This is a genomic window from Streptomyces sp. NPDC059009 (assembly GCF_042740175.1).
In the GTDB taxonomy this organism is placed as follows: domain Bacteria; phylum Actinomycetota; class Actinomycetes; order Streptomycetales; family Streptomycetaceae; genus Streptomyces.
Window position 1 is genome coordinate 16,752 of sequence record NZ_JBHYJB010000008.1, and the last position, 57,671, is coordinate 74,422.

Here is a 57,671-nt window from a genome sequence, read left to right on the forward strand (position 1 = left end):
GGGCATGGGTTTTGGGGCCCCGTCCCCGGGCGGGCACCGCCCCCCACACTCCTGCCTTGTTCAACGGCATCGAGCGGCTGCACGACCGCCTGGCCGCCTGGCCGCCGACGAACGGGCGGATCGGATACGGGGCAGCAGCATGGCTTGTCGTGCGTGTACGCCGGCAACACTGCCAACCGTACGATTGTCGGGCTCCTGACAAGCTTCTGCCTCCTGCCCAACAGCCCCCAGGGAAGCGACATGGCGCCGATCCGTTCCGCTCGTCACCGCACCGCATGGGGCTGCCTGTCCATGGCAACCGCCGTCCTCACCGCCATGGCCCTGCAGGCCGGTCCCGCGAACGCCGCCCGACCGGCCCCCGGTGCAGCAGTCGGCGTCGGCTGCGGCACGAACGTGGGCCGGGTGCCGCTCGACACCACCTACAACACCGCCACCGGCCGCTACGAGCTCAACGATCCGCAACGCGGCAACCACAAGACGTACGACATGAACAACAGCACCACCGGCCCGGGCACGTTGGTGACCGACGACGACAACAACTGGTGCGAGGGCGGCCGCCAGTCGGACGCCGTGGCCGCGCACTACATTCACGCGGTCTTCTGGGACTACTTCCTCTCGGCCCACGGCCGCAAGGGCGTCCTCGGCGACGGCAGGGGCGGGTGCAGCCGCGTCCACTACGGCGTGAACTACCTCAACGCCTTCTACGACATGACCAGTTCCTGCATGACCTACGGAGACGGCACGCAATCCCCGCTCGGCTCCCTCCCCCGCATCGACGTCGGCGCGCACGAGATGGCCCATGGGGTCACCGCGACGACGGCCGACCTGTCCTACAGCGGCGAGCCCGGGGGCCTCAACGAGGCGACGAGCGACCTCTTCGCGGCAGCGGTGGAGTTCCACGCGGCCAACACGGCCGACCCGGGCGACTACTTGATCGGCGAGAAGGCAGGCCCCGGCGACGGGACGGCGCTGCGCTACATGGACCGCCCGTCCAGGGACGGCGCCTCAAAGGACTACTGGTACGCGGGCATCGGCGAGCTCCACCCCGTCTACGCCGCGGGCCCCGCCAACCACTTCTTCTATCTCCTGTCGGAGGGCAGCGGCCCGAAGGTCATCGACGGCGTCTCCTACGACAGCCCGACCTACGACGGCCGCCCGGTGACCGGCATCGGCCGCACGACCGCGGCCCGCATCTGGTACCGAGCGCTCACGGCGTACATGACGTCGACCACCAACTACCGGGCGGCGCGCAGCGCCACGCTGGCTGCGGCTGCCGATCTGTACGGATCCGGGAGCGCGGAGTACCGAGCGGTGGGCGCGGCGTGGGCGGGAGTGAACGTCACATAGCCCCGACGGGTCTCCCGTCGCTGGCGGATCCTGGCCAGCGTGCGGCGATGCCCGAGCAGGCCCACGGACACGCGTCCGGATGCCGCCGAGGCATTGAACCAGAGGCTCGGCTATGCCGTGAAGTTATCCGGGAGATTAACCCGAACGAGTGGCGGCTTCCTTGTCCGGAGGGGGCCGGCACGGGGCGGTGATGCTCTCACTCTCCCCGCCGGACCGTTTCTCTCCGGAATCCGATAGCGAGCACCACCCTCAACTCGATGGCCAGAAACGGCAGTTGACACCAGCCATTGACCAGATTCAATCTGGTTCACCAGAGGTCTCCCGGGAGCGCCATGACGGCCCCTCGCCGTCTTCTGCATTCCCGGATGCGAGTGGTTAATCCAGTGGCATCGTCGTGCGCAAGCCGTCGATCAGATATGGGGCGGCCGCATGCCGAACAGAAACTCCCATGGAAGTCCTGGTGGGCCAAGAAGTGCGCTCCGGCTCTCCGCCCACGGAGATCTCCGCGGGAAACGCCCTGGCCAGGCCCTACTTGATCCGAGGTCCTGCAGACTCGGGGGCTTTATGTCCGTGACCGTTCGCCCCGTTTCCGCTTTCTCCGATGACTCGACGTACGCCTTTCCTCACGGCTTGGCGTCCGATTCTGAATTCGATGGATGATGCCGGAATCCCTCAACGCGCTCGCCGCCGAGAACCGGCGCCTCGAAGATCTTCTGGATTCGGGAGTTCGGGAACGGCTCCTTGCCGTTTCCGGTGTCTTCCACGCGGCCGTCGGCCTGAAGGAAACCGGCGGACGGGCGACCGACACCCTGTGTTTCAAGACCTATGTGCGCGACAAGAAACCCGCCGATGAACTCCCGTCCGGCCAGACCGTGCCGCCGACGGTCGACGGAGTACCGACCGATGTCACCGAGGTGCCCGCCGAGTTCCGCTTCACCGAGGACGATTCCGGTCACCGTCCGCTGGTGGGCGGCATCCAGCTCACCAACGGCATCAAGGCCCTCGACCCGGCCCGACTCAAGGTGAGCATGAGCCGGGGGACGCTCGGCTGCTTCGCCACTCGCGTCAGTGACGGCAAGCCGGTGCTGCTCACCAACTGGCACGTCGCCACCGCCAACGGCGGGCGCGTCGGGGACAGCCTCTTCCAGCCGCTGCCCGAGCCCGAAGAGGACCGGATCGAGGACGACTATCCCAAGCGGCCCAAGAGCTCGAAGAACGCCGTCGCCACGATCGTGGACGTCAAGGTGACCGAGAAGGTCGACGGTGCCATCGCCCGGGTCAACACCTGCTATTCGAGCTGCTGCAACTGCGGTGTCGGCTTCCGCAACACCGTCCGCGATCTGAACGTCGGCGGCGGCGACGCCATCGCGGGGACCGCGCCCGGCCCGGTCGTCGCCGGGCAGGAGGTGTTCAAGGTCGGACGGGCCACCGACCGCAGGGCCGGGAAGGTGGTCACCGCCAACTACCCGCCCGTCTCGATCCCGCGCGACGGAGTGACGTACACCTTCACCGGCCAGATGCAGATCGAGCTGCAGGCGGGCGAGACCCCGCCCTTCGCCACCCACGGCGATTCGGGATCGGTGATCGTCGACAGCTCCCGCCGCGTCGTCGGACTGTTCTTCGCGTCCTCCGCCAACGACACCGCCGCCCTGGCCAACCACATCACCGACGTGGTCAGCGCCCTCGGCATCACCATCAAGGGCGGCGAGCGCTCGGTGCTCGCCGCCGACGAACCGGACGACCTGGTACAGGAGTTGGCGGTGCGGTTCCGCCGGACGAGCGGCGGACGCAGGCTCGCCGACCTGCTCGAGGCCCACCGCGCCGAGGTGGTCCATCTCGTCAACCACGAGCGCCGCGTGACCGTCGCCTGGCACCGGGCCCAGGGACCCGCCTGGTACGCCGCCCTCGCCCGCGGCGCCCGCCACGGCGACTATCAACTCCCCGCCGACATCGGTGGGGTGACGCGTGCGGCCGCGTACAGCCGCATGGTCGCGGTCCTCGCGCAGTACGGGAGCGAGGACCTGTGCGCCGATCTCGCCCAGTGGCACGAACAGCTGCGCACCGCGTTCACCGGCGCCCGCACCACGGGCGAGCTGCTCGACACGGCCGGAGGTGCCTGATGGCGTACGACCTGGAGGAACTGCGCGCCGCCGACGACCGGTTGCGGCGGATCCTGGACGCCGGGGCCCGCGAGCGGCTGATGGCGCTCCCCGACACCGTGCACGTCTCCATCGGGATCCGCGAGGTCGGCGACGACGTCACCGACGAGTACGTCTTCAAGGTGTACGTGGCCGAGAAGGTGCCGGCCGGCCGGCTCACGCCCGAACGGCTCGTGCCCGACGTGGTCGACGGCGTGCGGACGGACGTGTGCGAGGTGCTCACGGGTGTCACCTGCACCGGCGTCCAGACCGTCGCCGAACCACGGGCCGCCGCCGTCGACCGGCCGCTCATCGGCGGCACCAAGATCTGCAACGGCTTCCTCGGCAGGGATCCGGACAACCCGAACAACCCGAACCCCGTCCTGTCCGCGGGAACCCTGGGCATCGTCGTCGGGCGCAGCAGCGACCGCAAGCCGTTCATCCTGACCAACACGCATGTGGTCCAGGCGTTCGGCGGCGGCGCGAAAGGCGCTCCGGTGTATCAGCCGGAGCCCGTCGACGCGCACTACTCGGGCGGGCCCCTGCCCTGGAAGCCGACCAGCGCCGGCAACAACGTGGCCGTCGTCGACCTGACGGCGTTCACCCACCAGGTCGATGCCGCCATCGCCCAGATCGTCCCGACCGCCGGATGCTGTGCCACCGGGGCCAAGTACACCCTGCTGATCAAGGGGCTGAACGCCGACGGGACTTCAGGGGGCGTCACCGGTTCCATGACGCCCCTCGCCAACATGGAGGTCGTCAAGGTCGGCGTCGCCACCGGCCGGGTGGAGGGCAGGATCGTCGATCCCGACGCCTCCTTCAAAATCATCCTCCCGGACGGTCACACCGAGTGGGAATTCAACGGGCAGCTCAAGATTCGGGGACATGTGAACGTCCCGCCCGGTTCGGACCCGACCGGTGCCGCCGCGAAACTGTTCGCCGACAACCGCGACTCCGGGTCGGTCATCGTGGAGATGACCTCGCGCAGGGTCGTCGGCCTGCTGCACGCCCGGGAGAAGCCGGCGACTCCCCCGCCCCCCAACACCCCGTTGCCGCCGACCTTGTTCGGGTTCGCCTCCAAAGTCGGCGACGTCATCAACGCGCTGGGCATCTACTTCCCGGCCAGCAGCGACGTCCGCGGTCTGGCCGGAGGCTTCGCCGACGGCACGGCCGAGGTGCCCGTCGGCGCGCCCGAGCTCCAGCGGTGGCTGACCGCCCCGGCACTCCAGGATCTCGCCCGGCACACCCAGGAGATCGTCCATCTGGTCCGGCACGACCGCCGCACCCTCGTGGCCTGGCATCGCGCGCAGGGCCCGGCCTGGGTGGCCGCGTTCGCCCGCAGCGCCCGGGTTCCCGCCTACCGGCTGCCCGACACGATCGAGGGCGTCACCCGCCGACAGGCCGTCACGGCGATGCACACCGCCCTGGCCGAGCGGGGCAGCGCTGCTCTCGCCGCCGCCCTGGGCGGCACCCCGCCCGCCGTGTTCGCCGCGCTCGCCGCCTGCGGCAGCGTCGGCGAACTCGCCGCCGTACTCGACCAGCAGCCGACCACGCCCACCGCTGCCGAGCGGCAGGGCTAGAGGGACGGGGATCACCGATGGCCAAGCAAGCCGGCACCCTCGGCAGCATCGCCCTCGCCCTGGCCGGGCTGGTCCAACCCGTACAGGGCCGGTTCGGCGCGGGCGGGCCCCGCCTGTTCGCGGCCGAACTGGGCCTGAAGTTCCCGCCGTCCCTGGACACCACCGCGGCCATGGTGGAGGCGAGCGGACGCGCCGACCAGCAGCTGCGGGCGATCCCCGGGCTGGCCGCCGAGCTGGCCGGTGCGCTCGACTCGGGGTCGGAGGCCGCCGTCCTGGACAAGAGCGTGCGTCTGGCGGCGGCCGTGAAGCTGGCCGTGGACGCGGTGGGGGCGGTCGGCGCCGCCTTCAAGAGCGTCCCCGCGGGCAGCGGGATCCCGCCGGACGAGGTCACCAAGTTCGCCGACGAGTTCTCCGCCCGGGTCCTGGACCATCTGCTCGTCTCCGCGGCGGAGGCACGCACGGGCATCGCGGAGGTCCTGGAGTTCACCGGCGGCATCGAGCGCACCGCGGTCCCGGCGGGCGACGCCGTCCACCCGGCCTTCGTCCGCCGCCGGGTGCACGTCGACAAGATCGCCGCGTTCGTGGCCGATCCCGGCGGGCAGTTGAAGGGCCTGTACGGGTGGGGCGGCCCGGGCTTCACCGGTGTGGTCCTGCTGCTGGCGCTGGCCAGGCTCCTGCGCAGCCTGGACATCCCCGTCATCGAGGACTCCAGCGGGTCGAGCCCCCTGCTCGACGTCGTGTTCGTCGAGGTCGTCCCGCGCGGCGACGTCACCCCGTCCGGCCTCGCCTACAAGGTCGTCCACCCCCTCGCCCCGTTCACCCTCACCGAGTACGACGGCGGGGACTGGAAGGCCACGTTCCAGCTCCAACTCCCGCTTCCGCTCGGCACGGAGATCCTGCACCAGGCCAACGACCACTTCACGCTCACCCCGCCGCCGGGCGAGCGGATCGAGGGTGAACTGGCCATGGTGGTCACCGCGACCGGCCCCGGCGGCGCCCCCTATCTGCTGCTCGGCCAGCCGGGCGGCAGCCGTCTCGAGGCGGCGCGGTTCGCGGCGAAGCTGGGGCTGCGGCTCGGCTGGGACCCGGCGGCCGGGCACGCCACGGGCGCGGTGGTCTTCGGCGGGGAGGTTACCGGGCTGCGGCTGCTGATCGACGCCTCCCAGGGTGACGGGTTCGTGTCGAGCCTGCTCGGCGGGGGCAAGCTGGAGGCCGCCTTCGATCTGGCCTTCGCGGTGGACTCGCAGCACGGCCTGCAACTGAGCGGGAGCGGCGGCCTGGAGGTGCAGGTCCCCGTCCATGTGGAGCTCGGGCCGGTCGAGATCCAGCAGATCTATCTCGCGGCCCGGATCGGCGGCGGCAGCGTACCCGTCGAACTGTCCGCGGGGTTCTCCGCGTCCCTCGGCCCCGTCACTGCGAGCGTCGACCGGATGGGCGTCCTGGTGGACATCTCCGCTCCCGACGGCGGCGGGAACGTCGGGCCGCTCAACCTGGACTTCGCCTTCAAGCCCCCGAACGGTGTGGGACTCGCGATCGACGCCGGAGTGATCTCCGGGGGCGGATATCTGTACGCCGACACGGACCGGGGCGAGTACGCGGGCGCCCTGGAGCTGGAGTTCGCGAACTTCCTCGCCCTGAAGGCGATCGGACTCATCAGCACCCGCATGCCGGACGGCTCCAAGGGCTTCTCCCTCCTCGTCGTGATCACCGCCGAGTTCGGCGGCGGGGGCATCCAGCTCGGCTACGGGTTCACGCTCCTCGCCGTCGGCGGACTCATCGGGCTCAACCGCGCCATGAATCTGCAGGCCCTCACGGAGGGCGTGCGCACCGGCCGCATCGAATCGGTGATGTTCCCGCACGACGTCGTCGCCAACGCACCGCGCATCATCAGCGACCTGCGGGCCTACTTCCCGCCGGAGCAGGGCACGTTCCTCATCGGGCCGATGGCGAAGATCGGCTGGGGCACCCCGACGCTGGTCAGCGTCTCGCTCGGCGTGATCATCGAGATCCCGGGCAACCTCGCTGTCCTCGGCGTCCTCAAGTGCGTACTGCCCACGGAGGACTTGGCCCTCCTCGTGCTCCAGGTGCAGTTCATCGGCGCCATCGAGTTCGACACGTCACGCCTGTGGTTCTACGCCCAGCTCTTCGACTCCCGCATCCTGACGATGACGATCGACGGCGGCATGGGACTGCTCGTCGCCTGGGGCGACAACCCCGATCTGGTGCTCACCGTCGGCGGGTTCCATCCCGCGTTCAAGCCGCCCGCGCTGCCCTTCCCGGTGCCCAAGCGCCTGTCGGTCGACATCATCAACATGCCGGGGCGGCTGATCCGGGTCTCCGGCTACTTCGCCGTCACCAGCAACACCGTCCAGTTCGGTGCGCACGCCGAACTCCGCCTCGGCTTCGACGACTTCGGGATCGAGGGGCAGCTCAGCTTCGACGCGCTCTTCCGCTTCTCGCCGTTCGCGTTCGTCATCAGCATCTCGGCCAGCGTCTCGCTCAAGGCGTTCGGCGTCGGCCTGTTCGGCATCGACCTGCGCTTCGCACTGGAGGGCGTGTCCCCATGGCGCGCCCACGGGCGCGGCTCCATCTCCCTGCTCTTCTTCGAGATCTCGGCCGACTTCGACATCACATGGGGCGAGGAACAGACCACCACGCTGCCGCCCGTGGAGGTGCTCGCCCTGCTGGCGGGCGAGATCCTCAAGACGGAGGGCTGGGAGACCCGGCTGCCCAGCGGCGGCACCCGTCCCCTGGTGACCCTGCGCCCCCTCGACGACACCGACCGGCTCGTGCTGCACCCGCTCGGCACGCTGTTCGTACGTCAGCGGTCACTCCCGCTCGGCGTGCGCGTCGACCGGGTGGGCGCCCAGCGGCCCAGCGACGGCAAACGCTTCACCGTCAGCCCGGATCCCACCGGCGGACTCGTCCAACTGTCGGTCACCGACGACAAGTTCGCGATGGGCCAGTTCCAGGACATGGACGACGCCGCGAAGCTCTCCAAGTCGGCGTACGAGAACCAGGACGCCGGGCTGGAACTGAGCGCCGAGAAGGAGGCCCTCGCCTCGGTCCGCGCCGTGCGCCGCAGCGCCCGCTACGAGCTGCACATCATCGACAGCCGCACTCCGCAGGCCGCCCCCGGCACCCTGGCCGCCGTCCAGGAGTCGTCCCCGCCGCCGACCCGGCCGAAGCGGTTCCAGAACGTCAGCCCCGCCCTGTTCAACCGCCTTCTGGACGGCTCCAGCACCAGCCGCTCGCCGCTGTCCCGCACGGAAGCGGAGCGCCGTCAGCCGTTCGCGCCCGACGACACGGTCAAGGTCACCGACCAGCGGTTCGTGGTGGCCTACGTCCGCAACAACCTCCAGGCGTTCCCGCCGACCGCGGACGTCGCCCAGGGCGCGACGAGTTTCCGCAGTGAGACGGCGGCCGCCGACGCACTGGCCGGCTGGGTCGCTGCCGATCCGTCCCTGGCCGGCACCCTGCACGTCATCCCGGAGTCGGAGGTCGCCGCACCCCTGACCGCACCGGGCACCTGGTCGCCCGAGACGCCGGCACCCGGTGAGAGGACGGAGACCGACGCGGTACGCCTGACCGGCGGCACCGTCCTGGTTGCGGCAGGCCGGGACCGTACCGGAACGGCCGTGCCCACGGCCGCGCTGTTCGATCCGGTGCGCAAGACCTGGAAGGCCGCGAAGTCCCTGGTCACAGCGCGCCGTCGGCACACCGTCACGGTGCTCGCGGACGGCCGGGTCCTGGTGGCGGGCGGGCGGGGCGTGGACGGTGCGGTCCTCGCGTCGGCCGAGGTGTACGACCCGGTCGCCGACACCTGGACGGCGCTGCCGCCGATGACGACGGCCAGGGCCGCGCACTCGGCGACCCTCCTGGGCACCGGGAAGGTCCTGGTCGCCGGGGGCACCGGCGTACGCACGGGGCAGGGCGAGGGCTCGCTGGCCTCGGCCGAGCTCTTCGACCCGAGGACCAGCAGGTGGGAGGCGGCCAAGCAGCCGATGGGCGACGCCCGTTCCGGGCACCAGGCCGTGGCGCTGCGGGACGAAGCCCGCCATGTCCTGGTCATCGGGGGCGAGTTGGCGACCGGCGGCGAGGCGGCCGCGCTCGCGTACTGCGAGCTGTACGACCCCGTCGCGGGCACCTGGGCCCCGGCCGCGAGCCTGGGCACCGCCCGCAAGGGCCACCGGGCGACGCTCCTGGCCGACGGCTCCGTCCTCGTCACCGGCGGCGACGCACCAGGGCTGCCGGTCGCGGGGCGGTTCTCCCTGGGCAGCCTCGGCTCCGTGGAGCGGTACACGCCGTCGACGAACACCTGGACCGCGGCGGCGCCACTGCCGGGCGGCGGCCGCAGCGGGCACCAGGCGGTGCTCCTGCGCACCGGCAAGGTCCTGGTGACCGGCGGTGCGGGCGGCCCCTCCTTCGCCGCGGGCTACCGCGCCGCGACGCTCTACGACCCGGCCACCCGCGCCTGGACCGCCACGGGCGGACTGGCCACGGGCCGCCGCGACTTCACCGCCCTGGAGCTGGCCGACGGACGCGTCCTCGCCGTCGGCGGGCTCGTACGGACCGGGGTCACGGCCCCCGAGGGCAGCGACGTCCTGACCGCCACCACCGAGATCTACACGCCCTGACTCCGGTCACCACCACGAAGGGTTCGACCTCATGACCAGTCCCACGCTGGCGGCCACCGGAGCCTGGACGAAGACCGGTGACCTGCCCGCGGCAGCCAGTTGGCACGGCCAGTGCGACGGGCCCGTGCTGCTCAAGAACGACAAGGGTGTGCTGCTCGTCGGGGGCGCGGACGCCAAAGGAGTCGCGGTCAACACGACTGCCCTCTACAACCCGACGACCAAGACGTGGACGGCCGGACGCACCCTCCAGGCCCCGCGTCGGCTGCACACCGTGACGCTGCTCGACAGCGGAAAGGTCCTCGTCGTCGGCGGCACCAGCGGGTCCTCGCCGCTCTCCCCCTCCCTGACGTCCGTCGAGCTGTACGACCCCGCCGACGGCAGCTGGAAGACGGTCGCCAGTCTGCGCGAGGCGCGCCGGGGCCACCACGCCGTCCTCCTCGCCAACCACAAGGTGCTGGTGACGGGCGGGCTCACGACCCGTTCCGGCGACTCGGCCAAAGCCCTGGCCACGGCCGAGCTCTACGATCCGGACGCCGACACCTGGACGGCCACCGAACAGCCGATGACCGACGCCCGCACCGGGCACAGCGCCGTCCTGTTCAAGGGCGGCCAGGTGCTCGTCGCCGGGGGCACCGCGCCCATCTCCGGCGCCGACGCCGCCTCCCTGGCCTTCTGCGAGCTCTACAACCCCACCGCCGGCACCTGGACCCCGGCCGGGAACCTGCTGCAGCCCCGCAGCAGGCACCAGCTGGTGCTCGCCTCGGACACCACGGCGCTGGTCGTCGGCGGCGCCACCCCCGGCACACCGGGCGACGGCACCTTCGACCCGTTCACCCGTCTCACCGTCGAACGCTACGACCTGGCCACGGACAAGTGGACCGCCCGGACCGCCACCTCGGGCGGCCGCGGCTTCCACCGCGTGATCCCGCTGGGTACAGGCACGTTCCTCGTGACCGGCGGCACCGCCGACGAGCGCAACGGCGTCGGCTATCGGAGCGCCCTGATCTACGACAACGCCGCCGACACCTGGAGCGCCGCCGCGGGCCTCCCCACCGGCCGCTGGGCGTTCGCGGCAGCCGCACTCGCCGAGGGCAAGGTGCTCGTCACGGGCGGCACCGCCGCCTCCGGCATCGCCGCCGCAGACCCGGACACCGCCCAACTCACCGCGACCACGGAGGTCTTCGGCATCGGGGGCGCCACGTGAGCTCCAACGCCTACTCCTTCCTGCCGTGGCTGCGCGCGGGCATCGCCACCAAAATCACCAAAGCCCCCGTCACACCCGCCACCCGCGCCGACTTCCCGGTCAAACTCATCCTGTCCGGAGACCCGCTCCAGGGCACCCGACGCATCGACCGGCCCGTGCAGCAGCCCATCCAGCTGTACGGGCCCGGCGACGTCATCGGGGTGGACCCGCGGGCCATCTCCCGCACCGAACCGCGCCCGTGGATCACCAACGTCGAGCCCAACTACCTTGCGCACATCGAGTTCTACGAAGAGGACTTCCTGTGGCGCTACAGCCCGGCCGTCCCCGACGACCACGGCCGCCTGCTGCCCTGGCTCGCGCTCATCGTCCTCGAAGGCCCCACCGAGTCGGGCGACCCCGGCGAGTTCGTCGAGGGCTCGCTGCCCGGCCGGCCCCTGCCCTACCTCACCGTCACCAACCCGGCCGCATCCCTGCCCCGAGCCGACCAGCTCGGCGCCTGGGCGCACGTGCACGTCAACGGTGAACTCGACGACCGGGTCCTGTCGGACGAGAACAGCATGCCCGCCGTCCTCGCGCAGCTGCGCCAGGTGCTGCGCAGCAACCCCGATCACGCCTGTGCCCGCCTCATCTGCCCCCGCCACCTCCAGCCCAACCGGCCCTACCACGCCTTCCTCGTACCCGCCTTCGAGACCGGACGGCTCGCCGGGCTCGGCTTCCCGCCCGTCGTGCCCGCCGCGCAGGGCCCGCTGTACTCCAGCTGGGGACCCGACTACCAGGGCCGCGAGGGCATCGGCCAACTGCCGTACTACCACCGCTGGTTCTTCGCGACGGGGGCCGCGGGCGACTTCGAGTACCTGGTCCGGCTGCTCAAGCCGCGCAAGCCCGACGACCGGGTGGCCCGGCGGGACGTCGACGTACAGCAGAAGGCCGGACCCGGCCTGCCCCCGATCACCACGCCCGCAGGTCTCGGCGGTGTGCTGCGGCTCGGCGGGGCGCTGCGCATCCCGGACCGCAAGCAGGACCTGTGGGACAACTGGGACGGCCGCTTCCCCGCGCCGCCACCGCCTCCCCCGCCACCGCCCCCGTATCCGCACCCCTTCCAGGAGGCACTCGCCGCACTCGTCAACCTCGCCGACGACTACCTGGAGCACACCCCCGCGGCGGCCCACATGCACCTGACCGCCGCGGCCGGGGCGCCGGAACTGCGGTTTTTGGCCGACGAGGTGGACCCGGTCATCACTCCCCCGCTGTACGGCAAGTGGCACGCCCGGACCTCCCGGCTGCTCCGCGACCGCGACCACACCCCGTTGCCCGCCCCGCTGAACAAGAACTGGGTGCACCGCCTCAATCTGGACCCGAGGTTCCGCATCGCCGCGAACTTCGGCACCCAGGTGGTGCAGGCCCGCCAGGAGGAGTTCATGGCCGCGGCCTGGGCCCAGGTGGGCGACGTGCTGGAGGCCAACGACCGCATCCGGGCAGCGCAGTTGGCGCGCGAGGTCGGGCATGTGCTGCAGCACAAGCATCTGTCCCCACCGGTCGCGTCCGCCGGCTCGGCCGTGCCGCCCGCGCCGTCGGGCCGGGCGCTGCGGCTGACCGCGCCCGCGGGCTCCCGGGTGACGCCGCCGACCGGGGCGGCCGCTCTCGCCGCCGGTCTCCAGGAGCTCGGCGAGAACCTGGCCGTCGGATTCCAGGTGGCCGCGAGCCAGGTGTCCGCGGCCCCGGTGTCCCCGGAGATGCGCCGCATCATGCGGCCAGGGTCGCCGATCATGCAGACCCTGTTCACGACCGCGCAACCCGACGACCTCGTACCGAAGATGGACCGGGCGACCGGGGCCGTCACCGCCGCGGCCCCCAAGAAGACACCGGCCGCGGTCGTCACCCCCGAACAGCTCGACGACATCCTCCACCCGCGACCGCCCGGTGCGGCGGACGACGATCCCGTCAACCGCCTGAAGACCAGCTCCGCCTTCGTCATCAGCGTCCCCGACGAGCACATCGTGCCGCCCACCGGCGGCGACGACAGCCGGGAGGCACAGCTGTTCAAGGACGGACTGCGGGACATCTACCGCGGCTGGGGCGACGCGGCCGTCGGCGGCAGGACTCCGCCCCGCCCGCGCCTGGACTTCGCGGCCGCCACCGGGCACATGCTCGACGGGCTGCGGGCCGACGACACCGTGCCCAAGAGCCTGCTCGCCTCGGTGCGGCTGCGCAGCGAGCGGCTCGAACCCTTCGCCGACCGGTTCATCCCGGTGATGGCGTATCCCGTGATCGACCTGCCGATGTTCCAGTCCCTGATCGACCTGTCCGTGGACACCTTCGTCCCCCATCTCAGCCTGGTCCCGCCCAACTCGATCACGCTCCTGGAGACCGACCAGGAGTTCATCGAGGCGTTCATGGTGGGCCTCAACCACGAGATGGCCCGTGAGCTGCTGTGGCGCGAGTTCCCCACCGACCAACGGTGCACGTCCTTCCGGCAGTTCTGGGACCCGCGGCCCGCGCCCCCGCTGCCCGGCGAGCCGCCCGAGGCGCGCAGGGAGCGGCTGTACGACATCACCCGGATCGACACCTGGACGCCGGACACGCAGCTCGGCGCCCACGACAACCGGGACGTCGGACAGACACAGGAGAACGAGCTCGTCCTGGTGATCCGCGGCGAGCTCCTCAAGAAGTACCCGACGGCCGCCGTCTACGCGCACAAGGCCGACTGGGCACGCGACGAACACGGCGTCCCGCACCCCGAGTCGGAGCGCGTGCTCGCCGACTTCCCCGACCTGGAGCACCCGCCCGCGGACCTCGTCAAGCTGCCCATTTACGAGGCGAAGGTCGACCCGGACATCACCCTGCTCGGCTTCGACCTGACCTCGAAAGCGGCGCGCGGGCACGTCCCCGACGACCCGGGGTGGTTCTTCGTGCTCAAGGAGCGCCCGGGCGACCCGCGGTTCGGGGTCGACGAGGGCCAGGAGGACACCCCCGTCGAGGTGTGGAACGACCTGTCCTGGAAGAACGTCGATCCCGGCAACCGCCGCTTCATCGAGCTCGACCCGGCCGTCACCGTGCCGCTCGTGCCGTTCGACGGCTCCGAGGACGACCCGGAGAAACAGGAGCAGCGCCGCGAGGACATCGCCCTGCCACTGTGGAACGCACAGCTGAGCTCCGCGGACATCGCCTACATGCTCTTCCAGGCGCCGGTACTGATCGCCGTACACGCACAGGAGATGTTGATCGATGCCGCTCAGTGACGACTTCCCGGTGCTGCTCGGGCCCGTCCGGATCGAGACGCGCTTCACCGCGACCGAGCTGCTCGTGCGGGTGTTCCCCGACGAGTGGGCGATCGACAAGTCCGAACCGCTGCCCAGCGAGGCCGAGTTCGGCGCGCTCAGGGCCTACTGGACGGCGCTGTGGCGGGCGGTCGGCAACGCCGTCGCCGAGCAGGCCGCCTGGCAGGAGTTCACCGGGCGGGTCGCGAGCGGCCGGGCGACATGGCTGGCGAGCACATACCCGCCCGCCAACGCGGCGGAGAAGCCGACGAACGTGCCCGCGGACACCACGGTCCTGGTGATCGTCGGCCCTGCGGCGCCGCCCGCAGCCGACCGGCAGCCGACGGTCACGTACTGGACGGCGGTGTGGCGGGCCCACGGCGACCGCGTCAAGCTGCGGGCCGCCGACGCCGCGCTGCTCACCGCGGTCGGCACCACCCGCGCCAAGGCCATCCGCAGCCGCCCCCCGTCCGGCGTGGACGCGGCGCCCGCCACCCCGCACGACGGTGTCGTCGTGGCCTTCCTCGTGCTGCCCGAACCGGCGCTCGCCTCCGACTCCTGGACGAAGCCGGCCACCGCCCGGCTGCTGCCCGACCGCTTCGTCGTGTTCGGCTACCGCGACGGGCAGCAGGTCATGACGGCGACCGGCGCACCGATCGACGGAGACCTGAAGGTCAGCCCGGACCCGGGCGCGAGCGACCAGCTCAAGATCGACGAGGCCACCGGCGCCCTGCACGTACCCACCGACCTGCTGTGGCTGACCGACTTCGACGAGGCGGTCCGCCGGGGCATGGGCCTCAGGATCCCGCTCGACGACCGCACCCGCGGCGGGCTGCACCGCCTCGTCGTGCTCGGGCTGCGCGAACAGAGGACCGCCGACCAGTCCGGCGCCGACCTCGCCGCGCTCATCACCCGGCAACTGCAGAGCCCGGCGGGCTACAGCCTGCTGCCCCAGGGCACCGCCACCAACAACTCCGCGCAGAAACCGGCCGGTCAGGGCGCCCGCGCGGAGGCCGAGGCGGGACTGCGTACGGCTGCGGGACTCCGCGCGTCGGCGGCTCCGGGCGACTGGACCACCGTCACGGACGGCCGGCGGTTCGCCGAGCTGCTCGGCCTCGATGCGGCCGTGCTGACCGGGATGCCGAACGCCGACGGAACCGACCAGCGCGACGCCCGCGCCGCCAACACCGCACTGTGGCCCGCCACGTGGGGCAATTTCCTGCAGACGACGCTCCATCCGATCCTGCCGCCCGCGGCGGTGACCGACACCCGGGACTTCTTCCTGCGCCATGTGTCGGGCCGCGGCCCCCTGCCCGCCGTCAAGATCGGCAGACAGCCGTACGGAATCCTCCCGACGACCGCGTTCAGCCGCATGGCCTGGCCGGACACCGCGGCGCCCCGCCGGATCCTGTACCGCGTCCTCAAGGAGGCCCTCTCCGACTGGACCACCGCGACCGGCAAGGTCGCCCACCTCGACAACGGCAGCACCGATCCGCACCAGCGCCTCCTCGACATCCTCGCGCTGCACCCGACGTCGGCCGAGTACCACCAGCGCTACGCGCAGAGCGTCGAGGACCTCTACAACCGGGAGAACCTGGGCGCCGCGGGCCCCACGGTCCTGGACGCCCTGCGCGACCTACTGCACATGCCGCAGCCGATCCGCGCCCTGCTCGCCCGCCTCGGCCACACCGTGCAGGAGCCGCAGCACCCGGACCCGGATCTGATCCGCCGGCTCTTCGTCGGCAACCAGTACCCGCTGCTCGGCCCCCTCGTCGACGACCGGCCGCTGTCGGAGACCGAGCCCGTACGCGGCTACACCCCGGGGCCCGACTCCCGCAACTATCTGCGCTGGCTGGCCGACTACGCGCGCACCGACCTGGAGAAGATCCGCCTCGAGGACGGCTTCGCCGACGGCCGCCCACCCGCCGCGCTGCTCTATCTGCTGCTCCGGCACGCGGTCCTGCTCGGCTGGGAGGACACCGCACGGCGCCTGGCCGTGGCCGCGGGCCGCCCGCCCACCTCGCTCGCGGACCCGCTGTTCATCCACATCAGGACACAGCGGCCGGGCGAGTCCACCGCACCGGTCAGCGAGAGCCGCTTCCGCCAGCTGTACGCGCCCGACCAGGCCGTCACCGGAAGCGCGGACCCGAACCGGCTCGTCCACCAGTACATCCCCGATGTCCTCGGCACCCACCCGGCGACCGCTCTCCTCGACGAGCAGACCAAGGCGATCGGCCTCCTCGCCGATCTGCCGACCGCCCGCCTGGAGCGGGTGTTCGCCGAGCACCTCGACCTGGCGACGTACCGCCTCGACGCCTGGCTGCTCGGGCTCGCCAACGAGCGCCTCTCCGAACTGCGGTACACCAGCGGCGGTTCGGCGCCGCGCCGCGGCCTCCACATCGGGGCGTACGGCTGGCTGGAGAACGTCGAGCCGGACACCGGCCGGCACCTCACCCAGGTCCCGCTGACGGGCAAGGCGGCCCAGGTGTTCGGGGCCACGTCGATCCCGCACGACCCGAAGAACGGCGGGTATGTCCACGCGCCGTCGCCCGCCCACGCCCGTACGGCCGCCGTACTGCGGGCCGGCTACCTCGCCAACGGATCCCCGGACAACGCCAACTCCTTTGCCGTGAACCTGAGTTCGGAACGCGTGCGGGTGGCCCTCTCCCTCCTCGACGGCCTGCGGCAGGGCCAGTCGCTCAGTGCCCTGCTGGGCTACCGCTTCGAGCGCGGCCTGCACGAAGGGGCGGGCCATCCGCCCGGCGTCGAACTCGACAAGTTCCTGCCCGCGCTGCGCGGCGCCTTCCCGCTGCGGGCGGGCAAGCTGTCGGACGTCAAGCCAGGGCCGGGGGTGCCGCTCGAGGTGGTCGAGGCCCGCAACGTCGTCGACGGCCTCGAACTGGTGCGGCGCGCCACCCGGCCGCCCGCCGCACCCACGTACCCCTTCGGCGCGACCGGCATGCCCACGGCCACGGACGACGAGAAGCGCGCGCTGAACCTGGAGGTCCAGCGGCTGCTCGCACTTCACGACGCGCTGGCCGACCTGGCCGTGGCCGAGGGCACCCACCAAGCCCTGCTCGGCAACACCGAGCGCGCCGCGGCAACCCTCGACGCCTACGCCAAGCAGGGCTTCCCGCCGGATCCCACGGTGGTGCAGACCCCGCGCAGCGGCATCACCCTCACCCACCGCTTCGGCCTCCAACTGTCCTCGGGACTGCGCCCGGGCGGGAGCCCGCGCGCCATGGCCGAGCCCGCGGTCGACGCCTGGCTGCCGGCCCTGCTGCCGAGCCGCCTCGAGGTCGCCGTCCTGGTCACCTGGACCGACCCCGTCGACGGCGACGCGCACAGCCGGGTCGTCACCCAGTCCGACCTCGACCTGCAGCCGATCGACCTGCTGTGGGCGCTGCGACCGGCGGGCGAGAGCGCGAAGACCGACCTGGACGACCGGATCATCGGCTTCGTGATCGACCGGGACCGGCCGCGCCCCGACGCGGACCTCACCATCCGCTACACCCAGCGGGTGCCCGGGAAGATCACCCTGTTCGAACTCTCCCCCCTGGTGGACGCGTTGCGGTCACTCTTGACGACGGCCCGCCCGCTGCGGGCGACCGACCTGGTGGCCACGGCCGGGACCACCACGGTCGACCGGTCCGCCGACGAGGCCGTGTCCCTGCCCCGGCAGCGGCCCGCCGCCGTCCGTGCGGCCCTCGACGACCTGCGCACCGATGTGATCGCCTACCTCGCCGATCTCGCCCCGCTGTACCCGGCCGACCCCGCGCTCCCGCACCGCGACGAGCTGATCCGGAAGGTCGACTCCTTCCTCACCCGGTACGCCGAACTCATCACCGCCGCAGGGGGGTTCGGCATGGTCCGCAGCGGCTGGGGCGAGCTGGCCGACTGGCGCCGCGAGGTGTTCACCGACGTCCTCACCGCGGTCGCCGGGACCGTGACGCGGATGAGCGAGTCCCTCGCCCAGGCGGACGCCCTCCTCGCCCGCTACGACGCGCTGCCCCAGGCCGCCACGGACGCGGACCGCTTCGCGCTCCTGGAACAGGCCGAACGGCTGCTCACCACCAAGCCGACCAGCCCCCGCCCCGCGCGGCCCGCCCAGCTGCGCGCCACACTCTCCAACCGGCGGGCTGCGTTCAACAACCGGCTGCGGGGCCTCAAGGACGTGGCCCGCACCACCGAAACCACGCTGAGCGGGCTGCTCGCCGAGGTCGGCGCGCTGCTGCCGCTGACCGCGTTCGATCCGACCGGCCTCGACCTGACGCCGTTCGGCGACCGGATCGTCGCTCTCGGCCGCGATCTGCTCACCCGGGCCCAGGCGTTGAAGAAGGACGCCGGCGAACGGATCAAAGGCGCGGACACGGCGCTCCTCGCCTACGACGCGGCGGTCACCGGCCCCGACCAGGTCCTGGCCGCGACCGACGCCCTCAAGGCGCTGCTCGGCCAAGACGTCCTGGTCGTCCCGGAGTTCACCCCGTCGGACCCGTTGGCGGCGGACTGGAGGAAGGCCCGCGACGACAGCGCCCGGCTCGTCAAGCACCTCGGGGACGACTTCGACCGGGACTTCCCGGTCGACGACTGGGTGCACGGGATGGCTCGGGTGCGGGAGAAGATCCGCCTGTGGGAGAAGGCCGTCGCGATCGGTGACGCGCTGCGCGGGCCCGGCGGTCTGCTCGGCAACATCGTCGGCTGGCAGGAACCCGCCCTGGCCCCGGTCCAGTTGCCCTACCGGCCCGACGACCACTGGCTGGCCATGGAGTTCAAGGCGGGCACCCGGATCGTCGAGGACCGGCTGCTGTTCACCGCGCACTACGCCGGCGAACCCCTCCTCGGCACGGGCAGGCGCTGCGGCCTGCTCCTGGACGAGTGGACCGAGGTGATCCCCGCCGAGCGCGAGACCACCGGGATCGCGCTGCACATCGACCGTCCGGACTCCGAGCCGCCCCAGGCGCTGCTCCTGGTCGTCCCGCCGGTGAAGGGCCGGACGTGGAAGTGGGACGACCTGCTGGCCGCCGTCAACGAAACCCTCGACCTGGCCAAGATCCGGTCCGTCGAACCGCACCACCTCGACGACACGGCGTACGCCCAACTGCTGCCCGCCACCGTCATGTCGGCGACCCGGCAGCCGGTCACCATCAGCACCGATCTCGCGATCTCCAACCTCCGGTGGAAGGCCCAGGCCCATGACTGAGCCCCGTATCGACAACCTGCGAGCCGCGCTCGACAGCCGCGCGGCGCCCACCGTCGGCCTGTGGAACCGGCTCGAGGGCAGGCCGCGGACCACCGACTTCGACCGGGCGCTGCGCGCGGAGGTCCGCGACCCGCTGTGGATGCTCACCCGGCAGTGGCAGCTCGGCGAGTTCCGCGGCGCGGACGCCGGTTCCCCGGTCACCGCGACGTACTCGGTCGACACCACCACGCCGAGCCACTTCCGCCCCGCCGGCGGCACCGTCGAACCCCTCCCCGCCGACCGGCCGTTGGAGACCGTCGCCGAGCGCCGCGCCCTGCCGTTCGCGTTCGGCGCCGACCGGATCTCCTTCGACCTGCGCCTGGCCATCGGCCGCCGCTGGATGAAGCTGCTCGCCCAGAACCTGATCCTCAACGTCATCAGCCTGAACGTGCGCGGGAAATACATCACGCGCTACCCCATCGCCCTGCCCGACCCGACCGTCGACGCGGACACCCCGCGGGTGGCGCACCCCGAGGTCTGGTCGACGATGCAGGCACTCGCGGGGCGGCGGATGGACGGGTACGAGTTCTACCGGTTCCTCAAGGGCGGCGGAGCGGCGTACGACGGCATCAGCGGTCTGCTCGGACTGCACCGGAACGAGCTGGTCCGCCTCGGCAAACGCCTCGTCGACTGGTTCGACGCGCTGATCGACCAGCCGGCCGAGGACCCCGGCGCGCACACCACCAACTCCACGTGGGACCCGCGCCGCCTGGAACACCGCTTCTCCGTCTCGGCCCGTCCGCCCGAGGGCGGCACGGCCACGGAGAAGGTCCTCACCGCGCAGGAGTATCCGGGCGGGACGCTCGACTGGCACGCCTTCTCCATCGACCCCAAGAACCCGCTCGGCGGCACCCGGCCCGCCGCGGCCTCCCTGCACCGCACCGTCTTCCCCGCCCCCGTCCGCTTCTCCGGCATGCCGCTGCCCCGCTGGTGGGCCCTGGAGGACGAGCGCACGAACTTCGCCGCGGTCCGCCCGGACAGCACCGACCTCGCGCGGCTGATCTTCCTGGAGTTCGCCCTCGTCTACAGCAACGACTGGTACCAGCTCCCCTGCGACCTGCCCGCCGGCACGCTGGCGTCGGTCCGGGGCCTCGCGGTGACCGACGTCTTCGGGCAGAAGCGGTGGATCACCCCGGCCGGTTCGGGCAGCGACGCGAACTGGCAGCGCTGGTCGATGTTCACGCTCGACACCATCGGCGACGACGACGTCGCCGCGGACACCAGCCTGCTCCTGCCGCCGAGCGTGCCGAAGGTCGCCGAAGGCCCGGTCCTGGAGGAGGTGGCCCTCATCCGCGACGAGAGCGCGAACATGGTGTGGGGCCTGGAGCAGTCCGTACGCCTCGCCACCGGCGAGTCACGGCGCGGCAGCGAGGTCGCCGCCGAGGTGCTCGCCCACCGACTGCGCCTCCACCCCCCGGCCACGCCCCCGGCTCCGGTCGCCCCGGTCGCGTACAAGGCGATGAACTCGGTGCCCGAGAACTGGATCCCCTTCATCCCCGTGCACACGCCCGGCCAGAACCGCGACATCCAGCTGCAGCGCGCCGCCATGCCCGGCGTCGTCGACGGCCTGCCGGTCCACCCCCGTACGTCGCTGCTGCGCGAAGGGTTCGACGCGCGGCGCCAGTACTTCGTCAACGAGGAGGAGGTGCCGGAGGCCGGCACCAGGATCACCGTGTCCTACAACCGCACCCGCTGGCGCGACGGCCGCGTCTCGGTCTGGCTCAGCGCCCAGCGCGGTGCGGGCCACGGGGAGGGCCACAGCGGCCTGGCCTTCGACTTCCTCGCCGATACGACACCGCCGCCTGGTCCCGCCTAGAGGCTGACCGGTATGGGGCTGGGCTCATCCGGGTCGGCTGACCGCCGCTCGGCTCAGCCGGCGCATCACCGCCGGGTCGCCTCCCGCCGCTGCCAAGGCCGTCCGGGGCGACGTGCGCGGTGCTACGTGAAGCCCGGGGCCAGACGGTGGCTTCGGCTCTCGTACACTGCGCGGTCATGACTGAACGATGGCCCTTCATCCACCACGTCACCTTCATCGCCTCGGACCTTGAGGCGAGCACGCGCTTCTACACTGCCGCGCTCAAACCTCTCGGTGTGGTCGGGGAGGCGGCAGACGGCGGAGCGGAGTTCTGGGAGGAGGAGTGGGACACTCCGTCCTTCGGCCTGTACCCCGCGGGCGACGCCACGGTGACACAGGGCGCGCACATCGCGTTCACCGCTCGTGACCGGGCATCGGTCGACGCTTTCTATGCGGCCGCCCTGGCTGCCGGTGGCACGACTCGCCACGAACCCCGGCTCTGGCCCGAGTACCGCGCCTATTGCGCGTTCGTGGACGACCCGGACGGCAACAACATCGAAGCCGTGTACAAGGAGCAGGCGTAAGTCAGCTGTTGCGCAGGACGGGCCGCGGGCCCGGCCCGCGATCCCACCACGGCCGCGCCGTGCTCGTGAGCCCACTCAGTCAGCACGGCGATCGGCGTCACCAGCGTCCGGCCCACCCATTCCCGCGACGGTGGTGGGTCACATGCACGGGCGCTAGGGTTGGATGCGCCTCCCCGATGGTGAGTGAACTCATGTGAGTTGCCGGGGTGTTGGGGTGCCGCCGGTCAGAGGGTGGCTCGGTCCACGGTGGTCGAGATGACGGCCATCGCGCTGATCTCCACCCGGAATTCCGGTTTGGCCAGCGCGGAGACCTGGAGCACGGTGCTGGTCGGCGGTGGATCACCCAGCCGCCGATTGCGTACCTCCGAGACGGCGGGGAGATCGGCCATGTCCAGCACGTACACCACGAGGCTGACGAGGTCGGCGAGTCCACCCCCGCACGCCGCGAGTGCGGAGTCCAGGAGGTCGAGGACACGCTCGGTCTGGCGCCCGGTGTCGTGCGCGGCCACCGGGTCACCGGCCGGGTCCTTGGCCACCTGGCCGCTGACGAGGACGAGCGAGGTGCCGCCGGCCAGCGGGACGACGACCGCCGGGGAGTAGCGGGCTGCCGTCGGAGGGTGGTCCTCAGGGTGGACAGGGAAGAACGGCGCGTCCATGCGGAGTCCTCTTCGGGGGATGCGGCCCCAGGGGCCGGACGGTAGGTGCGGTGACGTCCGTGCGGCGATCGACGGTGCGGAACCGGCACGGAGGACGGGAGTCGTGGCATGCGGCCGATGCGGGTGCTGATCGTGGACAACGGGAGCCTGTCGGTGACAGTGATGGCCCGCCGACTGGCCCAACTGGGCTGCGAGAGCGACATCGTGGCCTGCGCGGACGTTCCCCGGCGCCCAGCCGACCGGCATCGCGCCATGGTGCTGAGCGGCACGAAGGTGCCCGCCGATCAGGGGGCGTACGGCCCGCTCGTCGAACTGGTCGACGGGTGTCGGCTGCCGGTGCTCGGCGTGTGCGGCGGCATGCACATCCTCGGCCTTGCCCAGGGCGCCTCCCTGGTGCGGCGCGGGCAACGGGTGGGCGGCCATCAGGTGACGCTCGACGGCAGCGATCCGCTGTTCACCTATGTGGGGCGCACCGCCCGGCTCTTCCAGCGGCACACCCTGCACCTGAGCGACGTACCGGACCAGCTCACGGTGACCGGCTGGTCCGAGGACTGCCCGGTGGAGTTCATCCGTTCCGCGGACGGACGGCTGGCCGGAGCGCAGGCTCATCTGGAGTTCCGCCGTGACGGCGAACTGATACTGCGCCGCTTCCTCGAACTGGCCGCCGAGTTCTGACCGGCATCGGCCAAAAGGTCCGGCGGGGCTGCCTCGGTGCCGGACGGTGCGAAGACCGCGGCCAGTTCGGTGCGGCCGCTCAGCCCCAACTTGGCGTAGACATGGTGGAGATGGTTGTCCACCGTCCGTACGGACAAGGACAGCGCGGACGCGATGGCGCGGCTGGGCAGGCCGTCGGCCGCGAGCCTGGCGATGTCCAGCTCCCGCGGAGTGAGCCAGGGGAATCCGGACCGGGACAGCACGGTCACCGCCGGAGCACCTCCGCTGCGTTCCAGGAAGAGCGCGGCCCGGGCCCGCAGTCGCTGTGTGTCCACGCCGTGCCCCTTGGCCTGATGGACTCGGGCGGCCTCGGCGTATGCCTCCGCGGCCTGCAGGTGCATGGTGCGTTCGGCGAATTCCGCGGCCACTCGCTCGAGCGTCGTGGCATCGGCCCGGGTGGCTGCCTCGGCATGGGAGCACAGCAGTGGGGCGAGGGCGTGCTCCGAGTGGCCGGCCAGTTCCCGCAGGCGGCGGGCGGCGGGTGCGGGGTGGCCGAGGCGGACGGCGTCATGCAGTGCGAGCGGTTCGAATCCGGCGAGTTCAGGGTGGCGTGCCGCTGCCGCCGCCACGCTCAGGGCGATCCGGCCGGCATCGGCCAGGTCACCGTCTGCATGGGCCGTCCAGGCCCGGACGAGCTCTGCCCAGGAGCCACTGGGGACGTGGCCGCCGCCGTGGCCCGCGCCGTCACCTTCGTCGTCGCCCGCGATCCGCGCCAGCGCCTCGGCGGCGAGCCGGGCGTCACCGGCGAGGGCGGCCAGGGCCGCGTGCTCCCGATGCAGGGCCGGTGCGCCGGGCCAGGCCGCCGGGTACTCGTCGAGCAGTCGCAGCCCTTCGTGCACCGAGCGGCGCGCCGTTCCGATCCACCCCTGTATGCGGGCCGCGCGCGCCAGATCGGTGCAGGCCCACAGCATGGCCTGAGGCCAGTCGTACGCCGCGGCGACGCGGTAGGCGTCGTCGGCGATGGACACGGCGTGCTGCGACTCGCCCGCGAGAAGGCACGCCTGGCAGCGCGCGTGGGCGAGAGCGGCCCGCAGCAGGGGCGAGGGGTGTGCGGGTTTCGAGGCCACCACGTCGGCTCGGTCCAGTGCGGCCAGGGCTCGAGCGAACTGGCCCCGCCTGGCCCAGACGGTTCCTTGCACGCACAGGGCGAGTGCCGAGGGTTCGGGGTCACCACCGAACGGGACCAGGTCCGACGACACCAGGCGAAGCGCGTCCTGGGAGCGGCCGCGGCAGGCGAGCATGAACGCCTCGGCGGACCGTATCCGTGCGGGATCGACCGTCGTGCCCTGGACCGCACGGAGTTGCCGAACAGCTTCGGCCGCTCCCCCGGCCCGGCAGAACTCCGCCCAGGCCCGGCCCATCGCGAGTTCGTCACGCACTTCGGGTGACGGATGCCCCCGCTCCCGCTCCCGCTCGGGCGGTGAGCCTTCCCGCGCGGCGGCCCAGGGCGCTGACGTGATGTCGGTGTCCGTGTCGGTGTCGGTGTCGGTGTCAGGAGTGGTGGCGGCTCCGGTTGCGGTCCTGGCACCTGTGTCGGTGACAGCTCCTGCCGCTGTCTCCTCACCGGTTCCGGTCGTGGCCGGTATGGAGCCGGGCGATGTGCTGCCCGGCAGGGTGGCGCGCCACAGGACCGCCGCAGCTTGAACCGCGGCCGTGACGGAGAGCCTCTCGCCCGCAGCCAGTGCGTCGGACGCGAACGAGGTGGCGGAGCGGAAGTCCCCTGCGGCGAAGGCATGTCGGGCCGCGCGGACCAGGGTGCCGGACGGCACGGGCACCCGGCCCGCCTGGCACAGGGACACCGTGTGCGGCGGCGCCCGGCCCCCGCTCTCCTTGAGTGCGGCCGAGGCCAGCAGCCCGAGCTGCCGCCTGCAGTTGCCGGCCCGGAGCGCGGGACAGTGGGCGCGCACCATCGCGGCCAGGAGCGGTGCCACGAGAGTGACCAGCGGCCCGTCCGGTGACTCGCCGGTATGGATGACCCCGGCGGCCTCGGCCGCTTCCACCTCGGCGGCGGTGAAGGCCGTACGCAGGAAGGCGAGCGGAACCGGATCGCCGTGGGCCACCATCTCGACCAGATCGAGGGCACGCCCGCGCGGCCGTCCGAGCCGCTCGTCGACGAGTTCGGCGAGGCGGGCGCCGAGAGGCCAGCGGCCACGCCAGCGCCAGACGCCGTGCGCCTGGGACAGTGCGCCGCTGTCACGCCCGGCGGCCACCAGTTCGGCGAGGAGTTCCTGATTGCCGGCGGTGGCTCGCCACAGCCGGTCGGTGGTGGACCGGGCGACGAGGCCGCCCAGCAGAGACTCCAGGAACGCGTCCGCGTCGGCCCGGTTCACCGGCCTGAGGTCGATCCGAAGGGCTCTGCCCTGCTTGTGCAGTTCGACGAACGACGCGGGGAAGTGCTGCCCGCTGCGGGCGGCGAGCAGCACCAGCGACCGCCCTTCCAGAGCCAGCCGGTACAGCAGTGCGCCGGACATCTCGTCCAGGAACTGCGCGTTGTCGGCGACGACCACGAGACGGCGCCGGCTGGACGGGCCTCCGCCCAGGGCGTCTGCCGCGGCACGCAGGACCCCTGCGGTGGGGAGGTCGTTGCGGGGAAGGGCGCCGGGAGGGAGGAGGGGGGCCAGCGCTCCGAGGGGTACGTGCCGGGTCCCCGCGGCGGTGAGGGCCTGCACGATCCGGTGCCGCTCGGTCGCGGCGAGCACATCCGAGGCCCGGGCGAGGAGCCAGGACTTGCCGGTGCCCGCGGGCCCGGCCACCAGAACCGCACCGGTCGCCGTGAGCGGTGGCTGCGCCCTGCCCCCGCGGGCGGGACGATCGAGGCCGGCCGCGTCCCGGATACCCGCCAGCGCGCGTTCCATGAGCTCCGCCGGCCGCCGCCGACCCGCGAGACAGAGATCGCCGGCGTCCTCCGCGCGGTCCTTGGCCGGCCCAGGGGCCGGGCGGGTCGCCACCCCGTGTCACCTCCAGTGGGTCGGGGCATCGCCTGCGGCTGCCCCGACGGGTCGGTGTGCTCCGCACTCTAAGTGGGCGCGGAGATCGTCGATAAGACACCTATCGGCCGAGGCGATCGCCGGACGGCGCCGCGTCAACTGCCAGCGGACCAGGGAGTGTTGAGTAATTCCGTGCCGAAAATTGAGTAGAGCGCTGCTCAGGTCTTCCAGGCCACGATGTGCTGCACTGCCTTGGTGATGGGCTTCCGTGGGTTCGGTCAGCCGGTGCCGCCACTGCTGCAAGCGTGACAGGACCGGGCAGTCGGAGTTCGCCGGTGTCCTGAGTACGGGGGCTCAGCCAAGGTCATCGAGGCGTAAGGACGAACCGTCGTGCCCGCTGCCGCTTTTCCCTTCTCCCTGCCCGACTCCCCTGCTTCTCCCCGCTCTCACGCACCCGCGCCCGATACGCCCGTGCCGCTCCGGGAACGCCTGCCCCGGGTGTCGGATGCGACCCTGCGCGACTCCGCGCACATGGCCGGCATCGAATTCACTGCGGCCGGTGCGGCCGCGGTCTCCGCTCTGCTGCACCGCATCGGTGTCGACCTGGTCGAGGTCGGTTTCCTCACCGGTCCCCACTGCGCCGACGCCGCGCTCGTCGAAGCCGCCCACGAGGCCGTCGGCCCCGAGAACTGCCTCTCGCTGGTGCCCGTACGCACGCGCACGCAGGTCGCGCAGGCGCTCGCCGAGGCCCGGCGGCTGCGGTGCATGAGCGTGATGCTCTCGCTGCCGACGTCCGCGGAGCACGCGGAGCTCAAACTCGGATCTCCCAGCCTGCGCAGGCTCATCAAGCTGGCCTGCGACGCGATCGCGCAGGCCAAGAGCCTTGGTCTGCATGTCACCTTCAGCGGCGAGGACGCGGCGCGCACCCCGGAGTCACGGCTCGCGGAGTATGTCGCGGCGGGTTTCGGTGCCGGAGCCGACCGCTTCCGGCTGGCCGAGACAGTCTCGTCGCTCACCCCCTGGCGCTGCGCGGAACTGGTGGCCGGGCTCAAGGGGCTGGAGGAGGTCGGCGAGGTGGAGGTGCACTGCCACAACATGCTGGGCATGGCGGTCGGCAACTCGCTCGCCGCCCATGCGGCGGGAGCCGACTGGATTTCCGCCACCTCGGCGGGCATCGGAGAGCGTGGCGGCAACACTCCGCTCGCCGAACTCCTGTGTGCCCTGCGCGTGTTGTACGGCGATCACCGCCACGCCCTGGAGCACCTGCCCGAACTGGCCGCCGAGGTCCACCACAGGGCGGGACTCGAGGAGCCGTTCGTCTCCGGCCCGGCCACGCGGTACGCCTTCGCCTACGAGATCCCGGGGCAGCTCGCCCACCCCGAGGCATACGAGTCCATCGCTCCTGAACAGGTGGGCAACGAGCGCTGCCTGCGCGTGCGGACCCGCTTCGCCCCGGCGCTGCTGCGCTGGGCGCTGGGCGACGCCGCCGACGGCCTGGACCTGGACGCCTACCGTTCCTGGCTGCACCGACGCCAGGAGCGTTGCGGCAGTCCGCTCCTCGACCGGGCGGAGATCCGGCGCCTGGCGGACGTCTTCCGGGTCTCGCCCGATTCGCTCGACGGCCTGGGCGTTCCCGACGGTTCTCACGGTCGGGCTCCGGTGATGCCGCCGGCCGATGCCGAACCGACGACCACGTCCGGGAGGCCGTGATGAGTACCGTCGCGACGCTGTGCCCCGAGTGTGAGACCGAGCTCTCCCTGCCGCCCCTCACCGAAGGCGAGACCGTGAACTGCCCGGAGTGCCTTCTGACGTTGCGGGTCACCCACCTCGAACAGGGCCGGGTGGAGCTGGAGTTGGTCGAGGCGGAGCTGCGGGACTGGGGCCAGTGATCGCGCGCGTCGGACAGGAACAGGCAGTCGGACAGGAACAGGCAGTACGTCCCGGGCCGCGATCGGGCACTGCCGGGGTCGCCGTCGTCACCGATCGCGTCGGCTGGGAGGAGCGGCGCCTGCTCGACGCGCTCGGCGCCCAGGGGGTCGAGGCGCGCTGGGTCAACGACGAGGCGCTCTGCCTGGGCCTGCCCAAGAGCGCCGTGCCCGACTGCTCGCTCGCCCTGATCCGCAGCCGCAGCTATGTGCGCGGTCGCCTCCTCGCCACGCTGCTGCACGCCCACGGCATCGCCACCCTGAACCGGCCCCGGGCCATCCAGCTCTGCGAGAACAAACTGGACCTGCTGCAGGTCCTGCACCGTGCGGGCGTGGCGGTGCCGGAGTTCCGGCTGGTCCTCTCGCGCGGCGATCTGCGCGCCGCGCTCGCCGAGTTCGGCACCCCGGTGGTCGTCAAGCCGCTGTACGGCGGCCGGGGGCGCCGCGTCTTCCTGCTGCGCGATCAGGACCTGGCGGAGTCCTTCTACGACTATGTCGAGGATCTGGGCCACGGCTACGAACAGGCGTGTCTCGCCGAGCCGTACCTCTCCGGTGCCGCTCTGCGCTGTCTTGTGGCCGGTGAACGCGTCCTGGCCACCGTGCGGTTCACCCGGGCTCCCGGAGAATGGCGGAGCAACGCCGCCAAGGGCGCGGCACCGCACTATCTGGCCGACTGCCCCGACGCCCACGCACTCGCGGTGCGCGCCGCGGCCGCGCTGGGTCCGGGCATCTACGGCATCGACCTCTTCGACCGGCCGGAAGGTCCACTCGTCGGGGAGATCAACCACACACCCGGCTTCCGCGCGGTCGCCGATGTCGCCCCGCTCGACGTGGCCGCGGCGATCGCCACATACATCCGAGAGGTCCTCGGATGACCCGCGTCGGCGTCGTGGGCGCCTCGGGCCTGACCGGCGGCGAACTCATCCGCCTCGTCCATCAGCACCCCCAGCTGGACCTCGCCTACCTCGGGGGCCACCGGCATGCCGGGCAGCGGCTCTCGGCGGTCCACCCGGGGCTGCGGCTCCGCCCCGACCCGCTCATCGAGAGCGCCCTCGACGGCGGTGCGGCCCGGCGCTGCGACGCGGTGCTGCTCGCGGTCCCGGCGGCCGTGTCGGCGGCCCTGGTCCCTCGCCTCGCCGGTGCCGGGCCGGTTGTCGTGGACCTCAGCGCCGCCTTCCGGCTGCGGTCACCCGAGGCGCACGCGCGGTGGTACCCGCGGGTCGACCGGTCGCCAGGACTCGTCGACGACTTCGTCTTCGGCGTCCCCGAACTCATCCGCAAGGAGCTGTCGGAGGCCGACCTCATCTCCCTGCCCGGCTGTTACGCGACCGCCGCCATGCTCGCTCTCGGCCCGCTCCTCATCGCCCTGGGGCTGCGCCCGGACAGGCTGCTCGTGGACGCCAAGGGCGGGTCCAGCGGGGGCGGGCTCTCCGCGCGCCCGGCCGACCTGCACCCGTACCGGAGCGGCACGGTCTCCCCGTATGCCCCTGCCGGCCACCGCCACGGAGCGGAACTCGACGAGTTCTTCGCCCTGCACGCACCGGGACCGCTGCCCCGCACGGCCATGTCGGCCTACGGCACCGGCGGCGTCCGCGGACTCCTGGTGAGCTGCTACGTCTGCATCGACACGGCAGATCAGCGGGAGGAGGCGCCGCTGGACGACCGGACGCTGCTGCGCTCCTACATTCGCTTCTACCGTGAGCATCCCTTCGTGCGCTTCAGGCGACCCGAAGAATCCGTCATCCCCCTGCCCAGCCCGAAGGCCGTCACCGGCTCCAACTTCTGTGATGTGACCGCCCTGTACGACGCGGACGGGGGACGGGTCGTCGCGCTCGGCGCGCTGGACAACCTGCTCAAGGGCGCAGCCGGGCAGGCGGTCCAGGCGCTCAACCTCCGCTTCGGACACGCGGAGGACGCGGGCCTGACCATGCTGCCCACGGTGCCCGTATGAAGGGGCAGGACGGCCCTGTCGCGGGCGGCGGCCCGGCGGACGGGCGTGCTCCGGGCACCCTCGTGGTGAAGCTGGGAGGCAGCGTCCTGCACGAGCTGTCCTCCGCCTGGTGGGACGACTTGGCCGCCCTGACGCGCTCCGGCACGCGCACGGTCCTGGTGCACGGCTGGTCGAAACAGCTCGCCGCACTCGACCCCGCCCACGGCAGGCCCGAGGCGTTCGTCCGGGACCGCCACGGAAACCGCAGCCGTCTGACCACCCCTGGCGTCCTCGCGGACATACGACAGGTCAGCACATCCATCCACGCATACGTCGCCGATCAGCTGGCCCACCGCGATCTGACGACTCATCACATACTGGGCAGCGACGGACTCTTGTCCGCCCACCCGGGCGAACGCCTGTGGTGGCAGGGGCGCGCGCTCGTCGAAATCGACAACCTGGTCGGCCCTCCGCACCGTGTCGACGCGACGCGGCTGGCCGACGCCGCAGCCCACGCCGACTGCACACTCGTGACCCCACTGGCCCGCGACCCGCACGGCCGCGTGGTCAACACCGATGCGGACCGTGCGGCGGCGGCCCTGGCCGCCGCGCTGCGGGCACCCTGTCTGGTCCTCGTCACGGATGTGCCCCACGTCCTGGTGGGCGGCAGGCCGGTGCGCCGGCTGGCGCTCTCCGCGGTGTCCGGGCTCCGGCGGGAAGCCACCGGCGGCATGCGCAAGAAGCTGCACGCCACCGCCGAGGCCCTGCGCTGCCAGGTGCCCAGGGTGGTGATCGGCAACGGTCCCGTCAGCTCCCTGGCCGGCGGACGGCGCGGCACTCTGATCGAAGGGCCGTCCGCCGATGAGGCACGCAAGCGCCACGCCTCAGGAGACCGCCACGACGACGGATCCGGAACACGAGGGCGGTGAACACGTGCGCCGGCGTGCGTGGTTGTTGTTCCTGGCCGCCTCCGTGATCGGTGGAATGCCCTACCTGCTGATCAAAGTCGCGCTCACGGACTACCCGCCCGCCACCGTCGTCTGGCTGCGCTGTCTCGTGGCCACACTGGCCCTCGGCGCCCTGTCGCTGCGCCGCAGCCTGCTTCGCTGGCTCCGCCACCAGTGGCGGGCGGCCTCACTGCTGGCGCTGGTGCAGATCACAGTCCCCTTCCTCGCCATCGCGGCAGGGGAGCAGAGAGTCACGTCGTCGCTCGCGGGATTGCTCATCGCGACGGAACCGCTGTTCGTGGTGGCCCTCCTGCGCTGCCTCGCCCCCTCGGAACGCGTGGCCCCCGGACAGATCGCAGGCATGCTCCTCGGCGTCCTCGGAGTCTCCGCCCTGGTCAGCACCGGCGGCGGCGACCCCTCCTCCACTCTTGTCGGGGTCACCCTGCTGCTGACCGGGTCGTTCGGCTACGCCCTCGGAGTCGTCCTGCTCAAACGGCACTTCGCCGAGGTGCCGCCCCACGAACTGGCCACCGTCACCCTCGGCCTCAACGTCCTGCTGCTCGCACCGCTGGGCGCCTCCGCGGCCGTGACCCGCGCTCCCGCCTGGACCACCGCGGCGGCGGTCCTGTCGCTCGGCCTCGTCTGCACGGCCGTCGCCTTCCTCGTCTACTACGCCCTGGTCCCCGCGGCCGGAGCGGCCCGCGCGGCCGTCGTCACCTACCTCAACCCCGCCGTGGCCGTGCTCCTCGGCGCGCTGTTCCTCGACGAGCACGTGTCCCTGATGACGGTCACCGGCTTCCTGCTCGTGGTCACCGGCTGCTGGCTGGCCACGCGCCGCTGGGGCCGCAACCGCACCGAAGGGCTTGCGCCGGCACCCGGCACGGGGCGCGGCGAACACACAGGTCACCGCCGAGAATGAGCAGGCCTCTGTGCCAGGGCGGCCTCGCCGCCCTGGCACAGGGTTACGTCGCACTTACCACCTGAACATGGCGACCTTGGCCGCGGCGCTCACGGTCCTTGACGCCACCTCGGCCACGTTCTCGCCGACATCGACCACTTGTTGGGCGGCGCCGGCCAGTGCCTTGCTCTCCTTGAGCCGGGCGTTGACGTAGTAGTTGGCGGCAACGGCTGCGACGGGACCGGCAACCGGGCCGATCACCGGCACGGCACCGGCGGCGATGCCGCCGGCTGCTCCGGCCGCACCCGAGATCAGCCCGCGCATACCGGCTTCCACGTAGTCCTCGGCGTCGTGGAACTCGTCGTCCACGGCGAGAAGAGCCATCTCGATGACGGGGGTCGACACGACACCTGCGAGTGGTCCGGCCACTTTCACCAGGGTTTGCGCGGTGGCCTTGGTCGTGGCGTACCGGGCGCCCGCCTGAGCCACGGCTACCGAACCCTCACCACCGACCACCGTGGCGGCATAGCGGGCCGCTTCCCGCCCGACCATCTCAGCCCCGAGGGCTTCCGCCTTCGTCGTGAAGAGAACCTTCGAGCCCTCGCGGGTCACGGCCTTGATCAGCTCAGCACCGAACTCGTTCACTGGCAGCCTCCCACCCTTGTACGCCTGCGCTGCGTTCGACGCTAAGTCACTGCGGGAACCTGCATGGTGGGCCTCTTGCCGGTGTGGCGGATGCGGCGAAATCCTATTCAAGAAGTGAAGCACGGCCTTACCTCGTCCAGCATGTGCGCCCGCGTCACCACCCGCGCGCCCCCTCTGTTTCGTCTGCTTCGTTGGGAGTTACCTTGCGGGGGTCTGTTGCGATGACTGCTTCGTCTATTGAACGGACGGCGTCTGCGGGATGAGGGCCGGGTTCGGAGCGCTGGACGGGCCTTGCACCCGCGGCCTGCCCCGGCGCGGAGCCGGGGCAGGCCGCTGCATTCACGGAGTGGTGTCAGGTCGCGAGGTGGAATCCGGCGCCGACGCCGCCGTTGGCGTTCATCTCGTCGATGATGCTCAGGATCGGCGAACTGTGCTGGGCACCCCATGCGTTGCCGACCAGCGTCTGGCCGTTCACGACGGGGGAACCGGAGTCGCCGCCGTCGGTCCAGATGAGGTGGGTGAACCAGATGCCGTTGGTGCCCAGTTTGATGCCGCAGGTCAGACCGGTCCGGTGGCCCTGCTTGCACATCCGGGTCCCGTTGGCGGGCGGCGCCCCGATCGAATTGATGGTGACGGAGCCGACGGTGCTGGTGGGGGCGACCCGGCTCTCGTCCAGCTTGATCACCGCGTAGTCCAGGCCCTTGGGCCCGCTGTTGAGCAGGTTGTTGGGGGTACTGACGTACGTCACCGTGCCGATCGACCCCGTCTCCAGGTCGGGGCGGCTGGCCTTGAGGTCGGCCGGGGCGGCGGCCGTTCCGGCCGGCGAGGTGTCCCGGTAGACCTGCTCGCCGACCAGTTTGTTGCCCTGCTCGTCGATGAAGCAGTGGGCGTTGGTGAGGCCCACCAGGTTGCCCGCCGCGTCGCGGCCGACCGCGGTGAGGGTGCAGACGTAGTAGCTCGTGGGCTCCTCGGGCGTCGGCTTCAGCCGGAAGACGATCCCGGTACCGCCCCCGACGGGCGTGAGCGCCCGCGCGCTCGGGGCGGGGGGCGAAGCCGGGGCGGCGCCTGCGGACGGAGCCGCCGTGAGGGACATGCCTGCGAGGAGGACAACAACACCGAGGGCACGTAACGGACGTATCATTCCATCACTTTCCTTGAAGGACTGGGCAGTTGACTGAAGCCCAGGGGTACGGCTCGCGTCAATCACCACGCCGAACAGAAGTCTCTTCTTGTATCACCCACGCGCCTCAGGAACACAGGAGGCGAACCGGCCGCGCCGGGCCTCGCCCGCCCGCGCTCGCGGTCACGACGTGGTCGACGGGGCCGGCTGAACCTCCTCGGCGAGCACCACTGGGTCCATCGACGCTTCCACCACGAGGTCGCTGCCGCCGACCGTGAGGCCGGCTTTACGCGGTGATTCGCCCGGGCCGCTCGGGCACCCCCACCGACGCGTGGCAACGGTACTGCCGATGCACTGACTCCAACGCGACGATCACCGCGCTCACCATCGGCTCCCCCGTCCACCGGCCCTGGTGGGCGGCCCCGGAAGAGAGCTCGAAGCGCTCCGTGGAGCCGCCCCTCGTACGCCTGGATCAGCGCTCTGACGGCGACGGCACACCGTCGAGCAGTGCGGACAGCCAGCGGACCACCGCTACCGCGCCCGGGTCGGGGTGACCGAGGGCGCGTTCGCCCAGGTAGCTGGAGCGGCCGCGGCGCGGGGCGAGTTGGGCGGTGGCCGTCGCGCCCTTGTCCGCGGCCTCCACTGCGCGGGCCAGCGCCGCCCTGGCGTCCTCGCCGTCGGTGAGCGCCTCGCGCAGGGCCTCGGCGGCAGGGACCAGGGCGTCGAGCATGGTCCGGTCGCCGACCTTCGCGCCGCCGAGGCGGCCGAGTTCCTCGGTGCCTTCGGCGAGCGCCCGGGCCCATGCGTCGGCCGGCGGGAACGTGCCGTCCGTCTCGGCCTCTTCGATGACCGTCGCGGCGCGCATCAGGAGTACGGCGTACAGCGGCCCCGAGGTGCCGCCGATCGCGCGGCGCACCGTCGAGGCCATGCCGCGCAGGACTCCGGCCGCGGTGTCGTCGTAGCCGGAGTAGTCCCGCTGCACCGCCTCGGAGCCGCGCTGCAGGCTGATGCCCAGGTCGCCGTCGCCCACTTCGCGGTCCATGGCGGTGAGTTCGGGCTCTGCGCCGACGAGGGTGCTGCAGACGCGCTCGATGGGGCCGCGCAGGGTCTCGCGTGCCCCGTTCGCGCGGGCGGCGTCGGTGTGTGCGGCCCTCGCGGGCTCTGTGCGCTTGGCGGTGCGGCCGATGGTGCGGGCCGGGCGGCCCACGTGCTGGGCGGGCCAGGCGGGGGCCGTGGTGGGGGCGTCGATGCGGGCCAGGACGGCGTCGTCCACCGGCAGCAGGGACAGCGAACAGCCGGGCATCTCCAGGGCGGTGAGGAAGTTGCCCGTCCACACCCGCTCCAGGACCAGGCCGCGCTCGGCCAGCCACTGGGCACAGCCGCGGGTCACGATGGCGAGCTCCATGGGCGGCGTGCCGCCGAGGCCGTTGACCAGGAGCGCGACGCGGGCTCCCGCGGTCAGGCCCCGGTCGGTGACGATCTGTTCCAGGAGCGTGGCGATGAGCCCTTCGGCGGGCTCGGCGGGCACCCGGCGCACCCCGGGCTCGCCGTGGATACCGAGACCCAATTCGAGTTCGCCGTCGCCCAGTTGGAAGCTGGGCGTGCCTGCCGCGGGGACCGTGCAGGAGCCCAGGGCGACACCCATGGTGCCCACGGCGGCCGCGGCCGCCTCGGCCTCACGCGCCACCTCCTCGAGGGGCGCACCCGCCGCGGCGGCCGCACCGGCGATCTTGTGCACCAGGACCGTGCCCGCCAGACCGCGGCGTCCCGCCGACTCGCCGTCGGCCGCGAGGGCGACGTCGTCGGAGACCGTGACGGTCGCCACGTCGATGCCCTCGGCGCGGGCCAGTTCGGCCGCCAGCGCGAAGTTGAGCCGGTCGCCGGTGTAGCTCTTGACGATCAGCAGGACTCCGGCGGGGCTCCGCACCGTACGAATGGTGTCCAGGATCGTGTCGACCGACGGGGACGCGAACACATCGCCGCAGACCGCGGCCGTGAGCATCCCGTCACCGACGTAGCCCGCGTGGGCGGGCTCGTGCCCCGATCCACCCCCGGAGACGACCGCGACGGTCTGGGGCAGGACCGTGCGCAGCGCTACGGTCTCCCCCTCCAGGAGCGAAATCTCCGGGTGCGCCCAGGCGATGCCCTCCAGCATCTCCCGCACCACGTCCTGCGGATCATTGATCAGCTTCTTCATTGCACAATCTCTCGCTGCGTCGGAACGTCGGTACGCCCGTGTCGTGTGGTCAGGCGCATTTCTTCGCGAAAGCGCGAGCGTACGCGTCTGTGGCGATCAGTACGTCCGTCACCATGCAGAGGACAGGTATCCAACTCCTCGATGGCGGCGCCCTCCAGGACCAGTTGGCCCGACGTCGCCCCGGCCGGGAGCCGGTGGCGGGGGCTTCCCTGACCCGGGGGCAAGTGGCGCACCACGAGAGCGGCGGCTTCCGCTGCTCCATCCTCGAAGCCGCACCGTCCGCTCGCAAGCAGTCCAGCGCCTCAACGATCACGCCTTTCCCAACAGGCCCCAGTGGCCTCCCCGTCACCGGCCGGAACCTACTCCGCCGACCACACGATCCGCCGGACAGGCACTGCCCTTGGCCCTGACCCTGACCATCGCCGCAGTCCGCGAGGGCACCGGCGGGATCCGGCTGCTGCTCACTCACCCAGCGGATGCGGAGCAAGCGTGACGCGTGCTCCCGTCTCCGCCGACCGCTCGATCGCGTGGAGCAGGTGCTGGCGCCGGGCCGCGTGCGCGAAGTCGGGGGCGTGGCGGGTGCCTTCGGTGAGGTCGGTGTGGATCTGGGCGTACTGGGCGCCCACGTTGTACGCGGGGTCGGAGCGCAGGTCGTCGAGGTCCGGTACGTCGAAGTAGCGGGCCGGGACCGGGAGTTCGGCTGGTGCGGTGTCCGTGCCGCGGGCGCCGCGCACCATGAGGGCGGCCTGCTGAAGGTGACCGTGGCCGCCGGTGACGACCAGGTCGCCCTCGGTGCCGTTGATCTCCCAGTGGAAGTTCGTGCCCCGGGACAGGCCCGCGCGGAAGTGGACGGAGGCGACCGCGCCCGACTCCAGGCGGCCGCTCACCGCGATCTGGTCGTGCACCGTCATCGGCGCCGCCCGGCCCGTGCCCTCCTCGTGCACCACCGGCCGCCGGACCGCCGTCGTCGAGCTGACCTCCGTGAACTCCCCGAGCACCAGCGACACCGCGTCGACGGTGTGCCCGAAGGGGATCGTCAGCATCGTGCCGCCGTTGGCCCGGTCGAGCAGATACTCCCCGCCCGGTTCGAAGACCGGCCCCCAGCGCCGCCCCGACGCGACCAGACTGGTGGACAGGACCTCGCCCACATAGCCGTCGGCGACCAGGTCGCGCAGATACCGGACGGCGGGCGCCGAGCGCGCCTGGAGTCCGGCGAAGGTGCGCACACCGGCGCCCTCGGCGGCCGCCGCGAGCTCCTCGGCCTCGGCGAGCCCGTTGCCGAGCGGCCACTCGGAGAGCACCGCTTTGCCCGCCTTCAGTGCGGTCAGGATCACCTCGCGGTGCCGGGGCACGCGGACGCTCACCACGACCAGGTCGACCTCGTCCCCGCGTACGAGATCGGCGGTGGAGCCGAAGGTCAGGGGCACTCCGAACTTCTCGCCCGCGGCCCGCGCGGACGCGTCGCTCGAGGCGGACAGGGCGCGCAGGTCGAAGCCGGGGAGCCGGGTCAGGGCGGGGACGTGGGAGTGGGGCGCCCAGCCGCCCCGGGCGGAGAGGCCGACGAGGCCGACGCGGACGGAAGCGGTCGCGGTGTGCTGCTGAGTGATCATGGCGAGACCGTAGGAGGCGCCCGGTGGTCACCCGCAAGGGCCCCTGCTTTATTTTGGAAACCATGGCAGCTCAGCGGCGTGATCACCAGGAGTTCCGGCACGACATCTACGGCCTTCTCTGCCCCGGCCGGGCCGTCTTCGAGCTCCTCGCGGGGAACAAGTGGTCGGGCCTCGCCATCACCGCCCTGGAGGACGGCCCGCGCCGCTTCGGGGAGCTGAAGCGCAGGTTGGAGGGCGTCAGCCCGAAGGTGCTCACGCAGACGCTGCGGCGCCTGGAGGAGAGCGGACTTGTCACGCGCACCGTCTACGCCGAGGTCCCGCCCCGCGTCGAGTACGCGCTGACCGAGCTCGGCCGCGGCGCCCTCGAACCCCTCGCCCACCTGCGGACGTGGATCCGCGCCAACACGGGCAGGTTCGGAACTCCCGGCATCGACGCGCCCGGCTCCCACCCCTGAACGCCCCTGCGGCTGCTCGGTCTTGACTCGGCAACAGGCCCGGCGGGCGCGGCCAGTCGTAGAGCGAATCGGCGCGCCCGGATGCCATGGGGCGACGGAGACCGGGCAGGGCAACCCTGATCCTGTCCCGCCGCCGCGGGGGCTCGTCGTGGCGGTGTGGCAGGCGTCGGAGTGAGCCACCCGGCGCAGCAGGGTCTCGGCGTCGCGGTCAGGCGCCTGGCCTCCTCGGCCGCCGCGCGCTCGTCCGGTCCCCGATTCATCGAGCTGTGGTCCCACCACGTCGTACGCGGCCTCGGCATCCGGGACGGTCCGCGAGGTGGTCCCGCCCCAGGCCCGCGTCTCCGGGGGTTGCCCTTTCGGACAATGTCGCGGCGTGGCTGCGGCCCTTACGGTGGGCGGGCTCTCGCTGTCCCGACCAGAAAGAGACGTCCATCATGAGGTTCCTGCGCAGCCGTTCCGGCGTCGCCGCATCCGCGCTCACCGTAGGCGTCGCGCTGCTTGCCCCGCTGACCGTCAGCTCCCCGGCGGACGCCGCCGTGAAGGGCTTTCACTCCAAGAAGGGCATCAAGTCCTGCCCGAAGAAGGGCCAGACCGTCTGGATGTACGCCAAGGGGGCCGGCAAGTTCCGGGCCTCGTGGCGAGCCGCAGGCACCAAGAAGATACGGTCCCGCCAGTACATGAACACGCCGGACGGCATCTCCACGACGGTCCTGCCGACCTGGCGCAAAAACGCGGCCTGGAAGCTCACCTCGACCTACGGCAACGGCAAGAACCTCGCCAAGGCGTTCGCCTTCTGCAGCACCCGTGGCACCAAGACGGTCGGCAAGGGCAAGGTCAACGACAAGAAGGTCGCCACCAAGCGCTGCGGCAAGGGCAAGCAGGTCTTCATCAACTCGCAGGCCATCGGCCGCGTCGAGCACAAGTTCAAGACCCCGGGGCGCGGCCACCACGTGTACACGCAGGACTTCAACGCCTACCAGGGCTATCTCCTGGCCTGGCGCGGCACGCCGACCGGCAAGCGCGCGGTGACGTACAGCATCCGCGCGAAGGACGTTCCCGGGAAGCTCAGGGGCGCCGTCATCAAGAAGACCCTGGTGCAGTGCCTCAAGTACTGACAGCACGGCCAGAACGGGCTGAGCCTGCTACCGGATTCCTCGGGTGGCGGCGCTCAGACCGCGCTGACTGCGCTGGTGCTACTTCACCGGCGTCCTACGGTCAGCCTGAAGAAGGAGGGGAACCACCTCGCAGGCGTTGAGTTCCGTCGCGATGGCGACGTCATCGGCACCGCCCGTACCGACGAGCTCTTGGCCCGAGGAGCCACGGTGCCTCGCCGGTACGGCTGGTGCCGGCTGAAGACTCCCTGTCGCTGCTGCCCCGCCTCGCACAACAGCCCGGAAGACAATGATCGAGCTCCGCCGTTAGATTCTCTGCCGTGACCTTGTCGGAGACGCACGGCCTCACGTCGATGACCGACGAGGCGCAGGTGCATTGGATCGCATTGGGGGACACTTCGCGGCGGGCGGCCGTGGTCATGCTCCACGGCGGTCCGGGTCTGCCGGACTACCTGGGCGCTGTCGCCCCCATGGTCGCCGACCTGGCGCCTGTGTACCGGTACGACCAGCGCGGCACGGGCGACTCCCCGTGGCAGGGCCGCCATTGCCTCGACCGGCATGTCGAGGATCTCGCCGAGCTCCTCGACGCATGGGACGTGCCCGCGGCCGTCCTGATCGGCCACTCCTACGGCACTGACCTGGCGAGCCGCTTCTGCCTGACGCATCCTGACCGGGTTGCCGCGATGATGCTGATGTGCGGGCCGTTCGTCGGTGATTGGCGTGCCGGGTACCGAGCAGAGCGAAGCCGCCGCATGTCCGCAGCCCAGCAGGCGCGGCTCCGTGAACTGGAAGGGTTGCCACACCGAACGGAGGAGCAGGAGGTCGAGCTGCTCACACTGGCCTGGTTCCCCGACCACGCCGATCCCCGACGAGGGTGGCTCTGGGCCGCGCAGGCCGCCCGGCGGCGCCGCCCCGTCAACTGGGCAATGAACGCCGAACTTGGCCGGGCCGGGCGCGCGGACCCGCTCGAAGAGCATCTTGCCGAGCTGCGCACGCACCTGCCCACGCGAGCAGAGCTCCTCGGCGGGGCCGACGACCCCCGCCCCGTGTCGGCTCTTGAATCGCTCGCGCTCCGGCTCGATCTTCCGCTGACCCGGATCGAGGGCGCTGGACACGAACCCTGGCTGGAGCGGCCTGACGCCGTACGTGCTCACCTGCGGCGGTTCGTACAGGGCGCGGTGGGCTCATAGGGACTGGGCCCACCGCGCAGGATGAGCGGGGGCGCCGCCCGGCCGTGCACGACGGCCATCGCCGGCCTCGGACCGTGACGGCCTCGGACGGAGACAGCCTCTGCCGGAGGCGGCCTCTGCCGGAGCTGTGCCCCATGTCGCCGAAAGTGGAAGGTGCTGCCTTCGCGGCCTGTCGAGCGGGGGCTTCGTGCCGGCGCGGGAGCAGTTCCTCGGCTCGGCGGCCGGACAGTCCGCGCCCGCTGTGAACCGGCCGGCCAGGCAGGGGCAGAGAAGGCCACGCGAACTTCAACAGGCGGACGTCTACGGCTGGTTGGGGCCTGCGGGGGCCGGGCCACCGGCCGGGTGCGTGAGACGATCGGGAAACAGGCCACTAGGAGAGGACTTTCATGGGGGGCACGGGTCGGCTGCATGTCAGTGCGGAGCTGGCGGGGCTGCTGGAGCGGATCGACGCGCTCGGCGGGACGCTCGATGAACGGGCCCATACCGCTGAGGAGTTGGGGAGGCTGCCGGAGGACACGGCGCGGGTGCTGCTGGACACGGGGATCGTGCGGGCCGAGCTTCCGCTGAGCCTGGGCGGGTACGAGTTCGCGCCACGGCAGCTGATCGAGACGGTGGAGCGGGCGAGCTACCACGACGCCTCGGCCGGGTGGACCATGTTCGCGCTGCAGCTGATGACCGGGACCACCGCGGCGTACCTCGCCGGGGACGCGGCGGCCGAGCTGTTTCCCGACGTGGCGAACGGAAAGTACGCGCTGCTGTCCGGGCACGGCACACGCCCCGGTCGGGCTGTCCCCGTGGAGGGCGGCTACCGGGTCAGCGGCCAGTGGCAGTTCGCCTCCGGGATGGCGCACGCCACCCACATCCACAGCGCGATCCAAGTCGAGGGCACCGGCGAGCTGCGGGTCCTGGCGATGCCGAAGTCACAGGTGACCCTGGACGGCAACTGGGACGTGCTCGGGCTGCGCGCGACCCACAGCATCGACTACCACTGCACCGACGTGTACGTGCCGCACGAGTACACCTACGTCGCGACCACCACCAGCCCGGTCAACGGCGGCGCCCTCTACCGCCTGGGCCTGGTCAACATGTCAGCGATCGGGCACACGGGCTGGGCCCTTGGTGTGGGCCGGCGGCTCCTGGACGAGCTGAAACGGGTCGCCGCGGCACGGACCGGTTCGCGGGGCGCTGCGGTGGACACCTCCCAGTTCCACGCGGAGTTCGCGACGGCCGAGGCCGGGCTCCGGGCAGCCCGGGCCTGGGTGTACGACGTCTGGCAGGACATCGAACACACCCTGGACCAGGACGAGTTGACGACTACGGAGCAGGACACCCTGATCCGTCTCGTCCTGAACCACACCACCTCGACCGTGTCCGAGGTGGGCCGTGCCGTCCACCGCTGGGCCGGCTCGGCAGCCATCCGCCGCGGCTCCGTCGACCGCTTCCTCCGCGACCTCAACACCGGCACCCAACACATCACGTCAAGCCCCGTCGTCCTCCAGAACTGCGGCAAGTGGCTCAGCGGCGCCCAACCCGACGCCCGATGGACCTTCCTCGACCTCACCTGACCAACCGCCCCGGGGGGTGCCCCGGGGCCCGACCGCCCGAGGCCGACACGAGCCCGACGCCCGGCCCCGAGGTGACGCCGACGGCTCCCAGCGTCGTTCCGGTCGCGCTGGAGCTGGGGCCCGCCCGAGTCGCCGTTGCACACCATGGCCCGGGGAACGCTGCGTGGAATCCATGCCGCCGGCTCATGACCTCGACTGGGCGCCGTCGCCATCGCCGACGACCAGGCGCATCGCCCCTCGCCGGAAGGGAATTGATGAGATGGAGAGATCCATCCCGTTGCACGAAGCAGCATTTCGTGCCCTGCCCCAGAGGCCCATACGGTCGGATTCATGGAATGGAATTTTCAGACGGCCGAACAGCTCACGACCGCCCTGCGTGCCGGTGAAGTGACCTCGGCGGAACTCACCGACGAGGCGATTGCCCGTATCGAGCGGGACGACAAGGCGGTCAACGCGATCTGTGTGCCGGACTTCGACCGTGCGCGGGCCGCCGCGCGCGGTGCCGACGAGGCGCGCGCCCGCGGTGAGGACCGTCCGCTGCTCGGTGTTCCGGTGACGGTCAAAGAGTCCTACAACATGGCGGGGCTGCCCACGACTTGGGGCCTGCCGGAGCATCGGGACTTTGTGCCGGCCGAGGACGCGGTGCAGGTGTCGCGGCTCAGGGCCGCGGGCGCGGTGGTGCTGGGCAAGACCAATGTGCCCTTGGGGCTGCAGGACATCCAGAGCTTCAACGAGATCTACGGAACCACCAACAATCCGTGGGACCACGGTCGCACGTCGGGCGGATCCTCCGGCGGATCAGCGGCGGCGCTGGCGTCCGGATTCGGCGCGCTGTCCATCGGCTCAGACATCGCCGGTTCGCTGCGCACGCCCGCGCATTTCTGCGGCATCTACGCGCACAAGCCGACACTCGGGCTGGCGGCGCCTCGCGGCATGGTCGCGCCGCCGGCACCGCCGTTGCCGGTCGACCTCGACCTCGCCGTCGTCGGTCCGATGGCGCGCAGTGCCCGCGACCTCGCGCTCCTGCTCGACGTCATGGCCGGACCGGACCCGCTGACGCACGGTGTGGCGTACGACGTGACGCTGCCGCCCGCGCGCCACGAGCGGCTCGACGACTTCCGGGTCCTGGTCATCGACGAGCATCCGCTCATTCCGACCGGGTCCGCTGTGCGGGCGGGCGTGAACCGAGTGGCCGACGCCCTGGCCGACGGCGGCGCCCGCGTCGAACGGCACACTCCGCTGCTGCCCGATCTGGCCGAAGCCGCGACGCTCTACACGCAGTTGCTGATTTCGGGTTCCGTCGCACGCTTTCCCGTCGAAGCGTACGAGCAGCTGCGGACCCGCGCCGCCGGACTGAGCGCAGACGACCAGAGCCTCGACGCGACGCGGCTGCGCGCCATGGTGTTCAGCCACCGCGACTGGATGGAGGCGAACAACCGCCGCGAACTCCACCGCCACGGCTGGCGGCAGCTCTTCGCCGAGTTCGACGCCGTGGTGTGTCCCATCACGCCCACGCCCGCGTTCCCGCACGACCACAACCCCAATCCGCTGGAACGCCGGATCGACATCGAGGGCGTCGAGGTTCCGTACTTCGATCAGCTCGTCTGGGCCGGTCTGGCCACCATGCCCGGCCTGCCCGCCACCGCCATACCAGCGGGCCGGTCCCCCGCAGGGCTGCCGGTGGGAGTGCAGCTCATCGGCCCGATGCTCGAGGACCGCACCCCGCTGCGGCTGGCGGAACTGCTCGAGCAGAAGATCGGCGGCTTCCAGGCCCCCCGGTAGGGCGCACGACCCGGTGGCCGTCGAGGACGAGGTGCGGATCACGACGAGATCCTCCGTATACGCGCAGTCGCTGCCCGGAACTCGAAGGCCACCCGCCCCTCCCCCACAACACAACACAACACAAAGCTGTCGGACCATGCTGACGCTGCATGCATGGTCCGACAGCGACATCGATCACAGACGCCCGGGCCTTACTGCCCCCGCCTGCGCACCCCTTGGACCGCCGCGAGAACGACACACGCGGTGAAGACGGCGTCGGCCCCCGCCGCCGACCAGATCCACAGGGCGACCCGCGGCCCGGTGGTGCTGGGGTCGGCCTTCAGCTCGGGGTCCACGAAGAGCCGGATGCGATCACCGATCTCCCTGCCGCTGCAGCCCTCGATCGACCCCTGGATGACATGGCCGTCCGGGTAGCGCACCTGGCAGTAGAAGTTGTCGCTCCTGTGGGACTTGTCGACGATCGTCAGCTCGGCCCAGCTGCCCCGGTCGGTCAACGCCCGGTCCTGGGCCAGGAACAGGGCGAAGACACCGAGGGAGATGGTGGCGAGGACGAAGGGAACCATCAGCCACAGCGACCGGTTCGTGGTGACGGCTATGAACCAGAGGAGCGCGGCCGCGAGAAGGATCCCGGGGAGGGCGAGCCACGGGCCGATGACCGTAGAGATCATCGCCCCGACCGCGAACGCGACGGCCGCCGTCAAGACGTAGAACAACTGGCGTGACGGCAGGGACAGTTCGAGCCGCGCCAGCCACCCGGGCAGACGTGTGGCGCCCCCGCCACCACGCCGCCGCGTCGCCATGGTCAGTCACTTTATGGCCTGCGCAACCGCGCCTCACCCATGTCGGCCCGATTGGCTCCGATCGGCCACCCCGCGTGACCATCGCTACTGAAGAACCGCAGCATGCTGCACGCGGGCCTGTACTTCTACGACGTCATCGGCCTCCTCCAGCCGGCGCGTCCGTTCAGCACATGTACGACACCCGCGGCCTGTCCTGGCAGACCGCGCCGGCGGAGTGGCACTGCCCGGCCGTGGTGCGACCGGACGCCATGTGCCGCACGCCTGTGTCGCCCGCCCATCGCCGGTCAGCTGATCGGAGGCGGGAGAGTGACCCGGGCCGCGAGGAACTTCGGGGCCATCTCGCGGTAGCTGTCGGTGATCAGCTCGGTGAGCTCGCTCCAGTCGGTGTGGTCACCGAGCACGGCAACCACGACGTTGTGGCCCCAGTCGGCACGGCGGAACGGGAATCCGTCGGCGGTCAGGCCGAGCAGGTCGTCGACAGGTACCCGAAAAGTCATCACGACCAGTTCCTGGCCTGCGGCCACCAACGGGGCGTAGACCGGGGAGCGCTCCGCGTCCGGCGTATAGACATGAGCAAAGGTCCGCGTACGGATCCGCCAGCGCACGCCGATCCAGGCTGGTTCCTCGTACGACTCGGGCAGCTGCCGGCAGATCGGCCGCAGCCGGTTCAGGATCTCCGGCGGCACGTCTCCAGGACTGGACATGGGTCGACACTAGCGGCCCTCGGTGCAGGGGCGTCGACACCAGCGGCCCTCGGCGATGGGCAGGGCATGCGCGCCCGCCCGTATCACCGAACCGACTTCGCAGACGCGGCAGTTCACTCCTCGACCGCACGGCGCTCTTCTCCGTCGACGAACGCGGCGAGCCTCCGGCAGCCCGTGGCGCAGAGCGCCAGAAGCGTGGTGATGACCACCCCGGCGAGTCCCCCTCCAGGACCCGTGCCCGCCCTGACACGGAAACCAGCGGATTTTGAGCGCCCCGACCAGCAGAGCGGGCCCCAGGAGCAGCATCAGGAAGCCGCGCGGGTCCCACCAGGTCCATGACTTCCGTCCGCGGACGCCGTCGCGCTGAGGACGACCGGGCGCGAGTCCTGGCCGGGCCGGGCCGGGTCGGTGCCCGTCAGCTCGGAGCGCCGTCCTCGGTTGCTGCCCGGGCGAGGGTGTCCGCCACCGTCGTGCAAGCAAGCCTGGTCACGGATCGCAGCTCGGCGTCCGAGGCGCGGGCCCGGCTCAGTACGGCCAGTGACTGGATGACGGCGACGACGAACGTGGCAAGTTCGTCGATCGTCCGAGGGTCGGCCGAGGAGTCCGCCAGTGCGGTGCGCACCCGCCGGTGTTGCTGGTCCAGCAGGCCGCGCACCCGCGTGGCGTTCCCCTCCGTCAGCGTCGGCGACTGGGTGGCGGACTGAGCGATGAGGCACCCGGTGGGGACCGACGGGTCGGCGATGCGGTCCAGGACGACGTCGAAGAATGCCTCGATGGTGCGCACCGGGTCACCGGAGTGCGCCGTGAGCGCCCGTTCGAACTGGGCGCCGTAGATCGACGCGTAGTGGTCGAGGCACTGGTGGAACAGGGCGTCCTTGTTGCCGAAGGTGCCGTAGAGAGAGCCGCGGCCGAGGCCGGTGGCGGAGCTGAGCGCATCCAGTGAGGCGTCCGCGTATCCGTGCTGCCAGAACACCCGCATGGCCTGGTCCAGGGCCGCGTCGACGTCGAACTGCTTCCGGCCGGACACCGCGTGCACCTCCTGTTTTCGTGTGCCTGCTGTGAGCCTACCCGCATCTTGGATCGATCGGTCAAATAATCTTTGACCGATCGGTCCAAGATGGTTAGCGTGACGGCCAGTTGCCCCGACGTTCTCCCCACGTCTCCCCCGCTCCGCCCAATGGACCCGCGCCAGTTGGACCTGCGTCAGCGCCGCGAAAGGAATGATCATGAATCTGTCGTCGACTGCCCTGCCCACACCCGAAGGCCCCGGTTCCGTCACCGGAGCACCGAATCTCCCGGCCGGATTCACGCAGACCTTCACCAGCCAGTACGTCGACACAGGGCACCTGCGCCTGCACACCGTCACCGGCGGCGAAGGACCCCCGCTGCTCCTGCTGGCCGGCTGGCCGCAGACCTGGTACGCCTGGCGCCTCCTGATGCCCGCACTGGCACAGGACTTCCGGGTCGTCGCGGTCGATCCACGCGGTGTCGGGCTGTCCGACAAACCCCTGGACGGGTACGACACCGGCACGCTCGCACGCGACATGGTGGCGCTGATGGACGCGCTCGGGCATCACCGGTTCGCCATGGTCGGTCACGACATCGGCATGTGGACCGGCTACGCCCTGGCCTCGGACCACCCCGACCGACTTGATCGCCTGGCGGTCGCCGAGGCCGCGATTCCGGGACTCTCCGCCACACCACCGCTCTTCGGCAGCCAGGAGGCCAACGACCGTCTCTGGCACTTCGCCTTCAACCGCCTCACCGACGTCAACGAGCAACTGGTCAGCGGACGGGAACACCTCTACTTCGGCCACCAGTTCGCCACGAAGTCCGCGAAGGCACTGCCCGACTACGCCGTCCGGCACTACGTCGACATCCTCGCCGCCGATCCGGAAGCCCTGCGCTGCAGCTTCGAGTTCTACCGCGCACTCGACACGACCATCGCGCAGAACCAGCAGCGCGCGGCTCGGCGGCTTTCCCTTCCCGTCCTGGCGATCGGAGGAGCGGAGAACTTGGGTGCATCGGTCAGCGCAACGATGAAGCTCGCCGCCGACGACGTGAAGAGCCTTGTCCTCCCCGAATGCGGCCACTATCCCTCCGAGGAAGCACCGGAGGCGATGCTGTCGGCTCTGACCGCGTTCCTGGCGCCGTAGGGCGCCAGATCCGCGACGGCGCGGTGGGCCGGGGGGCCGGGCCGCCCCGCCCCGCCCCCCCCCGCCCCGCCCCCTGCCGGACGAGTCGCAGGAAAACCCGTTGCGCCGTCCCGGCCTCGACCTGAACGGTGGTGCTACGGCTGCCGCCACAGCCGGAGCGGTCGCTGATTCATCACAAAGGACCCCATGTCAGGCGTTGTTGTTGTCGGTGCGGGAATCGTCGGTTCCTCAGTGGCCTACCACCTGGCCCGTCGAGGTGTCCCGGTCACCCTGCTCGAGCAAGGACCCGCACCGGCCACCGGGGTCACCGGAGGCTCCTTCGCCTGGATCCGCGGCTCGGGAGGTCACTGGCCCGGCGGAGCTCAAGACCTCCGCGAGTACGTCCTGGCGGACTACCAACGTCTGGAGGACGAACTGCCGCACGTCACGGTCCGCCGGACCGGCTCGCTGTCCTGGGCCGGCACACCGGCCAAGGACTCACGGCCAGGGCCGGGCCAGTTCCGCATCGGCCGACGTGACATCGCGGCCCTGGAGCCCAACCTCCGACACCCGCCCGACCAAGCCGTCCACACCCCGAGCGACGCCGGCGTCGACCCGACGGCCCTGGCCCACGCACTCGTGGCAGCCGCCGGCGCCCACGGAGCAACCGTGCTCCACGACACCACCGTGACCTCCCTGCAGGTCACCAACGGACACGTCGATCGAGTGCTGACGTCGACCGGGCTCCACACCGCCGCCACCGTCGTACTCACTGCCGGAACAGGCATCCCCCGCCTCTGCGAGCCGCTGTCGGCCGACCTGGACATCGCCGCCTCCCCGGCGACCCTCGCGCGGGTCTCAGCACCGCCTGGCCTGGTCAGGACCATCGTGGCGCGCCCTGATTTCGAGGTCCGGGAAGTCCGGGAAGGCGACCTCCTGCTGGTCGTGCCACATGCCGAAGGCACAGCAGCACGTGAGCAGGCCGCTCACGATGCGCTCCAGCGCATGAAGGCGGCCTTCCAAGGAGCAGCCTTCCAAGGAAGCGACCAGTGCCGCCTGCTGGGCTATCGCACGGGCCAACGCCCCATGCCCGCGCACGGACCCGTCATCGGATACGCGACACGCGACCGCTCCGTCTATGTCGCCGTCATGCACTCCGCCATCACCCTGGCACCCACCGTCGGACGCCTCATCGCGGACGAACTCGTGACCGGCAGGCCCGCCCCCGAGCTACAGCGTTGCCGCCCGCGCGCCCACTGACATCGCTTCTCGGTTCTGGCCACAGACCTTGGGAAGCCGCAACGGCGCGTGACATTGCTGCTCGGCTTGGAGACGCCGCAGGACCTGTCAGCTGTACTCGGTGGTGCCCCGGTGCGGGTGTGCCGGCGGCTCGGCCGGACCTGGCGTACGTCGCCGGCCCGCGCCTCGGGCTGCTGGGCTTCAGCCCAGAGCGTCCATCAGGCTGGTGAGATAGGCGTCCAGCCGTTCCTCCACGGCTTGTGTTGTCAGTTCTGTTCTCCCTGCCTTCTGCCATGGCTTCGCCATCTGCTGTACGTCTTCTGAGCAGGCCACCGCGTCCCGCACCCGCCAGTACAGCCGCTCGCTCGCGGCCGCGGCCAGCACCCCGCCCGCTTCCTCATACGCGTCCGCGAACCGCTGCCCCCACGCCGAGCCGTGCAGCAGCGCGAGATGGGTCGAGCAGTGCGCCACATCGAGATCCGCCGGGCCCCAGCAGGTACCGGCCCAGTCGACGACGCCGGTGATCCGCGCGCTCGTCGGCCCTGACGGCGGCACGTCGGTCCTCGTGAGCAGGATCAGGACGTCGCCCTCTCAGTTCAGCGCGTCCTCGGCGTGCCCCGCGTAGCGCGGGTCTACGAAACTCTGCATGTCCGACGTCAAGAGCAGTCGGAGGCGGCACTGTGCCAAGGGGTGGTCGCCGATCACCACGTCGGTGGTTCTCGTTAGACTCGCCAGCTGTTTCCGCCACAGATGGAGAGCACAGCAGTGAGCCAGCAGGACCGTTCGCCCGCGTCTGACGTCCCCGTGTATGCCGCCCTGGTGAAGGAGCTCGGCGATGTTCCGGCCGAGACGCGGCGAGAAGCCGAGAAGGCGCTCCGTGAGGCGCAGGCCGCCGTGGACTTCAAGAGCTCGCCACACGCAGCATAAGGGCCCCCTCTTCGAATCCCGCCGGCCCCGCCGCAGCACTGCTCAGCACACGGCGCGCAGCCTGCTCTGAGCGCCCGGTGCTGAGCCACCCGCACCGTCCCCTCCCCCGGGGCATCCGGACCGGTCCGCCGCCCCTCGTACGCCGGGCGATCGACGGCCGTGTGACGCCCGAAGCGATCGGCAGGCCCGGTACGGCCGGTTCTGCCGCTGGCGGTCATGTGACACCGGGCGTAGAGAAGGAAGCTCACCTTCTGGCACCCCTTGGGGAGACGCCGTGGACAGGACCATCGACAAGGCAACATTCCGGGACGCGTTCAAGAACCGGTCTCTCGTGCCCGGCGATCTGCCGCCAGGCCCGGGCCGACGGCTCGCCGAGCAGGCCAACGCGACGGCGGGGCCCACCGACGCCGCGCTGCGCACGAAGGCCGAGTTCGGCGCGCTGTTCGACCTGCTGCTCGCCGCGCAGCACGACGTGGACGCGGCGGACGGGAAACTCGTACTCCAGGATCCGCAGGGGCAGTTCACCGAGGCCGGGAAAGCCGTGGACGGTTTCATGGCGGCGGCGCGGGACAAAACGGAGTTCTTCGCTCACGACCTGTATCAGGTCAAGGTCACCGGCTGGCCGCCCGGTGTGCTGACGGCGGACAAGGTGATGGTGGCGCCGCCGGGAGCGCGACTGACGCTCGCCCGCAGCGAGTCCCCCGGTGAACTGCTGCTCTCGACGCCCGCCTTCTCCCTCGTCAACAGCGGCAACATGACCGCGCGTGCGCCGAAGCGGTCCTGGAAGGTGGACTTCGAGGTCGGGGAGAGCGAGGACCGCCTCCACGGCATGGAACGGGTCAACCTCAAGGCGATGTACAACGACCCCTCGCAGATGCGCGAGGCCGTCGCGTGGCGGCTCCTCGAGCGCGCGGGGATACCGGCCGCGCAGCACACGTACGCCATGTTCCATCTCAACGACCGCTACATGGGCCTGTTCTCCGTGATTGAGCAGGTCGACAAGAAGTTCCTCAAGGACCACTTCGGCAAGAACTCCGAGGGCAACCTCTACAAGGCGTACTGCGGTGACGTCGGCTGCGCGACCCTGGAGCACCGCTCCGGCACGGGCGGCTCGGACGGCGGCCGCCAGTACTTCACCGAGGGCAGCCCGGTGGACGACAGGACGTACCGCCTCAAGACGAACGAGGACGACCCGGCCGCCAACACCTACGACGACCTCGCCGCCCTCATCCGTGCGGTCAACGGGGTCGAACTGCGCGGCGGCGAGGGCGCGTTCGCCTCCGACGCCTTCCGCTCGTCCGTCGAGGACGTCCTGGACGTGCGGGCCTTCCTTCGCTGGGCGGGCGCCAACGTGCTCCTCGGCAGCTGGGACAACTACTTCGCGACGCCGTCGAACTACTACCTCTACAACTCGGGGCGGCTCGGCGACGCGAAGGGCTTCACGTCCCGCCCGTACTTCACGTTCATCCCCTGGGACTACGACAACAGCTCGGGCATCGACTTCTTCTCGACCCCGTGGCAGTACACGGACCTGCTCGACTGGCCCGCGATGACCCGCGGCTACTGCCGGATCACGCACGCCCCGCACGACGTGTCACGGCTGCCGCTGTTCACGAACCTGCTGCGCCACCACGACTTCTGCCAGTACTACCTGGATCACCTGGAGTACCTGCTCGACACGGAGTTCGGGCCTGACCGCGTCGCCGCGCTGATCGGCGCCGAGGGCTCCGGGGGCGAGGGCCTGTGGCAGCGCATCGCGGCCTCGGCCTATCTCGAGTCGGCCAGCCCGCACGGACAGCCCTTCACGGGGCGGCAGTTCACCAACGACGAGGTGTACCGGGCCGCGTACCGCCAGTGGGAGCTCAGCCGCGGCGCCCAGTTCACCTACGGGATCTACCACTACACGCGGATGCGTCACGACAGCGCCCGGCAGCAGCTCGCAGAGCTCCGCAAGACCTATCCCAACGGCGCCAGCGGTGCCGTCTTCCCCGGCGCCATGGAGGCCCTGCCGTCATGACCACCGCAAAGAAGCAGCGCAAGAACGAGAAGACCCCTGAGCTGCGCCTCGTCAAGGAGGCCAAGATCCAGGACCTGGTCGGCGACAGCGCGGGCAGCCGCCTCGAAGCGAGCGGCGTGCTCTACCGCGACGGCGTCTTCCTCGTCGTCTGCGACAACCTGACGTCGCTCATCAGGATCAGCAGCGAGCTGTCACCGAAGTCCCCGGAGAACGGCGTCCTGCGAGCGGCCAACGGGCGTAAGGGAGCGGGGAGTTCGAAGAGCGGCAAGGGGCTGGAGGCGGAGGGGTACGAGGATCTCGCTCACGACCCGCTCAAGGACCGCTACTTCACGCTGAGCGAGGCCGTTCCGGTCAAGCCCAAGGGGTTCCGTGCCCGTGTCCAGGAGCACGACAGCCGGCTGCGGCTCCGCGGCTCGGCGTGGCTGGACTTCCCGCTCACGGACGCCAACAAGGGCATGGAGGGTCTGGAGTGGGTGGAGCGGAACGGAGTCGGGCATCTGCTCGGCCTGTGCGAGGGCAACCGCTGCACGGGCGGCAAGGAGGGCCGACGGCCCGGCGGCGGCCGCATCCAGGTCTTCCGCAGCGGCTCCGGCCAGTGGACCCGCACGGCGACGATACGGCTGCCCGCGTCGCTGCCGTTCGAGGACTACAGCAGCCTCTCCGTGCGTGACGGCCGGATCGCCGTACTGTCGCAGGCATCGTCCGCGCTCTGGGTGGGGCGCCTCGCCACGAAGAAGTGGCAGGTGGACGAGGGCACGGTCTACCGCCTGCCCACTGATGCCAAGGGGCGCACCGTCTACGGCACCCCCGAGGGCGTCTCCTGGGTTTCGTCCGACCACGTGGTGGTGGTCTCGGACCGGGCGAAGAAGGGCGCGGCGAGCGACCCGTACCGCGCGAAGGACCAGTCGATCCACCTCTTCCTGATCCCCTCACCCCCTCGGTGACTTGACCGTCTTCTGTACGGTGAGGCGATACGTGCGCAGGGCGCGATGACATTCGGCCGTCAGCAAGTGAACCGGCGCAATGCCCACAGGAGCACTGCGCCGGAGCGACGAACCCTCAACCACCGCCGTATCAGCCGGTGTTCGTCGACAGCTTCCCCTGGGAGAGTTTCCACTCGCGATGCAGGGCGCCCAAGGGGATGCTCTTGCGGAAGAGCGGCGTGCCGAAGACGGTCAGCTGGGCGTTGAGCGAGCCGGACAGGTCCAGCCCGCCGAACGCCTTCCACTCGGCCGAGGCCGAGGCGCGGCCGTCGGTGCCCGCGGTGGCGGAGGCGTGCGCCTCGCCGCGCAGGTACGGGGCGATGTCGGCGCTCACACCGGCCATGCCGTAGAGCCCGACGCTCGCCTCGGCGCCCAGCGTGGCCTTGGTCCTGCCCGCGGCCGCCACTGTGGCCCGTACGGGGGTGGAGGTCATGTCGGACCGGCTGACCGAGGTCCAGCCCTTGGACCACGAGTAGCTGCCGCCGACGCGGAAGTCCCCCTTGAGGTCCTGGCGGATGTCCACGCTGATGCGGCCGTCGGCCTCCACCGCGAGGTAGCAGGTCAGGTCGAGGTTGACGACGACCGGGACCGGGCCGACCTGGATCACCGGGTCGGCGTGCAGCTTGGCGAACGGCATCCGCAGCGGCTTGCCGGGCTCGGTGGCTGCCGCCGCCTGCCCCTTCAGCTCCCACTGCGAGGCCCAGTCACCGGACAGCCCGATGTACGCCCCACCGGGTACGGCATCGGCGTCCGCGCTCCCCTTGCCGCTCTTGTCGCGGGCGCCACTGCCGTTGTACGAAAACTCGATCTCCGGGGCGAGTTGCACGAATCCGGAGGCCGAGGCCGCGGCGGAGGCCGGTGCGCCCTTCGCGGTGGCGACCGAGGTACCGACGTCGAGACGCAGACTGCCCAGCGGCAGCTTGGCGCCGTGCGGTCCCACCCGCGGCCGGCCGCGCTTCGCCCAGGACAGCCGTACGCCCTTGACCAGTGGTTCGACCTTCATCGCGGACGGGTCGACGCGCACCTTGCCGTCGGCCTTGTCCGCCCCCAGCACCGAGTTGAGTGCGGCCGGGGCCATCGTGACCTCGGTGCCGTGCTCGCCCTTCCTGCCCAGCACCTGGGTGACCTTGGCCAGTACGCCGTCGGGCTCCCCGGGAGAAGGCGCAGTCGCAATGACGTCGCCCACTGCAACAGCGGAGCTCTTCGCGGGCGTTGTGGGCGGGGCGCTGGAGGACGGCGGACCCGAAGGGGGCGGCGTCGAGGGGGCCGAGGAACGTGGGGAGGCCGAAGGCGGGTGCGCCGGGGACTTCGCCGAAGTCGCAGGCGCCGCCCCCGTGAGCACCGCACGTCCGCTGCTCCGGTCGTACGAGGCCACCCGCAGCGACGACTTGTGCGTCCGGCGGCCACCGCCGCCCGGTCGGACCACCGCGGCCGGCGCGCCTGCGGCGGGAGCCGCCGTGACGGGCAGCCGCCGCTGGGCACCGTCGGGCCTGCTCGTATTGCCACCGGCCGCGGTGCCGGATCCGGCACCGGCCCCGCTTCCGGTTCCGTGCTCCGTGCCGTCACCGGCACTGCCGGTGTCGGCCCCGGCGGGCGTCCGCGCTCCGCCGCCCGGCCCGGCGCCGGAGGCATTGCCCGCCGAACACCCGGTGGCCAGCAGGGATATGAGGGACAGGCCGGTCAGTGCAGGTAAAAGGAAGTGCTTGCTTGTCGTGCGCAAAGTTGAACCCTTGAGGATGTGCGGTGGGCCGCGTCGCAGCAGGCATCGGCCCTGCGGGACCGCGCCACCACGGCAGACAACGGGACGGAGCGCGATGACTCGCGCGTACTGATCGCCGTGATCATGCCATGCGTATCCAGTGATCTGCCCCAGCTGTCCGGATCCCGATGGATGCGACTCCGCGGCCCGTACGGCCTCGCACGGGCGAGTTGACCGGGCCTGTCAGGCCCCGGACCGTGATGGCCGCCAGGGTGCCGATGGCCGGAAACACCCGGCAGCGTGTGCAGTTGATCGAGGTAGTGACCAAAGTCCCTATTGCTCATGGGAGTTCACCGATTGCATGGCTGCCACGACGGTTCCCCGTTCCGTCCCTACCGAATTGGGATCTCCATGAGCCAAGTGTCCCGACGGCGTGTTCTCGCTCTCGCCCCTGCTGCCGGCCTCGCCTCGGCCGTCCCCGTCTCCCTCATGACCGCGGGCACGGCGGCCGCGGCGCCCGACCGACCGAACTCCCCACAAAGGGCCCCCAAGAAGGGCGCCGCCCGCTCGCTCCAAGAGATCACGGACGCGTGGGGCACGTGGCTGGCCCGGGAACGGTTCCCCGGCTCCAACGGCTGCCGCTTCACAGCCTCCACGGATTACGGGCGGCAGAGCTTCCTCAGCGACTACCACAGGTACCAGGTGAGCACGAAGTACAGCGGCATCACCTACGACCCCAACGCCCCCTCGCCGGTCCCGGGCCAGGTCAGCTCCGTCACCACCAACTACCGCAACGGCTCGGCCGTCGAGCAGCTCGTGACGTACAAGCAGAGCAAGACGACGGAACAGGACCTGCGGATCTCGGTGACCGAATCGCTGAAGATCGGCGTCTCCCTGGAGGTCTCGGCCGAGATTCCCGCGGTCGCCAAGGTCTCGGAGACCACCTCGATCGAGACCAACCTCTCCTCGACCCAGGAGTTCACCCACAAAGAGACTCAGACCTGGGGTGTGGACCTCCCGCTCAAGATCCCGCCCAAGTCCCTCATCGAGGCGTCGCTCGTCATCGGCACCCAGAAGTACGACATCGACTGGACGGCGACCGCCGGCCTCAAGGGAGCCGTGGCGGTCTGGTTCAACGACAAGGTCGATCTCAACCACGACGGCGACTACCACTGGCTCTGGTTCGTGCCCATCGAAGAGGTGTTCCGTGACTGCCAGAGGAACGGGATCGTGGACACCAGCGGCTACGAGGTCACCGGGGACGGCGTGGACGCCTTCGCGAGCGGCACGTTCAGCGGCGGCCAGGGCACGTCCGTCAACGTGAACGTCGTCCAGAAGGACCTCAACGGCAGGCAGCGGAGCAGCAGCCCGCAGCCCTTCGCCGTCCCGGTGAACCAGAACGGCAAGAAGGCCATCCGCTCCGGCCGCTGACGGACGACGTCGCCCGGCACGAGGTGAGCGCCTCGCGCCGGTCGAGCGGGCCGCGTGCGTGCTGCGCGAGGCGGCGTTCTCCGTCCTCCCATCCCCATGCCGAGGTCGACGGCATTCGTTCCGAGGTGACGGTGTGACGCGCCTTGTTCATGGGGGAGTTGACCGCGATCCGGGTCGGCGGCTGTCCGGGCCACCGCACTGGCCAGGCCGGACAGGTTCCGGGCTGTCCGGGACACCGGAACTCCCTTGCCCGGCGACCCGGCGCGGCCACAAGCTCGTTGCCGCCCAGGCAGCCGGATCACCGGCGGGGTCGGACCGACCCGGGGCGCCTTCACATCCACTGACGCGGAGGAGCTAGGCCATGCCTACCAGCAGCACCAGGACCAGCATCAGCACCAGGAGCAGGACCAGGAGCATCGTGAGGCGCCTCGCCGTGCCGCTCGCGCTGTCTGGCGTACTCGCGTCGGCGGCCGGCGCCACAGCGGCAGCTCCGTCCCGGACACACGCGGACAACGGCCGGTCCGCCGCGGCGACCGACCGGTACTACCTGCGTTTCGACAAGGGCTCGGTCACCAACTCCCGCCTGGAGCTGGTGAAGCGCGTGCCGGGGCGGGACGCCGTCATCAAGACGTACAAGGCGGGCTCCGGCCAGATCAAGAACTCCTGCGCCGTGGGCCGTGGTTGGCTTCCCGACGCAGACGCCCGCCACCCGTACGCCGTGCAGTGGCACCGCAAGAACTTCGACGGGGTCATCAACGGCTTCGTCATCAAGCTCTCGGACAAGCGATGCAGCAACGGCACCAAGCGGACCGAGCTGTTCATCCATAGCGAGATGAAGCCCAACGGGCGGCAGGGCACGATCGAGTCCGAGCGCTGGACGAACCAGAGCCCCAACGACTACTACTCCAACGGCTGTATCAAGCTGCATCCGACGCACATCAAGGACCTGTTCAAGCGCTTGGACCGCGTGGGCTGGCCCAAGAAGCTCTACGTCGTCGGCTGACCGCGCACACCAGACGCCGACGGCGGCCTGTGAGGGGGCGGCGGCTTCACTCCCGCCCCCTCCCCCCCCAGCCGTCACTTCAGGACCGTGGACTGCGCCGCCCCCTTGCGTGTGTCCCGCACGCGGGGCAGCGGACCGGCGTCCGGCAGCCCTGTTCCATCACGCGCAGGACATCGTCACACTGGCCCGGAAGATGTGGCCGAAGTTCGGGTCGTCGAAGACCTCGAAGATCTGCGGATCACCGACGCGTTCACACTCGAACCTGCCGTCGCCGCTCGCCGAGACCTGGGCGTCGTCGATCGCGCCCTGGATCGCAGCCCCGGCCGTCAGTCCACGGCCGGCGCCACAGTACAGCGACGCCGTGCTCGCCGTCGCGGGTGCGGCGACGGCGAGCAGAGCGGCGGCCGTCCCGGCCACGAGCAGCGAGCCCCGCGTCGTCCTTCTGGTCGGTCGCAGCATCGTCGGTCCCTGCCCTTCATCACTGGTCGTCCTCGCTGCATCGCGAGGGTTCGATGGCGCACTCACCCAGTGATACGGACGCCGCGTGCCAACTGTTCGACGCGCTGCGACCGCCACCGACGGCGGCGACGTGAACACACCGCACGACCCGCCGAGGAACATGCCGCTGCCGCACTGCTGACGAGTTCGTCAGGTCGCCTGGAAGGGGATGTTCCGCCACGGGCTCGCCGGGTCCGTGGTGAGGATCCGGTGCGGTGTGACGGCCGAGGAGTACATGTGCCCGAAGGATTCCTCGTCGAAGCGGAGCACCCGGCCGAGTATGTAGCCCGCAGAGAACTCCTCCCATGACGTGTACGTCTCGCGGCACAGCTCGCCCGCCCACAGCACCGCCTGCTCCACCTCCGCGTGTTCGGCGAAGCGTGCGCCGAGGCCCCAGCGGGCGTAGTTGACGGCGCGACCGTAGTCGTATCCGAGTGCGGAGGGCACATAGCCGTCCGGCGCCAGGATGCCGTCCGCGCGGAATCGGGCCTCATAGCGGGTGATCTTGCCGATGACGTCCAGGACCCGGGCGATCCCTTCCTGGCCCGTGCCGCGCCGGCGCAGGGTGTCGGCGGCCGCCCCCTGCCACGCCTGCGGATCGGCGTGCGCCCCCGGGTGGCGGGCGGCGAGTTCGCGACGCACGCTGAGCGCGAACTCCGGCTCCGGCGGGCTGTTCTGCCCCGCCAGCAGAAAGTTCAACTGCTGGACCCAGGCTGCCCGCTCCGTCGTGCCCCACGAGTCGCGGAGCACCTCGGCGTCGTCGCGGTAGTCGACGCATACG

40 protein-coding genes and 1 pseudogene (1 of these 41 only partly in view) are annotated in these 57,671 nt (G+C 71.2%); 28 read left to right on the forward strand and 13 right to left on the reverse strand.

Features of this window, described 5'->3' with window-relative positions:
- Nucleotides 1–291: 291 nt before the first annotated feature.
- The 9 genes from ACFWYM_RS09845 (at nucleotide 292) to ACFWYM_RS09885 (ending at nucleotide 21,781) form a co-directional block, all read left to right on the forward strand.
- Complete coding sequence (locus ACFWYM_RS09845; RefSeq protein ID WP_384832789.1) at nucleotides 292–1,347, forward strand: M4 family metallopeptidase; 1,056 nt, start codon at nucleotides 292–294, stop codon at nucleotides 1,345–1,347.
- Nucleotides 1,348–2,003: 656 nt separating this feature from the next.
- A complete protein-coding gene (locus tag ACFWYM_RS09850; protein ID WP_384832792.1) occupies nucleotides 2,004–3,467 on the forward strand; it encodes a hypothetical protein in 1,464 nt (487 codons plus the stop codon).
- Complete coding sequence (locus tag ACFWYM_RS09855; RefSeq protein ID WP_384832795.1) at nucleotides 3,467–5,065, forward strand: hypothetical protein; 1,599 nt, start codon at nucleotides 3,467–3,469, stop codon at nucleotides 5,063–5,065. The genes ACFWYM_RS09850 and ACFWYM_RS09855 overlap by 1 nt, the downstream gene beginning before the upstream one ends.
- 17 nt (nucleotides 5,066–5,082) lie before the next feature.
- A complete protein-coding gene (locus ACFWYM_RS09860; protein ID WP_384832798.1) occupies nucleotides 5,083–9,702 on the forward strand; it encodes a DUF6603 domain-containing protein in 4,620 nt (1,539 codons plus the stop codon).
- 31 nt (nucleotides 9,703–9,733) lie between these two features.
- On the forward strand, nucleotides 9,734–10,906 hold the full coding sequence (locus ACFWYM_RS09865; protein WP_384832801.1) for a kelch repeat-containing protein: 1,173 nt from the start codon (nucleotides 9,734–9,736) through the stop codon (nucleotides 10,904–10,906).
- On the forward strand, nucleotides 10,903–14,145 hold the full coding sequence (locus ACFWYM_RS09870) for a hypothetical protein (protein WP_384832804.1): 3,243 nt from the start codon (nucleotides 10,903–10,905) through the stop codon (nucleotides 14,143–14,145). Before ACFWYM_RS09865 ends, ACFWYM_RS09870 begins: the two co-directional genes overlap by 4 nt.
- On the forward strand, nucleotides 14,132–19,363 hold the full coding sequence (locus tag ACFWYM_RS09875; protein ID WP_384832807.1) for a hypothetical protein: 5,232 nt from the start codon (nucleotides 14,132–14,134) through the stop codon (nucleotides 19,361–19,363). Before ACFWYM_RS09870 ends, ACFWYM_RS09875 begins: the two co-directional genes overlap by 14 nt.
- Nucleotides 19,356–21,218, forward strand: a complete 1,863-nt coding sequence (locus ACFWYM_RS09880; RefSeq protein WP_384832810.1) for a hypothetical protein — start codon at nucleotides 19,356–19,358, stop codon at nucleotides 21,216–21,218. The genes ACFWYM_RS09875 and ACFWYM_RS09880 overlap by 8 nt, the downstream gene beginning before the upstream one ends.
- A gap of 176 nt (nucleotides 21,219–21,394) precedes the next feature.
- A complete protein-coding gene (locus ACFWYM_RS09885; RefSeq protein ID WP_384832813.1) occupies nucleotides 21,395–21,781 on the forward strand; it encodes a VOC family protein in 387 nt (128 codons plus the stop codon).
- Nucleotides 21,782–22,005: 224 nt separating this feature from the next.
- Here ACFWYM_RS09885 and ACFWYM_RS09890 read toward each other — a convergent pair whose 3' ends face one another.
- A complete protein-coding gene (locus ACFWYM_RS09890) occupies nucleotides 22,006–22,437 on the reverse strand; it encodes a RidA family protein (RefSeq protein WP_384832816.1) in 432 nt (143 codons plus the stop codon).
- A gap of 108 nt (nucleotides 22,438–22,545) precedes the next feature.
- On the opposite strand from ACFWYM_RS09890, the gene ACFWYM_RS09895 reads away from it, so the two are divergent.
- Nucleotides 22,546–23,112, forward strand: a complete 567-nt coding sequence (locus ACFWYM_RS09895; protein WP_384832819.1) for a gamma-glutamyl-gamma-aminobutyrate hydrolase family protein — start codon at nucleotides 22,546–22,548, stop codon at nucleotides 23,110–23,112.
- On the opposite strand, the gene ACFWYM_RS09900 is transcribed toward ACFWYM_RS09895, so the two are convergent.
- On the reverse strand, nucleotides 23,043–26,006 hold the full coding sequence (locus tag ACFWYM_RS09900) for a LuxR C-terminal-related transcriptional regulator (protein ID WP_384832822.1): 2,964 nt from the start codon (nucleotides 26,004–26,006) through the stop codon (nucleotides 23,043–23,045). The genes ACFWYM_RS09895 and ACFWYM_RS09900 overlap by 70 nt on opposite strands.
- A gap of 570 nt (nucleotides 26,007–26,576) precedes the next feature.
- Here ACFWYM_RS09900 and ACFWYM_RS09905 point away from each other — a divergent pair.
- The 6 genes from ACFWYM_RS09905 to ACFWYM_RS09930 are packed head-to-tail and all read left to right on the forward strand — an operon-like array spanning nucleotide 26,577 to nucleotide 31,799.
- Nucleotides 26,577–27,788, forward strand: coding sequence for an isopropylmalate synthase (locus ACFWYM_RS09905; protein ID WP_384832824.1), 1,212 nt, complete (start codon nucleotides 26,577–26,579; stop codon nucleotides 27,786–27,788).
- Nucleotides 27,788–27,967, forward strand: coding sequence for a lysine biosynthesis protein LysW (locus ACFWYM_RS09910; RefSeq protein ID WP_384832827.1), 180 nt, complete (start codon nucleotides 27,788–27,790; stop codon nucleotides 27,965–27,967). Before ACFWYM_RS09905 ends, ACFWYM_RS09910 begins: the two co-directional genes overlap by 1 nt.
- Nucleotides 27,964–28,878: a RimK family alpha-L-glutamate ligase gene (locus ACFWYM_RS09915; RefSeq protein WP_384832830.1), complete on the forward strand. Its 915-nt coding sequence runs from the start codon at nucleotides 27,964–27,966 to the stop codon at nucleotides 28,876–28,878. Before ACFWYM_RS09910 ends, ACFWYM_RS09915 begins: the two co-directional genes overlap by 4 nt.
- Complete coding sequence (gene argC, locus ACFWYM_RS09920; RefSeq protein ID WP_384832833.1) at nucleotides 28,875–29,954, forward strand: N-acetyl-gamma-glutamyl-phosphate reductase; 1,080 nt, start codon at nucleotides 28,875–28,877, stop codon at nucleotides 29,952–29,954. Before ACFWYM_RS09915 ends, argC begins: the two co-directional genes overlap by 4 nt.
- Nucleotides 29,951–30,862, forward strand: coding sequence for an acetylglutamate kinase (locus ACFWYM_RS09925; RefSeq protein WP_384832836.1), 912 nt, complete (start codon nucleotides 29,951–29,953; stop codon nucleotides 30,860–30,862). The genes argC and ACFWYM_RS09925 overlap by 4 nt, the downstream gene beginning before the upstream one ends.
- A complete protein-coding gene (locus tag ACFWYM_RS09930; RefSeq protein ID WP_384832839.1) occupies nucleotides 30,795–31,799 on the forward strand; it encodes a DMT family transporter in 1,005 nt (334 codons plus the stop codon). Before ACFWYM_RS09925 ends, ACFWYM_RS09930 begins: the two co-directional genes overlap by 68 nt.
- A 54-nt stretch (nucleotides 31,800–31,853) precedes the next feature.
- Here the strand turns inward: ACFWYM_RS09930 and ACFWYM_RS09935 are convergent, their stop codons facing one another.
- The 4 genes from ACFWYM_RS09935 to ACFWYM_RS09950 all read right to left on the reverse strand — a co-directional run bounded on the left by ACFWYM_RS09935 (nucleotide 31,854) and on the right by ACFWYM_RS09950 (nucleotide 37,350).
- Complete coding sequence (locus ACFWYM_RS09935; RefSeq protein ID WP_384832842.1) at nucleotides 31,854–32,423, reverse strand: hypothetical protein; 570 nt, start codon at nucleotides 32,421–32,423, stop codon at nucleotides 31,854–31,856.
- Between the two features lie 352 nt (nucleotides 32,424–32,775).
- Nucleotides 32,776–33,516, reverse strand: a complete 741-nt coding sequence (locus tag ACFWYM_RS09940; RefSeq protein WP_384832845.1) for a trypsin-like peptidase domain-containing protein — start codon at nucleotides 33,514–33,516, stop codon at nucleotides 32,776–32,778.
- 499 nt (nucleotides 33,517–34,015) lie between these two features.
- Nucleotides 34,016–35,740 carry a dihydroxyacetone kinase family protein gene (locus ACFWYM_RS09945; RefSeq protein WP_384832848.1) on the reverse strand — a complete coding sequence of 575 codons (1,725 nt, stop codon included), beginning with the start codon at nucleotides 35,738–35,740 and terminating at the stop codon, nucleotides 34,016–34,018.
- Nucleotides 35,741–36,201: 461 nt separating this feature from the next.
- A complete protein-coding gene (locus tag ACFWYM_RS09950) occupies nucleotides 36,202–37,350 on the reverse strand; it encodes a Gfo/Idh/MocA family protein (protein WP_384832851.1) in 1,149 nt (382 codons plus the stop codon).
- Between the two features lie 62 nt (nucleotides 37,351–37,412).
- Here ACFWYM_RS09950 and ACFWYM_RS09955 point away from each other — a divergent pair, with 62 nt between their 5' ends.
- The 5 genes from ACFWYM_RS09955 to ACFWYM_RS09975 all read left to right on the forward strand — a co-directional run bounded on the left by ACFWYM_RS09955 (nucleotide 37,413) and on the right by ACFWYM_RS09975 (nucleotide 43,454).
- Nucleotides 37,413–37,805, forward strand: a complete 393-nt coding sequence (locus ACFWYM_RS09955) for a winged helix-turn-helix transcriptional regulator (protein WP_384832854.1) — start codon at nucleotides 37,413–37,415, stop codon at nucleotides 37,803–37,805.
- Nucleotides 37,806–38,239: 434 nt separating this feature from the next.
- Nucleotides 38,240–38,920: a hypothetical protein gene (locus tag ACFWYM_RS09960; RefSeq protein WP_384832857.1), complete on the forward strand. Its 681-nt coding sequence runs from the start codon at nucleotides 38,240–38,242 to the stop codon at nucleotides 38,918–38,920.
- A gap of 317 nt (nucleotides 38,921–39,237) precedes the next feature.
- The gene (locus ACFWYM_RS09965) at nucleotides 39,238–40,107 is read left to right on the forward strand and encodes an alpha/beta fold hydrolase (RefSeq protein WP_384832860.1); all 870 of its coding nucleotides are present in this window, start codon (nucleotides 39,238–39,240) and stop codon (nucleotides 40,105–40,107) included.
- A gap of 386 nt (nucleotides 40,108–40,493) precedes the next feature.
- Nucleotides 40,494–41,672: an acyl-CoA dehydrogenase family protein gene (locus tag ACFWYM_RS09970; RefSeq protein WP_384832863.1), complete on the forward strand. Its 1,179-nt coding sequence runs from the start codon at nucleotides 40,494–40,496 to the stop codon at nucleotides 41,670–41,672.
- Between the two features lie 330 nt (nucleotides 41,673–42,002).
- Nucleotides 42,003–43,454, forward strand: a complete 1,452-nt coding sequence (locus tag ACFWYM_RS09975; RefSeq protein WP_384832866.1) for an amidase — start codon at nucleotides 42,003–42,005, stop codon at nucleotides 43,452–43,454.
- Between the two features lie 191 nt (nucleotides 43,455–43,645).
- Here ACFWYM_RS09975 and ACFWYM_RS09980 read toward each other — a convergent pair whose 3' ends face one another.
- The 3 genes from ACFWYM_RS09980 to ACFWYM_RS09990 all read right to left on the reverse strand — a co-directional run bounded on the left by ACFWYM_RS09980 (nucleotide 43,646) and on the right by ACFWYM_RS09990 (nucleotide 45,985).
- Nucleotides 43,646–44,254: a hypothetical protein gene (locus ACFWYM_RS09980; protein WP_384832869.1), complete on the reverse strand. Its 609-nt coding sequence runs from the start codon at nucleotides 44,252–44,254 to the stop codon at nucleotides 43,646–43,648.
- 284 nt (nucleotides 44,255–44,538) lie between these two features.
- Nucleotides 44,539–44,958, reverse strand: coding sequence for an MmcQ/YjbR family DNA-binding protein (locus ACFWYM_RS09985; protein WP_384832872.1), 420 nt, complete (start codon nucleotides 44,956–44,958; stop codon nucleotides 44,539–44,541).
- 415 nt (nucleotides 44,959–45,373) lie between these two features.
- Complete coding sequence (locus ACFWYM_RS09990) at nucleotides 45,374–45,985, reverse strand: TetR/AcrR family transcriptional regulator (RefSeq protein ID WP_384832875.1); 612 nt, start codon at nucleotides 45,983–45,985, stop codon at nucleotides 45,374–45,376.
- Between the two features lie 199 nt (nucleotides 45,986–46,184).
- Here ACFWYM_RS09990 and ACFWYM_RS09995 point away from each other — a divergent pair, with 199 nt between their 5' ends.
- Nucleotides 46,185–47,114 (forward strand): alpha/beta fold hydrolase, encoded by a 930-nt coding sequence (locus ACFWYM_RS09995; protein ID WP_384832877.1) that lies wholly within the window; start codon nucleotides 46,185–46,187, stop codon nucleotides 47,112–47,114.
- Between the two features lie 186 nt (nucleotides 47,115–47,300).
- Nucleotides 47,301–48,353, forward strand: a complete 1,053-nt coding sequence (locus tag ACFWYM_RS10000) for an NAD(P)/FAD-dependent oxidoreductase (protein ID WP_384832880.1) — start codon at nucleotides 47,301–47,303, stop codon at nucleotides 48,351–48,353.
- Between the two features lie 180 nt (nucleotides 48,354–48,533).
- On the opposite strand, the pseudogene ACFWYM_RS10005 reads toward ACFWYM_RS10000, so the two are convergent.
- Nucleotides 48,534–48,890: pseudogene (locus ACFWYM_RS10005) on the reverse strand (aminoglycoside phosphotransferase); the annotation flags it as partial.
- Nucleotides 48,891–49,097: 207 nt separating this feature from the next.
- On the opposite strand from ACFWYM_RS10005, the gene ACFWYM_RS10010 reads away from it, so the two are divergent.
- From ACFWYM_RS10010 to ACFWYM_RS10020, 3 genes are all read left to right on the forward strand, one after another.
- Nucleotides 49,098–49,259 (forward strand): hypothetical protein, encoded by a 162-nt coding sequence (locus ACFWYM_RS10010; protein WP_384832883.1) that lies wholly within the window; start codon nucleotides 49,098–49,100, stop codon nucleotides 49,257–49,259.
- A 274-nt stretch (nucleotides 49,260–49,533) separates the two neighbouring features.
- The gene (locus ACFWYM_RS10015) at nucleotides 49,534–51,276 is read left to right on the forward strand and encodes a CotH kinase family protein (protein ID WP_384832886.1); all 1,743 of its coding nucleotides are present in this window, start codon (nucleotides 49,534–49,536) and stop codon (nucleotides 51,274–51,276) included.
- Entirely contained in the window at nucleotides 51,273–52,220 is a 948-nt protein-coding gene (locus ACFWYM_RS10020; RefSeq protein WP_384832889.1) for a hypothetical protein, read from the forward strand. Before ACFWYM_RS10015 ends, ACFWYM_RS10020 begins: the two co-directional genes overlap by 4 nt.
- Nucleotides 52,221–52,350: 130 nt before the next feature.
- Here the strand turns inward: ACFWYM_RS10020 and ACFWYM_RS10025 are convergent, their stop codons facing one another.
- Nucleotides 52,351–53,445 carry a hypothetical protein gene (locus ACFWYM_RS10025; protein WP_384832892.1) on the reverse strand — a complete coding sequence of 365 codons (1,095 nt, stop codon included), beginning with the start codon at nucleotides 53,443–53,445 and terminating at the stop codon, nucleotides 52,351–52,353.
- 924 nt (nucleotides 53,446–54,369) lie between these two features.
- Here ACFWYM_RS10025 and ACFWYM_RS10030 point away from each other — a divergent pair.
- Both ACFWYM_RS10030 and ACFWYM_RS10035 read left to right on the forward strand, forming a co-directional pair.
- Nucleotides 54,370–55,389, forward strand: coding sequence for an ETX/MTX2 family pore-forming toxin (locus ACFWYM_RS10030; RefSeq protein ID WP_384832894.1), 1,020 nt, complete (start codon nucleotides 54,370–54,372; stop codon nucleotides 55,387–55,389).
- A gap of 361 nt (nucleotides 55,390–55,750) precedes the next feature.
- Entirely contained in the window at nucleotides 55,751–56,392 is a 642-nt protein-coding gene (locus ACFWYM_RS10035; protein ID WP_384832897.1) for a hypothetical protein, read from the forward strand.
- A 159-nt stretch (nucleotides 56,393–56,551) separates the two neighbouring features.
- Here ACFWYM_RS10035 and ACFWYM_RS10040 read toward each other — a convergent pair whose 3' ends face one another.
- Together ACFWYM_RS10040 and ACFWYM_RS10045 are read right to left on the reverse strand one after the other, a co-directional pair.
- The gene (locus ACFWYM_RS10040) at nucleotides 56,552–56,851 is read right to left on the reverse strand and encodes a hypothetical protein (RefSeq protein ID WP_384832900.1); all 300 of its coding nucleotides are present in this window, start codon (nucleotides 56,849–56,851) and stop codon (nucleotides 56,552–56,554) included.
- Between the two features lie 189 nt (nucleotides 56,852–57,040).
- Nucleotides 57,041–57,671, reverse strand: the 3' portion of a protein-coding gene (locus ACFWYM_RS10045) for a DUF1266 domain-containing protein (protein WP_384832903.1). It continues 548 nt past the right edge of the window; only the last 631 of its 1,179 coding nucleotides appear in the window; the start codon falls outside the window, past its right edge — the gene reads right to left on this strand; the stop codon is at nucleotides 57,041–57,043.

What these genes read in the sequence shown, in the direction of transcription:
- ACFWYM_RS09855 (WP_384832795.1), top strand. Translation starts at nt 3,467, where the DNA reads ATGGCGTACGACCTGGAGGAACTGCGCGCCGCCGACGACCGGTTGCGG.
- ACFWYM_RS09970 (WP_384832863.1), top strand. Translation starts at nt 40,494, where the DNA reads ATGGGGGGCACGGGTCGGCTGCATGTCAGTGCGGAGCTGGCGGGGCTG.
- ACFWYM_RS09940 (WP_384832845.1), bottom strand. Translation starts at nt 33,516, where the DNA reads ATGTCCCTCACGGCGGCTCCGTCCGCAGGCGCCGCCCCGGCTTCGCCC.
- ACFWYM_RS09960 (WP_384832857.1), top strand. Translation starts at nt 38,240, where the DNA reads ATGAGGTTCCTGCGCAGCCGTTCCGGCGTCGCCGCATCCGCGCTCACC.
- ACFWYM_RS09995 (WP_384832877.1), top strand. Translation starts at nt 46,185, where the DNA reads ATGAATCTGTCGTCGACTGCCCTGCCCACACCCGAAGGCCCCGGTTCC.
- ACFWYM_RS10020 (WP_384832889.1), top strand. Translation starts at nt 51,273, where the DNA reads ATGACCACCGCAAAGAAGCAGCGCAAGAACGAGAAGACCCCTGAGCTG.
- ACFWYM_RS09860 (WP_384832798.1), top strand. Translation starts at nt 5,083, where the DNA reads ATGGCCAAGCAAGCCGGCACCCTCGGCAGCATCGCCCTCGCCCTGGCC.
- ACFWYM_RS10040 (WP_384832900.1), bottom strand. Translation starts at nt 56,851, where the DNA reads ATGCTGCGACCGACCAGAAGGACGACGCGGGGCTCGCTGCTCGTGGCC.
- ACFWYM_RS09950 (WP_384832851.1), bottom strand. Translation starts at nt 37,350, where the DNA reads ATGATCACTCAGCAGCACACCGCGACCGCTTCCGTCCGCGTCGGCCTC.
- ACFWYM_RS10035 (WP_384832897.1), top strand. Translation starts at nt 55,751, where the DNA reads ATGCCTACCAGCAGCACCAGGACCAGCATCAGCACCAGGAGCAGGACC.
- ACFWYM_RS09890 (WP_384832816.1), bottom strand. Translation starts at nt 22,437, where the DNA reads ATGGACGCGCCGTTCTTCCCTGTCCACCCTGAGGACCACCCTCCGACG.
- ACFWYM_RS10030 (WP_384832894.1), top strand. Translation starts at nt 54,370, where the DNA reads ATGAGCCAAGTGTCCCGACGGCGTGTTCTCGCTCTCGCCCCTGCTGCC.
- ACFWYM_RS09850 (WP_384832792.1), top strand. Translation starts at nt 2,004, where the DNA reads ATGATGCCGGAATCCCTCAACGCGCTCGCCGCCGAGAACCGGCGCCTC.
- ACFWYM_RS09975 (WP_384832866.1), top strand. Translation starts at nt 42,003, where the DNA reads ATGGAATGGAATTTTCAGACGGCCGAACAGCTCACGACCGCCCTGCGT.
- ACFWYM_RS09885 (WP_384832813.1), top strand. Translation starts at nt 21,395, where the DNA reads ATGACTGAACGATGGCCCTTCATCCACCACGTCACCTTCATCGCCTCG.
- ACFWYM_RS09895 (WP_384832819.1), top strand. Translation starts at nt 22,546, where the DNA reads ATGCGGCCGATGCGGGTGCTGATCGTGGACAACGGGAGCCTGTCGGTG.
- ACFWYM_RS09865 (WP_384832801.1), top strand. Translation starts at nt 9,734, where the DNA reads ATGACCAGTCCCACGCTGGCGGCCACCGGAGCCTGGACGAAGACCGGT.
- ACFWYM_RS09910 (WP_384832827.1), top strand. Translation starts at nt 27,788, where the DNA reads ATGAGTACCGTCGCGACGCTGTGCCCCGAGTGTGAGACCGAGCTCTCC.
- ACFWYM_RS09930 (WP_384832839.1), top strand. Translation starts at nt 30,795, where the DNA reads ATGAGGCACGCAAGCGCCACGCCTCAGGAGACCGCCACGACGACGGAT.
- ACFWYM_RS09900 (WP_384832822.1), bottom strand. Translation starts at nt 26,006, where the DNA reads ATGGAACGCGCGCTGGCGGGTATCCGGGACGCGGCCGGCCTCGATCGT.
- ACFWYM_RS09955 (WP_384832854.1), top strand. Translation starts at nt 37,413, where the DNA reads ATGGCAGCTCAGCGGCGTGATCACCAGGAGTTCCGGCACGACATCTAC.
- ACFWYM_RS09980 (WP_384832869.1), bottom strand. Translation starts at nt 44,254, where the DNA reads ATGGCGACGCGGCGGCGTGGTGGCGGGGGCGCCACACGTCTGCCCGGG.
- ACFWYM_RS09945 (WP_384832848.1), bottom strand. Translation starts at nt 35,740, where the DNA reads ATGAAGAAGCTGATCAATGATCCGCAGGACGTGGTGCGGGAGATGCTG.
- ACFWYM_RS09925 (WP_384832836.1), top strand. Translation starts at nt 29,951, where the DNA reads ATGAAGGGGCAGGACGGCCCTGTCGCGGGCGGCGGCCCGGCGGACGGG.
- ACFWYM_RS09880 (WP_384832810.1), top strand. Translation starts at nt 19,356, where the DNA reads ATGACTGAGCCCCGTATCGACAACCTGCGAGCCGCGCTCGACAGCCGC.
- argC (WP_384832833.1), top strand. Translation starts at nt 28,875, where the DNA reads ATGACCCGCGTCGGCGTCGTGGGCGCCTCGGGCCTGACCGGCGGCGAA.
- ACFWYM_RS09875 (WP_384832807.1), top strand. Translation starts at nt 14,132, where the DNA reads ATGCCGCTCAGTGACGACTTCCCGGTGCTGCTCGGGCCCGTCCGGATC.
- ACFWYM_RS09985 (WP_384832872.1), bottom strand. Translation starts at nt 44,958, where the DNA reads ATGTCCAGTCCTGGAGACGTGCCGCCGGAGATCCTGAACCGGCTGCGG.
- ACFWYM_RS10000 (WP_384832880.1), top strand. Translation starts at nt 47,301, where the DNA reads ATGTCAGGCGTTGTTGTTGTCGGTGCGGGAATCGTCGGTTCCTCAGTG.
- ACFWYM_RS09845 (WP_384832789.1), top strand. Translation starts at nt 292, where the DNA reads ATGGCAACCGCCGTCCTCACCGCCATGGCCCTGCAGGCCGGTCCCGCG.